Raw genomic sequence first — 57,671 nt, 5'->3', positions numbered from 1 at the left:
TGATATTTTTTATAAGAATTTTCACTATTATAATTAAGAATTAAATCACGAATGAAATTGTAATTTTCTAATTTTTTAATTTTTAATTTATTAGATAATGCAAAATTACTTAACTTATTCTTAGAAATCCAATATAAGCTCATAGTAACATTTAACCACTCCATAATTTGTTCAAAATTTCCATCCCATCCTATTCTCTCATTTACTTCAAGGAAAATTTTTCTAATTTTTTCAACTGAGATAATAACATCATCTGTTTTTTCAGCTATTTCATTTATTTCTTTTTCAACTTCAGCTAAAATTTTAGGATATGTTTGCTGAGTAGAGTAGTTGTCTATTATAAAATTAATTTTCTTTTTCAATTCATTTCGGTACTTACGAAAATCTTTATCTGACAAAGCACAAAAATCATGAAAACCATTAATAAAATTATACTTTTTCTTTAAACTTACTCTATCTAGCTCAAAATAACTACTTTCTTTTGGATTTTGAATTAAGTGTAGTTTTAAATTATTATTGCTTTCTTGATCAAAATTCAAATTGTTTAAAGAATCATCTTTTCTTTTAAAATATGAAACACTACCTAACCAATAATTTAATGGGTATGTAATCTCTCTTTTACTCTCGCCAATAGAATTCAATCTATCAAAGTATGAGCGATGATATATATATTGACCATTCCCCCACAAAAGAATATACAGTGCATTTGAGGAAAAGTGACTATAGTGAGTATTATGATAGTAATCTTGCCCACCAAAATCATATCCCATAACTTCTATTTTCTTATTATCCCCTGAAGTAAAATTATAATTAAAGATATTTATACCTTCAGTACTATTGCAATTATTATTTATGTAATCAACCTCCCCCTTTTTAAGGATTTTATATAAAGTTGTTTTACCTATTCCTGTATTACCTAAAAATATCAATTTAACTCTATTAACTACTATAACATCAAAAAATATATCTCTCAGTTCTTTGTATCTTTCCTCTTGAGTTGGCTTTTTTAAGGCAGATAAAATTAAGTCTGGAAAAGAGTTTTTATCAAGCAAAATATCTATATATGACCCATCATATTTTTTATTAAAAATTTCATGCGGCAATTTTAGATAATTTATATTATTATTACTTATATTCAAAACTAACAGACTTGCTGGCAATTTCTTAACAACACTAAACCTTTTTATATTTGAATGACTGAAATTCAATTCTTTTATTTTCGAAAATTCAGATAAAATTAAAACTTCTTCAATATTACATTTATTTGAATTTAAAATTAATTTTTCTAAATCATGGAATTCTTTATTAATTTTAAATTCAGTAAAATTATTTAAACTTAAATCCAATAATTTGATATAGCTAGTCTCAAGCTCTTTTAAAAAATTACAATCAGGTAAATCAGAATTAATAACGAGTTTTTCTATTGGGTTCCCCATTAAATTTAATCTTAGAATTTTTGGCATTCTGGAGAAAATTATAATTTCTTTTATATTGTTTCCGCTTAAATTTAGCTCAGTTACCTCAGTCAAATTAAAATCACTTATATTATTCAAAGTTTTTAAATTTAATTTTGAAAAGTCTATTTTTGTTATATTAATATCTTTATCAAAATCCAATCTTTTTATTAAAACTTCATAACTTATAAAACAATTATTTAAAGCTAAAAAATTCAATATTTTGTTAATTACTGAGTCTCGCAACCTCTGATAATATTGATTTCTTAATTGAAGATTCTCTTCTTCAATATCTTTTTCCAATTTTGTAAATGTTTGTTTTTTTCTTACTTCAACATTTATATTTTTAGGAGTTCCTTTAATAGTTGATACTGTTGCTGTATTATTTATTCTTCTCTTCAATACTATCTTTGAAGATTTATTATCTATAGGATTCATTTTTTTTAAATAAGTGACTAACTTATCTTGATCTTCAGTTGTGATTACATCTTCAGGCATACGTTGAGGTAACCCCGCCCCCATAATTTGCTCTAAAAGTTTCTCAACTGTACTGCCCACACTAATTGCTAACTCTTTTACTGTCTTATCTGTCATAACTTACTCAATTAAAGTATCTTAATATATTTTAAGAAAAGATTTATCTTTTTCATTTCACTTAATTTATTAATTTTAACTGATTGTATTAAAAAAGTAATCCACCACTACATCCCTCTCCTCTAAACGATTTGAGCTTAAAATCTGGAACATCAAACCATCAATTAAGTTTAAAACCATATTGGTATCGGGTTTTAGTGTGCTGTTCTCTAAACTAAAAACCAGATCAAAAAGTTCTCGAAGTAGCCATTTCCTATACTCAATTGCCATTTGGTAGGCCTGAGAGTAAATCTTTTTAATTTCAAAAATAGCTTTAAGCAATAGATAGTACAGACTATTAAAATTGACATGTAAAACAATAATCTCTTTGAGTTTATCGCTTGAGGTTCGGTAACGACTTGAGTAAATAATTGCTAGCACTTCTTCTTTCAGTCGGCTTTTTTGAAAAGATATGCACTTTTCAATGAGGCGTTCTTTTGAGTGAAAGTAGTTGTAAAAAGTAGCTTTAGGAATTTTGGATTCTTTGGCAATCAAGTCCACGCCCGCATTGTGGAATCCATAAATATTAAACAGCTCTATTGCGGTATGAATAACGTGTAATTTTTTGGAAGATGTTTCTAAAGTTGGCATAGTTTTACCGTTATAAATTCTTGTTGTTTCTAAAAGAGATTAAAAAGCCTGTGCCTTTTCTGGGAGAAAAAAAGGCACAGCAAAGCCGTAAAGACTGTGCTTGGCACATCTCAAGTTTTATTGTTGCTAAGTTTTAGACGTGACGAATTAAAGTCCGATAAGCCTATAGCTCATCAAACTGCTTTAAATTGATTTAAGTTGTGTCGAGATAGATTTTGACAGTAACTGCCAATAATTTATGAATGTGCATAGCCAACTCCTTCTTTTGGGAGTTCTGCCGAAACATTATAAATTATGGTGGCAGAACGGAAGCAGGTTGACGGACTGGTTTGAACTCCAGCACACTCGAAAGTGTCCCACTCCCGTCCTACCGCTACGGGAGGGAACGAGGTGTGCACACAAAACTATTCCTCAGAAGAAATAATCCTGATGTGGTTCAAATAACGGTCCGTCAAAACCGACTGGCAATGTAGGCCAGCCCGCAAATGGTAATCTTCAAAAATTAAGGTGTCAATGTGAAATTGGCTATAAATTATTTAATTAATTATTGTTTTTCATTTAATTACACAATTAAGAAAAAACTTAAGTAAAAATAAACAGAAGTAGAAATGGTAGAAGAAGCAGTAACAGCAATTCAATCAAAGTTACGCTATACATCAGGAAAAAATCTGATCGGGTCAACTTACTTTGCATATTAATGATAGGAAACCTATTTATTAAAATATACAAAAGGCCTAAATCCGAACAATTTAAGCCTTTTTGCTTTTAGATAAGAACTATAGCGTTAACTTAAGATAAGAATTCTTTAATCGTCTCTTGCATACTTGTAGTGGCACGACCAATTAACTGGTGCAGATCTTTGCTATCACTATACAAACCACCTTTAGATACGCCTTCATCTGAATCTGCCAAGATGCCAGCAAACCCTTCTGGTATGCCCAATTGTATCAAGAGCGCTTTATATTCCTCTTCTGGTAGGTCTTGGTAAATGACTTCTTTTTTGCTAATTTCACTTGCCCATTTTGCAACATCGTCAAGGGTATAACTCGCATCGCCTGCTAATTCATAAATTTTATTTTCATGTCCGTCTTGCGTTAATACCACAGCGGCAGCAGTCGCATAGTCTAAGCGTGAAGCAGAAGCAATTTTGCCGTGATGGGTTGCCCCAAAAATTTTGCCATGCTCAACTGCTTGTGCAAGCCCCATTGCATAGTTTTCGCTGTACCAGTTATTACGTAATAGCGTATATGGGATATCCGATTTTTTTAAATATTGTTCAGTTTCAACATGTTCTTGTGCTAATAGAAGTGGTGATGTATCTGCATTTAATAAACTCGTGTAAACAATAAATTTTACGTCTGCAAGTTTTGCCGCATTAATCACATTTTGGTGTTGTACTGTACGTTGACCAACTTCACTCGATGAGATTAATAAAAGCTTATCAATACCAGCCAATTGAACCGAAAGTTTATCTGCGTCATGGCCATAATCAAAAGCACGCACTTCGATCCCTTTTGAGCTTAAATCTGATGCTTTTTCTGGATTGCGAACTAATGCGACAATATTTTTTGCGTCAGTCCGTTCGAGTAATTGAGAAATAACCAATTGGCCGAGTTGACCTGATGCACCAGTAACTGCAATACGCATGATGATCTCCATCTGATGTAGTTGATATATTCCAATCATCGTAGTACCTTAACTTACTAAAAGTAAGTACTTACCTAAAAGTAAGTTTAGAAACAAATGTAAACTTTTGTAATGAAGGTGGTACGCGATGAAAGGATACGTTTTTGCAGCAGATTGTCCCTCTCGAAAAATTTTATTAACTCTCACGAGCCGTTGGAGTGTCTTGATTTTAGTTGCACTTCGAGATCAACGTCTGCGTTTTAATGAGTTAAAGAAAATTATTGATGGCATTAGTGAAAAGATGTTGGCACAAACCCTAAAAACGCTTGAGCACGATGGTTTTATCGTACGTCAGGATTATGCGGAAATACCGCCTCGCGTAGATTATCAATTAACTGACTTTGGACGCGAGGCTTCCGAACGACTTTTTGATTTAACTACTTGGCTTGAAAATAATTTATCCAAGTTATTAGAAAGTCAGCCTAGTGCAGACATAGTTCAAAATTGACTCGGGACATAGAGTTATTATTGTATATTTAGCATTCAAACTCGCTTAATTCGCTACTTTGTGTTAGTATTGTTTTAGTAGTTACTATTGAGTTTATTAATTCGATATGAGTAAAAATAGCAATCTAGAAGTCTGCCCAATCGCCAGAAGCCTTTCTGTACTAGGTGATGCGTGGAGCATGTTGATATTACGAGATGCTCATGCGGGTTTCACTCGTTTTGATCAGTTCCGTAAAAGCTTAGGTATTGCACCAACCATGCTAACAAAACGGTTATCTGTTTTAGTAGAAGAAGGCTTACTCGAAAAAAGACAATATTCTGAACACCCACCACGTGAAGAGTATGTATTAACTCAAGCAGGTAAAGATTTTTTACCAGCTTTATTTGTGATTGGTGCATGGGGTCGAAAATATAAACCCTTTGAGCAACCTGAGAAAATGGTAACTTTCATTGATGCAGAACAAGGCACTGAAATCAAACCTATTGTAATTGACCAAGTGACGGGAGCCGAAATTGGTACTCGCCCGATCAGTCAAAAGTAATGAATGATTTAAATATAAAAGCACTCAATTGGAGTGCTTTTTATTGGCCTGATGTAAAGTAAATGGGTTATTTTGCTCGGCTACGTTGGGTGGCATAAGTTCCCCAACCACTGAGTAAAACTGATTTAATAAATGCCCATAACCCACTTTCCTTAGGTTTCGGCTCTTTACCTTTACCAATCCGTTTGAGTTGTTGGGTATACCAAAGTACTTCCATAATCCCCAGACTATCAATTTTTTTGATGCCAGTTTTGATGGGTTGCACTGACTGAAAACCATTTTTTCCTGCCAGTAAAGATTTGGGTACATCAGGTTCAATTGCCATAAGTCTTGCAATTCCAATGACATCACATGCATGGGACTGCAAAGCTTGATCCATACCTTCTACAGTTCGGAATCCACCTGTTACCATCAACGGCGTTTTTACGAGTAATCTCACTTTTTCTGCGAAATCAATAAAGAAAGCTTCGCGTGCGATTGTCGATGCTTTTTGTGGAGCTTTGGCTACACCAGATTCGTAAGTACCACCCGATATTTCAATCAGGTCAATGCCTGCATTCGCTAATGCCTGAATGGTTTCTAAAGAATCTTGCTCGGTAAACCCGCCTTTTTGAAAGTCTGCCGAGTTAAGCTTAATCGCAATAGGAAACTCTTTACCGACTTGTTTTCGGATCTCTGCATAAACTTCCATTAAGAAACGGCGACGTTTTTCTGGTGTACCACCCCACTCATCATTTCTTAAATTGTGCAAAGGTGACAAAAACTGGTTAATCAGATAACCATGCGCAGCGTGAATCTCAACTCCACTAAAGCCAGCCTTTTTACATATCGCAGCGCTACGCCCAAAACGCTGAATAATTTCTAAAATCTCTTCGTGTGTTGCTTCATCAGGTGTTGCAAATAAAGACTGCATTTCTGCACCAAATGGCACTGCCGATGCAGAAATATTCCGTACATTTAATCCTTTCGGTGATTGTTTTCCCGGATGATTTAACTGTGCCCATAATTGAGAACCTTGTTCGGTCACGGTTTTTGCCCATTTCTGTAAAATTGCAAAATCACGTTCATCCTCAACCACTACATTACCAGCCTCACCTAAGGCTTTGCGGTCAATCATAATGTTGCCAGTTATGATCATCCCAATCCCTGATGCGGCCCAACGCTGATATAGCCGAACATGTTTTTCGTTTGGATTATTTGAATAGCTGGCTAAAGTTTCACTGGTTGCAGCCTTCGCTAACCGGTTTGGAATGATGACACCATTCGGTAAAGTTAAAGGCTGATTCAAAAGATTCGTTTTTAATTGCAGATGAGTCATGGCTTATCTCACACAGTTAAAGAGGGTTTTGAATGGGGTTGAATAAAGTCCACTAAACTTTGAAACCACATCACATCCACAAAATTTCCGGTAATGACAAGGTCTTGTGTTCTAAGTGCAGTTAAAAAAGTGTTCACACTGTCTTTGGCTGACAACACTGCAAACCCTTTGCTACCCGTTTTAAACGTAAAGGTAAAACTTGGTGACTTGGTTAGCCCCGAGTAAGAGTTAATCTTGCCATTTTTCACTTCGAAATAGCGGCCTTCACCACTTGCTGTTTGAATCTGAAAGATGACATTTTTATCTTTCACATAAGCTGCGCATTTCGGGTTCTTTTTTACAGCACGCTGCATGAGCTTGGTCAGCATCCACAGCAATAATTTAAATTTCATCATTTTTATCTTCTTGATTCATCAAATTGAATGGACCGAACTCATAGGTATTATTCATCTAAAAACTGTATTGCATGTTTTACGAAGCGTTCAGGGTACTGAAATTGGGCACCATGTCCTGCATCGGGATAAATAAATAGCTGAGCGTTTGGAATGTTAAGTGCCATGTGATATGCATTGATGGTCGGAATCATCACATCATCGACACCATTTAAAATGAAAGTAGGTTGTTTAATCTCACGTAAATGTGCAAAAGGATCTTGTTCATCAAGTTTAGGTAAAAAATGCATATTGGCTTCTATCTGTGCCTGCATGACTTCAACTGAACTTGCTGGATCTTGGTTTTTACGCTCATGGCGACGTTGCCAAAATTCATGCCCCGCCTGAATAGCGGCTTCAGATCGGCCAAAAAATAAAAAGAGGAAGTCTTCTTCAGATGGCACAGCAGTTGTTGCATGTTTCAATACCAATGCAGCTACTTCTGGGTCATCACCGCGTGGTTTGCCACCTCTTGGTCCCGTACCTAAAAGCATTAGTTTTCTGACGAGTTCAGGATGGCGGCGTACTAAATCTTGTGCCTGAAACCCGCCCAGTGAAAAGCCTAATAGGTCAACCTGCTTTAAACCTAATGCACGAATGACTGCTGCCGCGTCGTCTGCCATATCTTCAATGCGAGTACGGGGCTGGCCAGTAGATGAAGCAATGCCGCGACCGTTAAACAAAATGACTTCACGCCCTTGCGCTAAACCATCAGTAATCAGTGGATCCCAATTGTCTAAACCACCTCGGAAATGCTGAAGAAAAAATAGCGGTGCTTGCTCTGTATTTGCATTACCCCATCGACGATAGGCAAAATTTGCTCCATCTACTTCAATGAATTGGGTCTCGGCTGTTTGGTGTGTAATTGTTGTCATGGTCATAGTCCTAAATTTAAGTTCTTATTTAGCTAAGAATGTAAGTGATTGTTTTACAAAATCTTCATTAAACTGAAATATTCCCCCATGACCTGCATCTGGATAGATTACAAGTGAACTATTCGGTAAGCGCTTTGCTAAATCATAAGTATTTACTGTTGGCACCATTCGGTCATGATCACCGTTAGCAACAAGAACAGGTTGTTGAATCACAGAAAGGTCAGCAGGTTTTTTACTTCCCCATTTTTTTAATGCTTTAAGCTGGGCACGATAGGCAGAAATGGTAATTTCTTTATCCCTGTTTTCAGTACGTTCATTAATACGTTGAATAAAGGCTTTTGCAGAAGCTTTACCATTTTCTGTACGAGTGAAGAAAAGATAAACCTTAGGGTCTTGACCAGTCACCATTCCACGAACTAAATCCCAATTAGAAACTCGCCCGACTGTACTAATTCCAGTACCGCCCGCAGGGCCAGTTCCCGATAAAATCATTTTTCTAACCAAATTCGGCTGTTTTAGCACAATCTCTTGTGAAATCATGCCGCCCATCGAAAAGCCAAATAAATCAACCTGTTTAAAGCCTTTTGCTTGAATGAAAGTAATCGCATCATCTGCCATTTGTTCAATTGACTTTGCTGGTTCACCAGTCGAAGCACCAACGCCGCGATTATCAAACACAACAACATGATGTTTTGCCGCAATTCCATCAATAATTCGTGGATCCCAGTTATCTAGTACAGCAGCTAAATGGTTTAAAAAAATGACAGGCGTTCCACCGTTTTGTTGACCATATTCTCGATAAGCGAAGTTAACGCCACCTGCACTAATAAATTGAGTTGGGACATTTGTCCAATTTGTATTGAGTTGGGGATTTTGACCGGCTTGCTGATTGATAACACTGTTTTTTGACACTTCATTCGCCTTAGTTAAGGGGGTGCTAAAAGAGAGTGATTCCACAGTCTCGGCCTGAGTTAATGGAGCACTAAAAATAGATATCGCCGTCAAACTCATAGCAACTGTATTTAATAAAAAATTCATTTCTCTGATCCTCAAATTTAATTCATTGATCTGATTCATCTGTTTTTATGAGTGATCTTTCAAAGAGAGAAAAGATAAAAACAGAGTAGGTATCGATTTAATATTAACTATATATTGATAAACCCCCTTTGTCACTATCTTTTTAGTACTAACTATTATTTACTTGAATTTCTTGTAAAAATTAAATGAAATAAAAAAGGACTGCTTCGTGTTTATACACAAAACAGCCCTTAAAATTACTGATCAACAGTTCAAGACTTAAAGGTTGGATATCTCTAGGGTTCTATTACTTTAGACATTGCATATTCAGCTAAAGCAGTAATTGTTAAAGCTGGATTTACCCCAGGATTTGCTGGCATTGCTGATCCATCACAAACCAATAAGTTTTTATATCCAAATATTTGTAAATTATGATCAATCACACCGTGAGCAGCATCTTTTCCAATGACAGCCCCACCTAAAACATGTGCTGTCGTCGGTATATCAGCTATTGCTTCTAAAATATTACTCTGTGCAACACCACCTGTATAATCAGCTACCCACTGTGCAGCCTGATTGGCAATATCAATATATGTTGGATTTGGCTTATCACTATTCTGCTTAGTAATTAATTTATATCCAGAACCAAACCAACGCTTTTTAGGTAAAAATTGGATTGAGTTATCTAGAGATTGCATTACCAACAACGTAATCATGTGCTGACTCCACCCAATAGGTGACACTGTTTTCAGCCATTGTGCCGGATGCCGCACAATTTGCCACAACCATTTGAGTGGCCGTGTTAATCGATTTCCGTTACCCACTAAAACGGTATACATCAAACTCATAAAGTCCGCATGTCGCCCATAGGTCAAAAACTCAATATGTGTGTTTTGATCAATATGTACGCTGCTACTTGCAGTGACGTCATTCCACGTTTTTAGATCTTTGGGCAATCTTACATTAAGCACAGATTCACTATTGGTACGCACCAATTGTCCTAATTTATTGCTGATATTCGGTAGTGAACCATTCAATTTACAATTGGCTAATAATTCATTGGTTCCCAGTGCGCCTCCTGCAAACACGACACCTTTAGTCGTAAACGTAATTTTTTTAGTAAAGAACAGCCCTTTTGTTTGAACTGTAACGCGATAGCCATCACTTCCATCTGATGCATTTAAAGGTTTAATATCAGTGACTTGATGTTCTGGTAAAATTTGAACACCTTTCTTTTCAGCAAACCATAAATAGTTTTTACTTAATGAGTTTACTGCTCCGACTCGACAACCAACCATACATGCTCCACAGCGAATACATCCTGTACGCTCTGGACCTTCACCTCCAAAATAAGGATCAGGCACTTTTTTGTCTGGCTCCCCAAAGAAAATACCTGTCGGTGCACGCTTAAATCCATCACTACAACCAAAATGAGCTGCCATTTCTTTTGCAATATTTTGATTTGTGGAATCAAATTTAATTGTCTCTACGCCCAGCATATATTCGGCTTTATCGTAAAATGGCGTTAAAACCTGTTGCCAATCATCACTAAGATGATTCCACTGAGGATTTTTGAAGAACTCTGGTCTAGCCCGATAGAGAACTCCACCATAAACCGTACTACCACCACCAACAGCAGATTGACTAGGAAAAAAAACATGGCGAAAAATCTTCATTCGCATGATTCCTTTCCATCCAATTGAAGGTACCCATAAAAATTTACTGAGCTGCCAAGTCGATTTAGGCAAGTCCTCATCTTTATAGCGTTTTCCACGCTCTAATACGGCAACTCGATAGCCTTTTTCAGCTAAGCGTAAGGCAGAAACGCTACCACCAAAACCAGAACCTATAACCACCCAGTCGTAATCAAATAATGGGCTGTCAGAAGAAGTGTTTCGCATAATAATTCCTCACTCTAGCTTGTTATCTTTTGGACAACCCATTTTTTAGATGCATGACGATATTTAGTAATTTCGACATTTTATGCTCCCTGAACTTGATATAGCCCACGAAGCTTAGGTTTATCAATTTTACCAACTGCATTTTTAGGAAGAGTCGGAAGAACAATCACTTTTTCTGGTTGCTTATAACGAGTCAAATGCTGCTTACAATACTGATTTATTTGATCAATTGAACATTCGGCATTAGGCTTAAGGGATATAAACGCCCAAACTACTTCCCCCCATTTTTCATCAGAAACACCAATCACAGCCGCTTCAAAAACTTCGGATACTTCGAGCAATGTATCTTCAATTTCTTTTGGATAAATATTTTCGCCCCCACGAATAATCATTTCTTTTAATCGCCCAACGATTGAAAGATATCCCTCATCGTCAATTCGACCTATATCACCTGTGTGTAGCCAACCATTTACAACCGTTTTGGCTGTTTCTTCTGGTTTATTCAGATAACCCCGCATAACGTTTTTACCTCGAATCAACACTTCCCCGATTTCACCTACAGATAAATGTCTTCCATTAAAATCAGCTATAGCTATTTTTTGACCGGGTAATGGCAGCCCTACCGTTCCAGCTTTTCTGATACCATTCACTGGATTTAATGTAGAGCCACACGTACCTTCCGATAAGCCATATGCTTCTACAATTGGAAAACCATATCGCTTTTCAAAATTAACGAGTAAATCAGCTGAAGCAGGCGCAGCTCCACAAACTCCATAACGTAAACTAGATACGTCTGGCACAACCTCTTTAGGCAAGGCATATAACATTGCGTAAATAGTAGGCACTGCTGAAAAATATGTTGGGCGCAAATGCTCTATATCAGTAAAGAAAGTTTCTATATCAAATCTTTGACGGATGGTTACACGGCCACCAGAAGCAAGAGGAACAAGAATACTCACAACAATTCCATTGACGTGGAATAAAGGTAAAATCAAAAGGCAGTGGTCTTTTTCAGATATTTGTAATCCCTCACGCCCCATTTCTGTCATAGCCACAATATTTGAATGATCTAACATGACTCCTTTTGGTAAACCCGTTGTACCACTTGTATATATTAATAAAGCCAATGCCTCAGGATTAACAACTGGGGCATGTTGAAACTCATCACCATGCTTGAGCATAGTTACAGCTGTTGAAGAGACATTATTATCAATTTTCTCACCTGTTAAATTGATGAGTAGTTTTGCTCCTGAATCCTTTAACTGATGATTTGCTTCTTTGTGCGTAAGCATAGGATTAATTGGAGTTATAGCCGCTCCTAAATACCATGCGGCAAACATGGCAACAACAAATTCAACTTGATTTGGTAGCATAAGTGCGACAACGTCACCCTCACAAATACCTTGGCTATCCATTGTGCCAGCTGCTCGAAGAACAGCTTTATGAAACTCATAATTAGTTAAAGAAATGTTCGAGTCAGAAATGCAGTGAGCATTTGGGGCTTCCTCTGCCCTTAATTTAGAAAGCATAGTAAATTGCATAGTAGTTCCTTTACAAATCTAGATGAAATCACAGCAAGTTAATTGAAATTTTGCTTAAGGAATTGAGTTTGATCGTTAACCAATTGCTCAAAAGCCTCACCTGTATAAAAATCAAAATGCCCTGCTTCATAACGTTTAATAACCCCACGTGGAGCATGTTTAACGAGTTTTAAAGTTTGACCTGCTGGTGTAACTGTATCGGTATCACTTACACAAAAGAGTATTGGGCTTTGGATTTTAGAAGCGACTAATCCAGGTCGATATCTTAGAATTTCTGGAATAATTCTTGCGGTTAAGTAATTTACGAATTCGACACCTTCTGGCATTAATGCTAGATACCCCTCTAACGCATCATGAGCGTTCATAAGAGCGGGCTGCCCCGGAGGAGCTGCAATTGGCACCATGACTGGCGGCAATCCAAATAGTTTTGCAAATAAATCTTTGGCTACGACTGGAATTACTTTTAAGGTATCTTTTAAGCCTAGTGCAGACGCTGAAGCTAAACCATCTGTGAACGGACACTGTGCAATTGCAGCTTTAAGTTCTGGATGTCTGCTCGCAATAGTAATTGCATGCCCTCCACCGAAAGAACTTCCCCAAATTCCTACACGCTCACCATCAAGCGACGGATAGCTTTTTACAAATTTTAAAGCTGCTTCCCAATCATCTAATTGGCGATTTACAGACATGAGTTGACGAGGTTCACCACCACTGTCGCCAAGATATCGATAGGTAAAGGCTAAAGCAGCAATACCCGCTTGGGCAAAACGTTCTGCGAAAGCATCTAATCTCATTTCTCGGATTGCACCGATACCATGCCCAAGCACAACTACAGGAGGTTTTGTTACCCCTTTAGGTAAAAATAGCCATGCAGAACAATAAGTTTCACCTGAATCAAAACGAATATCTTCTTTAATGACCTGATATTTAGAAACATTTACTTGATTTTTATTCATTTTTTATTTCCTTCAGACGCTAATGGAAGTGAGCCACTCTTTAAAGTTTCTTGAAATACTTCAGCATTATAGAAAGGTAATTTTTTACGTTGATCGGTTTGCTCTAAATAGCCTTTCATGAGCTTTTGTGCTGTCTCTGTTGGGGATATATGAATAAATTCAGTTCGCTCTCTATGCAGACCTTCTTCTAATGTTTCCGACCCACCAAAATATGCCGCACGCTTAATTGCAGCGCGTGCTGTTTTAGGACGTTTACTCAAATAAATTGCTCGCTCTAAAGCTTTATCGATCAACTGATCTTTAGGCACGACTTCATCTACATAGCCAATTTCTAACGCAACTTTTGGAGATACAGGTTTTCCTTCAAGCATCATCATTAACGCTCGATGAGTTCCCACTAATCTCGTTAATCGCTGAGTACCACCACCACCTGGATTAATACCCAGTAAGACTTCAGGTTGGCCAATCACATAATTGCCATCAGCCATAATTCTGATGTCACAGGCTTGTGCAAACTCGCTACCCAAACCCAGAGCAGAGCCATTTAATGCTGCGATAAAAATCACACCACTTCTATTCATTCGTAAAAAAGTTTCATGCAATTTATCTAATTGCATACCACCATCTAAAGGGGTAAGTTCCGCTAACTGCTCTAAGCCTGGAACTCCTCGAATACTTTTAGATGTACGTGCTACCAAAGAAGAAGTTTTTAGCCCCAGCTTTGGAATACTAGCTCCACCTTCTTGCAACCAACGGACATCAGCATGGGCAATAAAATAATCTGGATGATCCCCAGTAAAAATTACTGCCTCAACAGAGGTATGCTTTTTTTCAAGGTCATCTAATAGTTCAGATAACTCTTCAGCCATATCTAGTCCCATTAACTGATAAGGACCACCATCTAAGTGAGCAATGAGCACATTGTCATGAGTTTCCAATTTAATGTGCTTTCTCTGTATTTCACTATTAATCATTTCAGAACCCTTCTTTATTTGACTAACATTAGCCTTGCTATTACTTATATTTAACGACTGAGAATAATGACTACAGGCCGCTAAACTTATTGCTACTGCTGACAAAACAGCACTTTTAAGTATCTTCATGATGCAATCCTAGTCACCACATTTTATGTCTCTAAGCTCGATATCTCGCTGGAAGAATCCGTTCAGCTTTGCTTAACTTTTATTGAAAAAATATGAAATTAGTAGCTACTAAGCATTAACAATAACATTGTTATGGTTTAATATAACAATGTTATTTTTATTGCGCAATAACTTTGTTATGGAAAAAAAAAGTCCTCGTACACGTTTATTAGAAGCAGCAATGCGAATAATCGAAAACCAAGGTCCTTCTCAAATTAAAGCGAGAACTGTTGCTTTAGAAGCAGGTCAGTCCACTATGGGTGTTTATACTCACTTTGGCGGGGTGCCTGAGCTGCTGCAAGCCATAGCTGACGAAGGATTTACCCAACAAGCTCGTTTATTTAAAAGTATAGAAAACACAGACGAGCCAATGACAAACATGTGTTTAATGGCTTTAGAATGCCGAAATTTTGCTATGGCTAATCCGCATCTTTATGATTTGATGTTTGGCTTGTCTATTCAGGGACGATATACACCACTTCGGAGAAGTGAAGCTTCAGCCAATGAAAGTACAGAAGCATTTAAAAATTCTTATTCATACTTACGTCAAGAATGTGTCAATCTGATAGAAACAAAATATATTCGAGACATTGACCCTGATGTTATGGCGGCACAGTTATGGAGTGCACTGCATGGATTTATTATGTTAGAGCTTGGGCAACATTTTACTAGTTGCCCTAATCCAACCACCGAAATTCTAATTCCAATGTGTATTAATCTAATAGTTGGATTAGGTGCAGAAGCACAAATAGCAGAAAATGCGGCGAGTAAAGCTCTAACTATCTGGAATTCAAAGAATATCGTATAAAGCTAGCTATATAAAATGATGTCAACCGAGGCATCATTTTATACAATATTGAAGTTATTCTAAAAACTGAATTACCTTTCCCACAAAGTCTTGATGAAATTGAAATATTCCTCCGTAACCTGTGTCTGGGTAAATAATTAATAAAACTAAACCACGCGTTTCAAATTCAATCGCATCATCAGCCATTGCTTGAACAGTAGCTGGAGTTTTTCTTTGTGAACCGCCAACACTCCGATTGTCAAAGATGATGCCCCACTTTTCTTTAGCAATCCCATCAATGGCACTAGGATCCCAATCATCAATTACAGCACTAAAATGATTTAGCAGAATAATTGGTGTGCCTTCTTTTTTTCCAAATTCACCATAAGTAAATAAAGTCTCATCAACATTGAGCTTTAAGGTTAGTGAATGATTTGCAGAGCTTTTATTTTTTGTATTCAATTTCTTTCTCTATTAATTTTGAAATTGGTTTGAAAATCGTATGAGCCAATAAAAACTAGAAATAAATTCGATAAAAGTAACTATCATTTTAGTAGTAACTATTTTGTTTTTAGATTATGATGAAAATATCAAGGTGAAACTGAATAGCGAACACCTTCAAATTGGAAAAAATGGTATGACTGGTAAAGTAGTTCTAATTACAGGTGCATCTTCTGGTATTGGTTTAGCAACAGCAAACCTTTTACATGAGGCTGGATTTATTGTTTATGGCACAAGCCGACAAGCAAAAGATTCATCAAAATACAAATTTCATCTTATTGAGTTAGACGTAAATCAAGATGATTCAGTTGCCCAAGCCGTTGAGAAAGTAATAGCGACCGAAGGAAAAATTGATGTCTTAATTAATAATGCTGGGTTTGCAATAGCACCTGCTGGTGCCGAAGAAAGTTCAATGCAGCAAGCACAGGCTATTTTTGATACCAATTTTTTTGGTGCGGTTCGAATGACTCGTGCTGTGATTCCACATATGCGCCAGAAACACTCAGGATTGATCTTAAATATCAGTTCAATTCTTGGGCTTTTACCTCTGCCTTTTGGTGCACTTTACGCTGCTTCAAAACATGCACTTGAAGGCTACTCTGAATCTTTAGATCACGAATTAAGATCTCAAGGCATTCGTGTGTCACTTATTGAACCTGCTTACACTAATACTTCTTTGGGAGTAAACTTACTCGAAGCAGATAATAAAATTTCTTTTTACGATCAAACTCGTGAAAAGCTACATAAACAAATGATTAATTCAATTAATAAGTCAGATGACCCGAGTGTGGTTGCCAATACAATTTTAACCGTCATTCAAAGCCAACAGGTCGTACCACGCTACACAGCAGGAAAAACTGCAAAAAGCTTAAAAGCGTTAAGACGATTTGCACCTGCAAAGATCTTTGACAAATTAATTCACCGTAGCTTGAAAGTTTAGAACAAACCCAAGCCTATAAAACTTTAAAAATAATTTCGAGAAATAGAGGTTTCAAATGAAAGCAGCCTACATTAGCCGTTATGGCAATATTGATGATATACAGTTCGATGAACAGCCCAAACCTTCTCTAACCGAAGATGCCGTGCTTGTTAAAGTTCATGCAGCCAGCATTAACCCTCTCGACTTAAGAGTTTTAGAGGGTGAATTTAAAGCAATTCTCCCAGTGAAGTTTCCTTTCATATTAGGCAATGATTTTGCAGGTACAGTCGTAGAAGTTGGATCGAAGGTTACCCAGTTTAAAGCTGGAGATGAAGTCTATGCCAAGACAGATTTAAACGGCGCTTTTGCTGAATATACTGTGGTTCAACAGTCTTCACTTGCACTGAAACCGCAAAATATTTCAATGGAACAGGCGGCAGCCCTACCATTAGTTGCCTTAACTTCGTGGCAAGCACTAGTTGAAATTGCAAAAGTTAAAGCTGGTCAAAAAGTGCTTATTCATGCAGGTTCAGGTGGTGTAGGTTCAATTGCAATTCAACTTGCCAAATCACTTGGCGCTACGGTTGCGACCACAACTAGTGCCAAAAACAGTGGTTGGGTGAAAGAGCTAGGTGCTGACATCATCATTGACTATAAAACAATGGACTTTGAGCAAGAACTTAAAGATTACGACGTAGTCTTAGATACACAAGGCGGGAAAACCTTAGAAAAATCACTGAACGTTCTTAAACGTGGTGGACGTCTTATTAGTATTTCAGGACCACCTGACCATGCTTTTGCAGAGGCAATTAATCCGAACTGGTTCCTAAAATGTGTTATTCCGATGTTAAGCTGGTCAATTCGACATAAAGCAAAAAAACGCGGCATTACTTATACATTTTTATTTATGCAGCCAAATGGTCAACAGCTCTCAAAAATTACTGAACTGCTAGAAGCTGGAAAAATTAAACCCGTAGTTGACCAAACCTATGACTTTATTCAAATTAAAGAAGCGCTCCAATATGTAAATACTGGACGAGCAAAAGGGAAAGTTGTTTTACAATTTGATGAATAAGGTACATAGCTCAAATATTATCTAGATTACGCAAGAGTTCGAAGATTATATAGCCGCTCATATGGCGGCTATAGACCATGAATAAGATGAATTAAAAGGTCTTATTCATTATTTCTGAGCCTAAAAGAAGCAATATTCGTATAAGCTTTTATTTAGTTAAGTTCTTTTATTGTAGATAAAAAAGTTAAGGCTTGCTCAGTTGACCCTTCATTTAAAGGGCTGTGGTTGGGATTAAAGTATCGCAAACAGGCACGTATTATATCGTCTACCTTAGGCACACGGTCTTGTCGAGCTGCTCGGAAATAATCTTTGAAACGAAAACGATGTGGTAATTGCGCATCTTGTTCTACTAGATTTTCGATAGCAACATAAGCCAAAACGATAAATAGAGGGAACGTGAAAACCGCTGCCCCCACTCGAAGTACATTACTATTGCTAAAATATCTAAACATTGCATCGGCTACTTCACGGTGCTCAACCTCTTCAGCCCCGTGCCATTGCAATAACCGTAACATTTCCACATCGACAGGTGCTTGTTGTAATCCCTCTGCATTGAGAACCCAATGCCCTAATACTCCAGTCAGATGCTCGGCAGCAGCCACCATTGCTAATCGAGTCGTTAGCCACATCGACTTTAAGCGTGGATGCTTCAATTCATAACCTAATGGTTTTGGACCAATCATGTCATTAAATATCCAATTCGTCATCTTGGTATAACGACTTAAATCAATACCCAAAGCTTCTATATGCCGTGTTCCGAGAGTGTGCCCATAACTATGAGCACCCTCTTGTTTAATAAAAGCTATAGCTGCCTCTTTCAGTTTTTCATCTTTAATATAAGGCAATGCTTCTCTAAACGTCTGACAAAACCAACGCTCTGGTGCAGGTGTAATTGGGTTAATTGAATTTAATATTTGTGAAACTATGGGATCATCATAAATCCAATGACATGGGGTTTCAGTAAAATTAAATACTGGACGCCGCGGAACAATCACATGGTTTTGTCTGATTAAACTATTCATGATAATAAATCCTTATATATCAAAAGCGCTTCCCATTAATCCTGAGTCAGAATGTTAAAGCCCATACGTGGACCAAAAGCAATCAATGTTCGCACTAAACCCTTAATCGCTTTCGGCTTTTGTCCACTACTAATACGGCGAAATTGCGAAGCATGCCAAGCGAGTTGCAAATAGGCATCTACTGGTTTGTATCCAATGGCTGGAATTTTTGCTGGTTTTAATACCGATTTTCCTGCTAACAGTTGTTTGGCTAAATCTGGCTGTACTGCAAAAGGCCGAGCCAATCCAACCAAATCGACCGTACCATTGGCAACAATATGGTTCATAAAATCTACATCGCGCAGTCCACCTGTTAACATGAGTGGTAATTTGCTTTGTTTGCGAAGTTCGGTGGCATAATCAATAAAATATGCATCACGCTGAGCAGAATGATCTGGCGCATAGCCTAACTGTGCAGGGGATTCATAATTCCCGCCTGAAATCTCTAATAGGTCGATCCCTTCTGCTTCTAAAGCTAATGCAATGTCTATCGACTCTTCCTGACTTAAGCCACCTTTTTGAAAATCGGCAGAGTTGAGTTTTACACTTAATATTTTGTCTTTGCCTATTGCAGCTCGCACAGCCTGAACTGTTTCAATGAGCATACGGCGTCGGTTTTCAGGACTACCGCCCCACTTATCTGCTCGAACATTGGCTAGAGGTGATAAAAATTGTGAGAGTAAATAGCCATGTGCTGCATGAACCTGTACTCCATCAAAACCAGCTTCAATAGCCAGCCTCGCAGTTTGAGCGAATCGATTGATCTGCTCATATATTTCTGCTTCGGTCATCGCACGAGGAATACGAATAATATTCATGGCAGGTAAATCAAGCCCAACTGCTGAAGGGCCTATTGGCTTTTTCAAAAGTGGTAAAACTGCAACACGGCCGGGATGGTTAATTTGCATAATAATTTTGCTGCCATTGGCCTTAGCAGCCTGAGCCCATAACTTATTTGCTTGCAGAAATTCTGCTGACTCTAAAACCACATTTCGTGGTTCAACAAAAGCACGGTGGTCAATCATCACATTGCCTGTGATTAATAACCCTGCTCCACCTCTGGCCCAAGCTGCATAGAGTTGCTGTAAGTCAGTGGTCGGTGAACCATGCCGATCAGCAAGTTGTTCACTCATGGCAGATTTGGCAATTCGGTTTGGAATGCTAATGCCACAGGCTAACGTTAAAGGACTTGCTAATGTGGGTTTTGAATTAGGTTTTGTCATTTTGTTTCTTCCTAAATTTAAAAATCATTCATTAAGATATAGGTCTTTTAATTTCATCATTTGTTCACGGTTATCGTGTTGCCAAGGATGAAAATCTTTAGAATAAAAATCTAAGTAACTGCGGCTAATTTTTCGGATCACACCTTGACTGCCAAGCAAATATTTCAAACCCACAAATAGGCTTTTAAAATCTCTATTTTTGCCAGAAGCCTTTAAAAGCTCTTTTGTTCCTCTGCTGGTAATTATGAGAAAAGAAAGCGTGGTTTCTAACATCACCAACCGTAAGAAATAAGGTCTATTCACTAAAGATTGATAGACATCAAACGCCACAGCTTTATGCTCTGTTTCTTCAATCGCATGCCAAGCCCAAATTTTTCGCAAATGAACATTAAACAACTCTAAGTCTTCGGGCGCGATACTAATAAAATAGTCCGCTAAAATTGCCGTTAAATGTTCCATACATACCGTGCAAGCCAACTGATGCTCTAAAGAAAATCGTTGCTGCAACATACGGTTCATCTTTTTAAAACGTTTATAAATACGTTCAACTGGATAACCTTTTTTAAGCATGACAGCATTAAGCGCATCGTGCTCTTTGCCGTGATGAGCTTCTTGACCAATAAAAGCTCGGACTTGTTTAAGCAAAATAGGATCGCTAATTTTGTCCTGATAATTACGCACACTATAAATAAACTGCCGTTCACCATCTGGAAACGCACTCGATAAAGCAGTAAATAACATGGTCAGCAAGGGATTATTTTTAAACCAAAACTCTGGTATTTCATCTGAAAAAGATAAGTCTAACTGGCGCACTGTAATGTCAATTGATGCGGAAATTTTAGAAAAATCTTGTGCTGGCTTTGACTCAAAAACTGCATTCATCTTTATTCTCCAGCTATAAAACGCGTGGATTAAACTGACGTAATAAAAATAACGGCGTACGTAACCGAGGTATTTGAATCGGTGGAATTAACCCTCCCGACAAATCAACGCGATGTAGTCTGGCCTCAATAACTTCGCCTAACCCCATATCATGTAAAGGATCGTTTGCTGTGCCTGTAAAACGTAAGTTCATTTCAACCTGACGCACTTCAACTGAGTGTTCTTTCGGGGTAAATCGAACTTCACGTGGTAAACCAATTCCTAATCCACCCGTAATATTCCGATGCGGTAATCCTAAAATTGGAGGTGCATCATGAATGACTTCACCCAGCTTGGCTTCCATTTCAATTAGTGTTGTACCTCGGCGTGAAGCTTTACTTAAAATGCGTTTGCCATCATTTTCCCAGCTAATTTCTCCCATCTTTTTAGGGTAGCCGAGCAATTCACGGCCAATAATCATGGCGCGGTCATCGTCCAAAATCATCCAAGGACAAAAGATTCCTGTTTTATTGCCAACTTTAATATGAACAAATAGACCCGCTTCATGGTAAGCGCCCGTATAGACATTTTCTGGGAAATACGCACAAAACAGATCGGCTCTGGCAGGTTTAACTAGTGTCATTCCAGATGGTAACCAGCGCGCCATTGCTTTTTCATCAATTTCAACAACAGCAGTCAAATATTGAGCATTGTGATAAAGCTTATTGCCAAGATTGGCTAAACCTACAGGCACACGTAAGTCATTAATCAACTGTTTCATTGGCTTAATCTCGAAAATACTTGTTTAAGAATGGGCAGCAAAATAATGCGTGGTGTATAACGCCCTCCAAAGGTTTGGGCCTGTGCCACGAAACCCGGAATCACAATTCGACAATTCCGATCCATTCCTTGAATGGCTTCTTTGGCGACGCGTTCTGCGGTTACCCAAACAAGACCGCCACCAACACCATCAATTTTTGTAATGCCTGCAACTTCGTTAAAACCAGTTTTGGTTGGTCCCGGAGCCAGCAATGTACAGCTAATCCCTGTCCCTTTAAGTTCGCTATGTAATGACTCGGCAAAAGAATTGGCAAATGCCTTGGTTGCTGCATAAGTTGCGTTTGCTGGGGTTGGCTGGTGACCAGAAGTAGAACCCACAATGAGTATTGCCCCAGCTTTTCTTTTAATCATTTGTGGCAACACGGCTAGAGTCAGGTCATGAATTGCCACCGAATTAACTTCAACTTCTTCACGCTCTCGGTCTGCATCTAAGTCTTGTAGGCAACCAAAAGTCGCAAATCCAGCGTTATTACAAAGAATGGCTACTTCAATATTTTCTAAATAATCACGAAATTTAGCTCGCGCCGCCCGATCACCCAAATCACATGGATATAAATCTATGGATATGTGATATTCGGCTTTTAATTTTTCTGCGAGTGTCTCTAGTTTGTCTACACGACGAGCCACTAAAACTAAAGAATAGCCCCGTACAGCAAACTGTTTTGCTAGCTGTTCACCAATGCCCGATGAAGCGCCAGTAATCACAACTCGAGAGGAAGCTTGTGGAATAGGTAAGCTCATAATTGATGCTCAAAATACAGTAAATTGATTATTCCGAACTTTTAACTTGAGCGTGAGATGCAGATCAGACATACTGATAATCATTTTCGGCCATAATAAAAAAACAATATGAAAGATCCTTATGGGCTTTCCAAAGCCAGCATTCCTATTTCTTATGCGCATTTGTTATTAGAAATCATGGTCGACAAAGGATTTTCTGCGCTTGAAATTTTGAAGAAAAGTAAAATTCCCTTAAACCTTTTAGATCAACTAGATGCGCGAATTACTCCTGTGCAGTGGTCTAAACTGGCATGGGAAAGCTTGTTATTGTCGAAAGATTCTGGCTTAGGATATGAATATGGGCTAAAACTGCGTTTAACTGCTCATGGCCCGATGGGATATGCCTTAATGAGTAGCCCAAACTTACATCAGGCTCTCGATGTTTCAACGCAATTCTTTAACATGCGATTAAAAGATTACCGCATTGCTCTGCTAGACGATCATGAATTTTCTATTATCGAAATTAAAGAAACTCATCCTGTTGTCAGCAATCAGCCCGCGCAAGTGGAAAAGCTTAGACGATTTTTTTATGAATGTTTGATGATTGGGGTGATTCAAGCTGGTCAATTTTTGATAGAGCATGACTTTACTGAAATTGAGTTATGGGTGGATTGGCCAGAACCTACCTATCACAAAGCCTATCAACACTTATTGCCACCTATTCGCTTTAATCAAGCGACTAATCAAATTCGATATACCCAAAAGCTTCTAGATTTACCCATTAAAATGGCAGATCCGATTGCTTTTAAACAAGCTCTGGCGCAGTGTGAAGCTGAACAAATCCGTTTTTCAGAGCAAATTAAAGATATATGCCTGACCGTAAAAGCCGAACTAAACTTAAAACCACAAGTGGGTTATCCCTCATTTGATGAAATTGCGACTCGCTTAAACATGTCTAGCCGAACATTGCGGCGCCATTTGAACCAAGTCGGTTCTTCATATCTCCAATTGCTTGAAGAAGCTCAACAAAAAGAAGCTGAACATTTGTTACTTCATAGTGATATGGATATACAAGAAATTGCGCTTTATCTGGGCTATATACAACCTACAAATTTCACACGAGCTTTTAAGAAATGGACAGGTCAAACACCCATTACATTTAGAACGAATCAATAATGTAGATCTAACAAAATATATCTTGCTGTCTTGCTATTTTTATGTATGATTGAGTAATCACTCAATTAATGTGTTTATATATGGCTCGTCCACGCAGTGAAGATAAACGTAATGCAATTTTAAGTGCTGCTATTGAAACATTAGCAGAGCTTGGCGAACGTGCGTCTACCTCAAAAATTGCAAAAGTCGCTGGTGTCGCGGAAGGTACTTTATTTACCTATTTTAGCAATAAAGAAGAACTGCTGAACCAGTTATATCTTTCACTAAAGGCTGAACTACGTCAGGTCATGATGCTTGGTTACCCTACTGATTCTGACCTGCAAACACAAATGTCACATATTTGGCAAAGCTATTTGGACTGGAGTTTAGAAGCTCCTCTTAAACGAAAAGTCATGGCACAGCTTTCAACCTCAGAACAGATTACTGAGCAAAGCAAACAAATTGGTATGCAAACCTTTTGTGACCTCACCCAAAATATTCAAAAACGCATTAACGATGGCAAATTAAGAGATTATCCACCGTTATTTATTGCTTCAATTTTAGGTGCGCTTGCAGAAGTTACACTTAATTTTATTGCTCAAGACCCTTCTCAAACCGAGCTTTATCGTAAATCTGGTTTTGAAGCGTTTTGGCATGCAGTTTCAATTTAGATAAAAGTTAAGGATGCGCGGCGTCCTTATTTTTAAACGAATTAATGAGTGAGCAAGTACTCATTTAAATAAATCAAAATAAGCACTTAGCCCAAGTTCTTATTTGCACATATAGGTTTGTTCCAATAAGGAAAAACAAGATGACTATTTCAAACACAACAGACTTGCCTTCTCCCTTAATGCCATCTCAACAGCACAATGGCAAATTTAGAAATACGCGTCCAAATCAACACAAGCCTTCTTTTGGCAAAACACTTCAGCTCATGTGGAAGTTTTTATTTAACAAACCAAAAGACACCGTTCCAAACAAAAAAATTCCTATTTTAAGTTTGTCGAAAGAGCAGTTATTAAGTGCACCCGATCACTCTCTATTTCGTTTGGGCCACTCAACCATCTTGTTAAAACTGCAAAATGAATTTTGGTTAACCGACCCAGTGTTTTCAGAGCGTGCTTCGCCTTTTCAATGGCTTGGACCAAAACGTTTCCACCAGCCACCAATTAGCATTGCGGACTTACCACCTATTAAAGGCGTGATTTTGTCGCATAACCACTACGACCACCTCGACTACCATGCAGTGATGCAACTTAACGATAAAGTTGAGCATTTCTTAACACCGCTTGGTGTGGGTGACACACTCATTAAATGGGGAATTCCAGCAGAAAAAGTTCAACAACTTGATTGGTGGGATACTACCCATGTAGATGGACTAAAATTGGTGGCTACCCCTGCTCATCATTTTTCAGGCCGTGGTATGGGCGATAGCAATGCGACGCTTTGGGCCTCGTGGGTAATTATTGATAATGACTTACGTGTATTTTTTAGCGGTGACACAGGCTATTTTGATGGATTTAAAGAGATTGGACATCGTTATGGCCCATTTGATCTGACCATGTTAGAAACTGGTGCTTACGACCCTGAATGGCCTGATGTCCACATGCAGCCAGAGCAAACGTTACAAGCACATATCGATTTAAAAGGTCATTATTTGTTGCCTGTACATAACGGTACTTTTGACTTGGCCCTTCATGCTTGGGACGACCCGTTTGAACGTATTGTCGGTTTAGCTCATGAAAATAATTTAGCCATTAGCACACCGCAAATGGGTGAACTCTTGAATCTTAATGAACCAAATGTCGAAAATTATTGGTGGCGTTCGTAAGTTTGAAGAAATTATTTGGAGAGTAAAAGAATGCTTTTGCTCTCCAATCTTAATATTTTAACTTTTCTTATGTGCCTTCCAAGGAAACTTAATTGTGCATAAAACAAAAACCAGAAATAAAAATTGAGAAATATACATATAATTCAGCAAGTCTCGGCCCACTTTTAATGTAATCCAAGTGTTGTGAATGACATCACTAAATATAATGAGAAAAGTTAGAATTAAGCCGATACGGGGTCTATAAAATAGAAGAATTGCTGCAAGTGGATCAATAAAGGTTAAAGATGTCCAATAAATACAGGTAAATAGTGGTGCATTGTTATAGTCCCATAATAAACCGTGCATTAGAACTGTTTGTAAATGATTGAACCCTGCACCGATAAGACAAAGTGCATAAATACATCTAATAATAAATTCAGTTTTCAAAACAACTCTCTTATTCATTCATCGTGCTATGTAAAAAATATTTTTATTCAGATAAAGCTATTCAATATTTTAATTGAAACAATCTACACAAATATAATTTAAAAGACTCTATAAATAAAAGATAAATGTCTACCCCCTTTCCTCTATCTTACTTATAAGTTGTGAACTACCTCATTAAACATCTATTAGAAATTTTTACACTCAAGAGAACTAAATAAATTATTAAAAATTCATTATTTGATAAAATTTAGATTATTCAATTAGATATATTCATAACCAGCACTTTGACAGCGTTTATTTAAAACTAGGACTAACTCTGTCTTAGTTTTACTATTGACTCAAAACACAGACTATATTAGTCTGTGTTTGTAATTGATCAATTATGAAATTAAATGGCTTATATCACTAGTAGCGTCGAGTATGCGATTCACTGTCTTCTTTTTCTTGTGAACAATGAAGATAAACCTTTGAGTAGTAAGGATCTGGCTGAATTACAAGGAGTCTCTCCGAGTTTTATGGCCAAGATTTTTCCTAAACTTGAGAAGGCAGGTCTCGTTATTGCTCAAGAAGGTGTTCGTGGTGGGTATTTACTGGCTCGATCTGCTCATGAAATCAGTTTTTTAGATATTGTGAATGCAATCGAAGGTGAAAAACCACTTTTTGAGTGCCAAGAAGTTCGTGGTAAATGCGCAGTCTTTAATCATGCTCCACCAGATTGGGCAACCAGTGGTGTATGTGCAGTGCATGTCGTCATGCTACAGGCCGAAAAAGCCATGCGAGATGCGCTAGGTGCTCATACACTTGGCGATATTGCAGACCGTTTTGGCCGTTATGCACCCGACGTATTTTTTAGTGATGTAAATGGCTGGATCAATGAACGCATCGAAGGAAGAACAGCAAAAATGCGGAAAAATAAAATCTCACGGGATACTCCCGACTAATGAGCTTAAAGGGTCTCAAACCCTAGAGTAATAACACCCCCTAATCGTTTTAAACGCCTTCTCAGATTTTTCGGACAATCAGGGAAAGGATTCGCTCACCCTAAATTTTGTGATGAGTTGGAATGTGTTGTCCGAAAATATATCAAAAGGATAATCAAATGAGTAAGCGTATTATTATTGCTGGTTCTGGCTTTGCTGGTTTATGGGCTGCACTTGCTGCACAAAGAGCAATTTACTTAGCGTCGCAAGAACAAAATATTGAAGTAGTGATGGTTTCCCCTAGCCCAAATGTTGATATTCGTCCTCGTCTTTATGAAGCTGTGCTTGAAAACATGAACCCTGATATTTCAGAGTTATTAAGTGTAGTTGGGGTTAAATTTCTGGCAGGCTGGGTAAATAAAATTGATGTCGACCAACAGGCAATTGAAGTTTCCACCACCGATGGCAGCAAACAAATCTTAAGCTATGACCGTTTTATTCTGGCAACCGGAAGTACTACGTTTATGCCCCCAATACCGGGCCTTACCGAATATGGCTTTAGCGTAAGCACACTAGAAGATGCCGAAAAACTAGATCAACATCTTAAAAACTTAGCCAATAAAGCTGCAAATGCAGCGCGTAATACAGTGGTCGTTGCAGGTGGTGGGCTTACTGGGCTAGAAACCGTTACTGAAATGCCTGAACGTCTGCGTAGCATTTTAGGTGAAACTGATGTCCATGTAGTTTTAGTTGATTCCTCAACAGAAATTGGCGCGGCGATGGGTGACCAAGCTGCTGCCGTTATTCGAGAAGCTCTTAGCGAGCTTGGTGTGGAAGGTAAAGCTGGACTACGCGTTACTGCACTTGATGCATCAGGGGTAACGCTTTCTAATGGCGAAAAAATCGAAACACAAACCGTGATCTGGACTGCGGGCATGCGAGCCAACTCACTAACCTCTCAAGTTACTGGTGAAAAAGATAATTTAGGACGTATTTTAGGGGATGCTTATTTACATGCACCTGAAGCAAAAAATGTTTTTGTGACTGGCGACACTGTAAAAGTTCCAACCGATGATTTAGGTAACTTTAACGTGATGTCTTGCCAACATGCCATGAGTCTAGGCCGTGTAGCGGGTTACAACGCTGCGGCAGAACTAGTTGATTTACCACTTCATCCATACAGTCAACCGAAGTATGTGACGTGTGTTGACTTAGGTCCTTGGGGCGCACTCTATAGCGAAGGTTGGGATCGTCAGGTTCAATTTGTGCGTGATGAAGCTAAAAAAATTAAACAAGAAATTAATACCATCTGGATTTATCCACCAGCCGCAGACCGCGAAGCAGTTTTTGCAATAGCTAACCCTGATTTTGTGATTGTTCCTTAAAGTTAGCCTTGCTAGATCACACCACTTTATTTAAACAGTCGAAAAGCAAAACCGTCACTGGTTTTGCTTTTCTAGTTTATATTTGAATCATTAACAATTATGACTTTTCTAGCTCTTCTACTATTGCTAAAGCCGTCTTTCTAGCTGAAAAAGGGTTTTGACCTGTAATTAACTTGCCGTCTTGAACGACATATGGAGCAAAAGGAATAAAAGCTTTTTCATAATGAGCGCCGTATTCTTTCGCTAACTCTTCGGCATTGTACGGCACTTTTTTTGCTACCCCTGCCAAAACCTCTTCACTCCAAGCAAAGCCTGTTAACTTCTTATCTTTTATCAGTCGCTCACCATTTGAAAGTCGTACATTAAGTAACCCACAGTAGCCATGACAAACACTTGAAACAATGCCGCCTTTTTCATAAATGTTTTTGGTAATTTCTTGGAGCTCTGGGTTATCTAAAAAATCCCACATCACCCCGTGACCACCTGTGTAGTAAATCACGTCATAGTCTTGCCAATTGATATCGGAAGGCTTAAAGGTATTTGCTAACAGCGTAATAAAAGCTTGATCTTTTTCTCGGTCTTTAACAGATTTATCAGCAACTAACGGTGCAAGCGATTTTGGTTCAATCGGGGTTTTGCCACCATTTGGACTGACAATGTCTTGCACATAACCTTGCTTTTCAAATTCATCATAGGCATGAGTGAGCTCGCCTAACCACAGCCCTGTTTGTTGATCTACATCCTTATAGCGTGAAACATTGGTCACGACGTGTAATATGCGTTTAGACATTTTCTCACCTCACTTTTCATATTTATAATTCTATTCTTTCGTCTATCAAAGCATAGAAAGTTGTTACTGAAAGTGTGTGCTTGGTAAAGTTATGAACCTTGCTTTTATGTTACTATAAGTCTAAAGTTAGCTTGAATGTCAAGAGAGTATGTGGCTATGAATATTAGCGAGTTATCGAAACTAAGTGGTTTAAGCACCCCTACAATTCGTTACTACGAGCAAATCAAACTCTTACCTAAAGCAAAAAGAAAATCGAATGGCTATCGTGAATATACCGATAATGATTTGAAGCAACTTTCTCTCATTCAGCAAGCCCAGCAAGTTGGGTTTTCTTTAGCTGAAATTAAAGGTTTTTTGCCCTCGAAAGTTGTCGCTTGGGATCATGATGCACTTATTCAAACGATTGAAACCAAAATTCAGGAAATAGAACTTTTAGAACAAAAACTCAAGGTGAGTAAGCAAAACTTACGCACTATGATTCACGCCATTAATGATAAACCCGATGAAATAACGTGTGAGCAAAATGCAGAACGGCTTATGACCCTCTATTTCGACAAAGTAAATACACCTTAGTTTTAAACTTTAAATAGAACTTTTGTTGAAAAAAACCAATTACAGGCGAACGCTGTAATTGGTTTTTTTCATATAAATATTATAGAAAAAATTAGCTTATCTTTTGATAGTGAAGACCGAGAGCTCCAGAAGCAAACGTTTTATTTTCAATAAGTTTAAGATTGGTCTTTTGCTGAATGCCTTGAAACAGTGGCAAGCCCTTACCAATCAGCACGGGCGAAACTGTAATTTTATATTCATCAATTAAATCAAGTTGCATCAAATAGTGCGCGAATCGAGGACTCCCCAGAATCACCATATCCTTGCCTGATTGCTGTTTCAGCTTATTAATTTCTTCTTCGACATGGTCTTTTACAAGACGGGAATTATTCCATTCAACCGTATCTAATGTGGTTGAAAAAACGATTTTTTCAGTCTTTTCAATCCACTCAGCATGATTGCGTTCATGCTCTGAAGCTTCTGGATTTGAAAGCATGGTTGGCCAGTAATTATACATCATTTGGTAAGTCGCACGTCCCCAAATCACCGTATCGGCAGTGCTCAAAACTTCTTTTGCATGATTTGCTAAATCGGCATCGTAAGCAATCCAGCCTATGTCCATTGCCCCATTTGGACCTTCGACAAAACTGTCAAGCGATGCATGTAGAAATAGTATGAGTTTTCTCATTATTCTCATTCCTTTGTTATGAAAAATATTTATCGCTTTTTAGTATATTCAATTTGAATTATTTCTTATGGAGTGTTTTGTTTTCTGTTTTTCTTTTTATCTATAGAAAGCTATATTTACTTGAAATATTTAAAAATAACCCGAACAAGAATAACTCCTTATTCGGGACTATTTATAAACATGCTGTTTTGATAAAAGCTTTTAATTAATGACCAGCGGACCAGAACCCGGCAGCTCAGTCACTAGCTTATAACCCATCAGTTTTGCTGGCGTATATGTACCGCCTTTCACGGTATTTTTGAGTAAATAATTCACCACAGTCAGTGAGCCATTTACGGTAAGGCTATACGCATTTTCTGTTTGGATACGGGCAGTTTTGATTTCCCCACGTGAATTTCTGGCTTCACCCCAAACATAGGTAGGTACTTTCGCGCGGAGTTCCTCATTTGGTCCCACAACTGTTTTTTCAATACGCGACTTAATAAACTTCTGCACGGCATTGATTTTTAATATTGGACGTACATAGTTCATCATTTTCGCACCAAAAATCATTTTGGGAAATGCGGGTACAAATACTTCAATGTTTGGAATACCTGTTGTATAGAATGCAGTAGATACGTCTCCCCATGGAACACTCATGGCACTTTTTTTACCGTCACCAAAATCAATGGTCCGCACATAATGTGCTAATGGAACGGTGGTAATTTTTCCGTTTTTACGAATTTTTCCGCCTTCGGCCATGCCTTCTGTACTTGTTTTAGCAGTACCCGGTGAAAACCCTGTTCTAGAGTCAAAACCAAGTGCTAAATGAGTTGCATCTGGTAAGGCTTCTTTGAGCGCAGCAGCGACACAGTCTGTTGGAATGACATCAAAGCCAACACCCGGACAAAGCACAATATCGGCTTTTTCAGCTTGGCTGTTAAGTGACTGTGCCAATTCAAATACAGAGATTTCACCCGTAATATCTAAATAGTGAGCGCCTGCTTTAATACACGCTTCCATCATGGGTTTTGATGTCGCTGAAAATGGCCCTGCACAATGCATGACCAGTTTAAAACCTTGGACTTGCTCACTGACCGCATCTACGTTATCAAGGCCAAAAGCTTTATAGTCAAGCCCCAACTCTTGAGCTAATGTTTCAACCTTAGCTTTGTTACGACCAGCCAAAGTTGGTTTTAGACCTTGGCGTAAAGCTTCGCGAGCGATTAACTCGCCCGTGTAGCCATTTGCTCCATAAATTATCCAGTTTGAATCATTCGGATTTGTCATAACACAACTCACTTATTAAGAAGCAAATGTATAGTCACGCATGCCTTTTTTGTATTGGCGGGTACGGCATGACATCGCTGATTGTTGCAAAATTAAAGCCCAAGCTGGTGAAACATTTGGTTTTGTTTTTTTACCAGCGCTTAAATTACGTAACTGGAATTTCACCACTGCCATATTAGCAAGAGAAGCGAATGTTTTATTTTCCCACGTAATTGGCTTGAGTTCAGGTGAAACATTTTTGCCGTGTTTCCAAGCATTTGGCAAGTTAGGTTCAATCGCTAAAGCTGTGGCAATACCGACCATATCTACACCACTTTCAACTACTTGCTCTGCCACTTGTTTACGGCGTATGCCACCTGTCACCATAACAGGCATTTTGGCAACTTTACGAATTTCTTGTGCAAATTCTAAAAAGTAAGCTTCACGAGCAAGTGTTCGGCCATCACGCGCTTGACCTTGCATTGCTGGCGCTTCATAGCTACCGCCTGAAAGTTCAACCAAATCAACTGCATGTTCATTTAGCATTTTAACCACTTGTTGAGCATCTTCAGCGCTAAACCCACCGCGTTGGAAATCGGCTGAATTTAGTTTTACTGCAACAGTAAACTGAGGTGAAACCACTTTACGAACCGCTTCCACAATCTCAATTAAAATGCGAGCGCGGTTTTCTAAAGAACCACCCCACTGATCTTGGCGTTTATTGCTGAGTGGAGAAAGAAATTGGCTTAGTAAATAACCATGCGCTGCATGAATTTCTACACCAGTAAATCCTGCTTTTTCACCTAAACGCGCCGTGTTTGCAAAACGCTGAATCACTTCTGCAATCATAGATTCAGTCATTTCAATTGGTGTATTAAAGCGATTTGACATTTTGCCAAGATCAAGTGAAATAGCCGATGGCGCCCAAGTCTGCTGACCGAGGTTCGCTTGCATTTGACGCCCTGGATGGTTAATTTGAAGCCAAATCTGAGCGCCTTTTGAACGACCAATTTGTGCCCATTTTTTAAAAGTATCCAGATGCTTTTCATCTTCAAGCACTACGCCGCCCGGTCCAGTCATCGCTCGGCGGTCTACCATCACATTTCCAGTAATGATTAGACCAACACCACCATTTGCCCAAGCTTGATATAAACGCATTAATTCTTCTGATGGTGCATGGTTTAAATCGGCCATGTTTTCTTCCATTGCCGCTTTAGCAATACGGTTAGGAATATATGAACCATTTGGGAATACTAGCTTTTCGAACACTTTCATTGGAATGACCTCATTCAGTATGGCTTTACTTTAAGATTAAAGCTAACTTTAATGTCAATACCTTTTCGCGCTTCTATATTTAATTAATTGAATTTATTATTTTTATATAAAAAAAGAGGCACTCGACATGCCTCTTTTTTTTAAATTTTGAAACTTTTAATTATTCGCGAATAAATGCCAATAAGTCAGCGTTAATCACTTCATGATTTACAGTTAACATGCCGTGAGAAAAACCCGGGTAGATTTTGAGTTGGCTATTTGGGAGTAACTCAGCAGATTTTACGCCAGAAGTTTTATAAGGTACGATCTGGTCGTCATCGCCATGCAACACCAAAACAGGAATGGTGATTTTCTTTAAATCTTCGGTGAAGTCAGTTTGTGAGAACGCCACAATACCATCGTAATGTGCTTTTGCACTGCCCGTCATACCCTGACGCCACCAATTAGCAATGATACCTTCAGATGGCTTCGCATCTGGTCGGTTAAAACCATAGAACGGGCCAGATGGAAGGTCTCGGAAAAATTGCGCACGGTTGGTGAGAACTTGATTTTGCAGGTCATCAAAAACTTCTTTTGGTAAACCTTCAGGATTATTTTCAGTTTTAACCATAAGTGGTGGTACTGCACTGACAAGAACAGCTTTTGCAACGTTTTCTTGACCATGACGAGCAATATAGTGAGCAACTTCACCGCCACCTGTAGAGTGGCCAATATGAATTGCATTTTTAATATTCAGATGTTTAACCACTTCTGCCACATCATCTGCGTAGTGGTCCATATCGTGACCATCCCACACCTGACTTGAACGTCCATGTCCCCGTCTATCATGAGCCACTACACGAAAACCTTCTTTAAGGAAAAAAAGCAACTGTGTGTCCCAATCATCTGAACTTAAAGGCCAACCATGATGAAAAAATAAAACTTGGGCATCACGTGGCCCCCAATCTTTATAGAAAATTTCTACGCCATCTTTTGTGGTTACATATCCCATCTTTGTTCTCCTGGTGAAAAACCGCTTGTTGATTCGTTATAAAGATTTGAATATTTATACTAAGCTTAAAGTTAACTTTAAGGTCAACTATATTAATCATCTTTTAAAAATAAAATTTATATGAAGACGCTCATCAAGTTTGTATCTTTTTAATCTTTAATTGTTTTTATTTTATTTCTTTTAAATGTCAAAGATTTGACATATCAAAATTAAAGCCTTGACTTTAAAGTTAGCTTTAAACTTATAGTGACCACATTGGCTATTAATTAATACGTCTTGTTAAAGACAACGGTAGCTACTCGGTCAATTAATGTAAAGGTGAACTTTCATGAATACAAAACAACAGTTTACTGAAGTTGAATTCGGGCAACAAAAAGTCAAAGTACCGAAAGGTGGTTATTATGACCGTTTTAGAATGAATCCTGACCTAGACAAAGTGGCTCAAGATCCAGCTGCCGGCAATATCGACTTTTTCCGCCATATTCCTAAAAAAATTGTGGAATCACGAGTAGGTCCTGTTTGGGCACCCAACTTTTATTATCGTAGTGCAAATGTACAACTACTCATGCTTGCGCCTATTAAGCAAATTAAAGCAAAACTTCCTGCTGAGTTAACACCATTACAACCATTTCCAGGTTATGGGTTGGTCGCCGTTACCTTCTTTACCTATTCAGTTTGTGACAATGACCCTTATAACGAAGTATCGATTGCGATTATCGTACGTCAACCTAATGCTCGTGGGCCACATATCGTAGAGTTAATGAAATCGATGCGTCAACGTCATTTTTATGCCCATGTTTTAGCTTTGCCAGTTGATACTGAAATTGCCAGAGTGCGTGGTGTATATGGTTACCAACTACCAAAATGGTTAACTAAAATTGACATCGACATTAACCCAAAAGAAGTGCAAGCCAATATTTTTGATGTTAATGGAAAATTAGATTTAAGTTTGAAAACTGCTGTTTCTACTTTAAAACGTGTTGACTCTGAAACGCATATTAATAAAGCAACCATGCTACATGTAGTGGATGGGAAATGGCATCAAACCGAAGTTCAGTCCAACATTCTTTCTTTTGCGCAAAAGCTTTTTCCAAAGAATGTTCAACTCGAGAAAAATGAGGGGCCTTTAACTACATTGCTAAATGAATTAGGCGTTTCAAAAAATTTACGCTTAGATGTTATTGAGGATGCTCAGGTGGTACTTAATTTGCCAGTTAAAATTTAGTAATGCTTTATTCAATGAGATTAGAGTAGTTAAACTAGATATATAAACATATTTCATGATTGTATTTTCTACATCTAAAGGCCTACTAACTAAATAGTAGGCTAGTTTTCAATACATTATTACCAAATTTTATTTCAGTGGCGATACTGAAGTTGGTGATAGTGAGTTCTTTAAGATATTGAGGATTAGGTTGTTATTTATTATCAATTTCTGGCACTAATGCCCCCTTATCTATTTTATTAAATCTTTCTTGAGTAAGAAAATAAAACCCAAAATCACATGGTAATTTTGGGTTAATACAAAAAATAAGCACGATCTATATGCGAATATTTGGAGACAATAAACCATGTTTAATCAATCTTGCACGAATAATATTTCGGCTTATTCCTAGTAATTTTGCAGTATGCAATTGATTGTGATGACAATATTCATAGGCAGCTCCTGTAATTTCTGCCTCTAATTGCTCATTTAAATCTTCTATTCCTTGTTCAAACCAACTAAACAGCAATTGTTTTAAAGTTTGATTTGAGTTGCGATAAATCGAAAAATCATATTCAGAAGTGAGTAATTTATGCTTGAAACCGGAAAGTTGGAAATCATAACTTTGAATCACCCCATTTTTACAAATGAGCAATGCGTGATGAATTGCATTTTCTAATTCACGAATATTTCCCGGCCAATGATAATCAACGAGCAATTGTTGAGCTTCTTCACTTAACATAGACGGTTTCTTATTCAGACTCTGCGAATAGTCATAAATGAAGTGCTGTGCTAGAGGTAAAATATCACCAGTTCGTAGGCGAAGCGGTAAAACATGGAGCGATGCAACTTTTAATCGAAAATATAAATCTTCTCTGAAATTACCTGCATATACGGCTTCTTCTAATCGAATATTCGTTGCAGCAATTACTCTGACATCAATTTTTTTGGTCTGTCGAGAACCAACCCGAACCACTTCATTTTCTTGTAAAATTCTTAGCAGCTTCACTTGAATGCTTGGTGATAAATCACCAATTTCATCTAAAAAAATGGTTCCGCCATGCGCTGCTTCAAACCACCCGATCTGATGGCTTATAGCTCCTGTAAAAGCTCCTTTTTCATGACCGAACAACTCTGTTTCAGCCAACGTATCAGATAAAGCACCACAGTTTACAGCAATAAAGGGTTTATTCTTCCGATTAGATAAAGCATGAATCTTTCGAGCAACCAGTTCTTTGCCTGTTCCTGTTTCACCAACAATTAAAACGGACGCTTCGCTTGGTGCGATTTGTTCAACATAAGACATTAAACACTTTGAATTTTGATCTTCAAATACATATGCACTAGCTTTAACCGTACGTACGAGTTGGCGAGATTCGGGATGTTTGACGATATCCATAATAATCTCCAAAATTTAAAGTGGATGAAATCAATCTGAACGAGTACTTTTTCTTAAATCAAAAAAATAGCTAAACAACGTACCTTAATCTAAGTTTTCTAGATAACTAATACCAATAATATTAAGTGCAAATAATATTAAATTTAATTATTTGCTCATTTAGAGTACTCGATGTGAAATAGGCAACATTCCAAAAGCATAGTGTTGTTTATGCAACAGTACATCAACACTTTGAATTTAAAGCCAACCTGCCACATGAGAAAAAAGATACAGTCTGTTGAAATTTAATAAATATTTTATTGGCATAGTGTTTGCTGGCTGCATGCTATGAGACTTTAGTTTGGTTGATCTCTTATGATTTATCTAGCTATAACAACTTATAAATCAATTGAAGCACCAACCAATTATTTATTCGTCCTTCACGCCACATCGTGAAAGTAAGTCTTAAATTATGTCAAAAATAGATAAATAAAGGATAAGGCAAGTATGAACGTTTTTAATCAGAACCACAGTATTCGTAGTCTTTCTGATGTTATTCCTGTTGCACAGTCTCTGGCTCAGCAGTTTGCGCAAACTGCTATAGAACGAGATAAAGTTGGCGGTACTCCTAAATATGAACGTGATTTAATTCGTCAAAGTGGTCTTCTTTCTTTATCTATTCCAGAGCAATTTGGTGGCTTGTCCGGTCAGTGGCAAGACATCTTTAATGTTGTCAAAATCTTTGCTCAGGCTGATAGCTCACTCGCCCATGTTTTTGGTTTTCATCATTTGCTATTAGCAACGGTTCGCTTATTTGGTAATTCACAGCAATGGCAGCGTTGGTACCAACTCACGGCTGAAAAATCGTGGTTTTGGGGAAATGCATTAAACCCGCTCGACAAACGTACCGTCGTAAAAAAACAAGATGACTGGTACGAATTTTCTGGAAAAAAAAGTTTTTGCTCGGGTGCGCTTGACTCAGAAATGCTTATTGCATCAGGAGTAGATGAAAAAACTGGAAATCTTTTAATTGCAGCGGTACCAACCTCACGCTCAGGAATTACGTTGTACCATGACTGGGATAATATTGGACAACGTCAAACAGACAGTGGTAGTTCCATTTTCGAACGGGTTCGTGTTGAAATAAAAGATATGTTGCTTGACCCAGGGCCACTAAGTACACCATTTTCAACGTTAAGACCTTTAATTGCACAATTGGTTTTTGTGAATATGTTCTTGGGCGTTTCCGAAGGTGCAATGCTTGAAGCCAAACGTTATACAAAAACTGAATCACGTGCATGGTTTTTATCTGGTGTGGAACATGCAGACCAAGACCCTTACATCTTGCGACACTATGGGGAGTTCTGGTTAGAGCTAGAAGCCTTACGCCTGTTAAACAAAAATGCGATTACCAAATTACAAGAAGCATGGGACATTGCCGAAAACCTGACAGAACAACAACGTGGAGAGGTTGCTATTGCAGTAGCAACAGCAAAAGTAGCAGCAACACGAACAAGTCTAGATATTACCAATCGTATTTTTGAGGTGACAGGAGCCAGAGCAACTCAGGCATCATTACGATTTGACCGATTCTGGCGCAATGTACGAACACAAACTTTACATGATCCCGTGGAATATAAGCTGCAAGATTTAGGAATTTGGGCTCTAAATGATCTTTATCCCAAAGCATCATTCTATTCATAACATCATCGACAACTGGATACTTAGGAATATAACCGATATGCATCGAACTCCCACCGACAGAAACGATTTGATATAAATGAGAGACCTATATTAGATGCGGCATAATATTGTTACGCTACCTGAAATTACCCAGCGCAGTGACTCACATAAAGCCACGGCACAGGTATTTAACGACCCAGAATCCAAAAAATTGCTTGAATATATCAAGCAGATTGCACCCAGCGAAGCGAGTGTATTAATTCATGGGGAAACAGGTACAGGTAAAGAGCTCATTGCCAGGCAAATTCATAACCACAGTAAACGGCGTAATAAACCTTTTATTGCCGTAAACTGTGGTGCTTTTTCTGAGACACTTGTCGAAAGCGAACTCTTCGGCCATGAAAAAGGTGCATTTACAGGGGCATTATCGAGCAATGCCGGATGGTTCGAGGCTGCAAATGGTGGGACATTATTACTTGATGAAATTGGGGATTTATCTAAACGGATTCAGGTTAAACTTTTAAGACTATTACAAGAACGTGAAGTAGTTCGTTTGGGCTCTCGTAAAAGTATTCCTGTAAATGTACGAGTACTCGCAGCAACAAATGTAAACTTAGAACAAGCCATTCTTAGCGATCAGTTTCGCGAAGACTTATATTACCGTCTTAATGTGGTTACCTTAAACATTAAACCTTTACGTGAACGAAAAGGAGATATTCTACCTCTCGCCTATCACTTTATTGATAAATATCATGCTCAACTTGGTTATGACAAAGCCGATTTTTCCAACGCTGCAAAAGAAAAAATCAGCAATTACTGGTGGCCTGGTAATATTCGTGAATTAGAAAACATGATCCATCATGCGCTATTAATTTGCCAAAATAGCATTATTGAAAGTCATGATCTCACATTAATTCAACCACCCACTCAACTAAACTCAAATAAGCTTCAAGAAAAAAAAACCAGTGAACCCGTCATAAATCCTAAATTAAAAGAAGTTTTTCATCAGCTATTTCAGCAAAATGATGGACAAATTTACGCACAATTTGAAGAGCAATTATTGCGAATCGCCTATCATTATTGCCATCAAAATCAAGTTAAAACTGCACAAATGCTAGGTTTAAGTCGTAATGTCATTCGTTCTCGACTGATTGATTTAGGTGAGTTGGTTGTAAATAAACGTGGCGAATAAATTATTTTTATCTATCAATATCAAGCCAGTCATCAATCATTTGATTGATGACTGGCTATTAAAAGCTAAGCAATCTCTCCTAAATATGCTTTTTGAATTTGTCCAGTTTCATAAAGAACTTGAGTCTGTCCAGAAGCTTTGACTTCGCCACTTTCGATGACATACGCATAATTAGTGTAGCCAAGTGCCAAACGAATATTTTGTTCAGCAACTAAAAAACTCACACCTTGCTCTTCAGAAAGCGACTTAATTAATTCAAAAATTTCATAACTAATCTTAGGAGCTAACCCCATTGAAGGTTCATCTAATAAAACCAACTTTGGCTCTGTCATCAATGCCCGACCAATGGCGAGCATTTGCTGCTCACCACCAGAAAGATAACCAGCCAATGTCTGCTTCTTTTCAGCAAGCCTTGGAAAATATTGATAAACTTTTTCTAATGCAGTTGAAAGTTTGGCGCCCGAATGATGCGAAATAAAACCGCCTGTTCTTAAATTTTCATCAACAGTCAAATGTGTAAAACAATGACGTCCTTCGAGGACTTGCACCAAACCTTTTTTGACAATATCACTTGGATTTTTCCCAAGTATGGATTCACCCTGATATTCAATTTTGCCACGGTGAATTTGCCCATTTTCAGCAAAAATCAACTGTGATATTGCTTTCAGAGTTGTACTCTTACCAGCTCCGTTGGCACCAAGCAATGCAACAATAGAACCAGAAGGAACAGTTAAACTCACCCGTTTAACTGCCAAAATACTCTGGTCATATACGACTTCAATATCATCGACATTTAACAATGGTTCACTGCTTTCAGGTTTGGTACTGTTTAATGATTTAGACATGCGGTCATCTCCTGATCTTATTCTTCAGTTGCGCAATCTCGAACTTTTATGCCTTGCTCTTTGGCATATTTTTCTGAAGATTGTTCAATAATCGGACGTAATAAGCTGCGATCTGCTTGTACCCAATCACTAATTACTTTCCACTCTTTACCGTCCCATTGTTGGAAACGTACCGCACCACCGCCTTCATGATCTTGGCACGATAGTTTTAAAGGCTGTACCAAACCATATGCACCAAGTTCTTTTAGACGTGCTTCAGTTAAGTTGATATGTTCAAAGCCCCAACGGACCTCTTCACCAGTAAGCGGACGTTTACCAAATTTATTTTGTGCCACATGTACTGCTTCTACATTCAAAATACCGTTTACCACACCTAGGTTATAGTAAACCGTACCAAAACGATTTTTATCGGCAAGATCTGACTGGCCTTTATCAACAACAAGTTGTTTAATCTCTTGTAATACAGGGAAATTCGTTCCTGATGGATGAGTCGTAATTGAAATAAAACCATTTGCTGCAGCACCTGCTGGTGCAGCATCTTCTTCTGAGTTTGACCAGATATTTCCAATAATTTTATTGGTTGGGTAACCCACTTTCTGTGCAGTTTTTAATGCAACAGGATTCATTACACCCCAACCACGAAGGATGACCCAATCCGGTTGAATCCGTCTAATATTTAACCATTGAGATTGTTGTTCATTACCGGGATGCGGTACTTCAATGTTGGTTACTTCAAAGCCATACTTTTTTGATAAAATCTCAATGACTGGAATAGTTTCTTTGCCGTAAGGAGAACCGTGATATAGAACCACGATTTTTTTACCTTTTAATTTTTCCAAGCCACCGCTTTGCTGACCTAAATAATTAATAATTGCAGATACTTCACTATATGGATTGAGCTGCAATGGAAACACGTATGGGAAAACACGGCCATCCGTAGAATCTGTACGCCCATGATTAATAGTAATCAACGGTAATTTATCTTTTGTTGAACGCTCCAAAGTTGCATAAGCGATACCGACAGATAAAGGGTTGGTTGCTGCAGCAGGCGCTCCATTTAAACCATTCTTCAAACGCTCATAGCATTCTACCCCTTTTTCTACTACGTACTCGGTTTCACACTCAGACCACACCAGCTTCACGCCATTCACACCGCCTTTGGCATTGACGGCTTTCATGTAGTCAATAAAGCCCCCAAAAAAGCCCGTTCCCCCAGCAGCGTAAGGGCCAACCCGATAACTCTGTAACGGGAAATACTGGGCATTTTTATCCGACAATTGTGTTTGCTGCTCAGTTGCGGCTTGTTGTTTTTGCTCAGGTGGATTTTGTTTGTCTTTTTTCGTGACAAACACAATAGCGACTAAAGCGATGGCAATAACCACCAGCCAAAACCACAAGGATTTAAATAACTTCATAAATTAATCTCTAAATAAACAGAAAAAAGTGTTGTTAAAACAATTAGTAACGTAATGGCCATTTTCTTAATCTGTGATACAAATTACGTAGTAAACGGCTTAATCCTTCTGGTTCCTTGATCAAGAAGTAAATGATCAAAGCCCCGAAAATAATTTTTTGTAGATTCTGTAGTAGTGCTTGATCGATAGCCTGTCCAAAAACAGCTTGCCCCAAAACACTCAATAAAATAGGCAACAGCACAATAAATGCGGCGCCCAAAAAGCTACCGGTTAGGCTGCCTAAACCACCAATAATGATGATGAATAGAATTTGAAATGATCGATTAAGATCTAGCCCATCTGCTTCAATGGTTCCAAGATAAGCAAAAGCCCAAAGTGCCCCCGCAATACCGAGATAAAATGAACTGATCGCAAACGCCAGTAATTTAGTCTGGCTCACTGGAATGCCGATGGTGATTGCCGCAGTTTCCATATCTCGTACAGCACGAAAATTACGACCATATTGACTATTGATCAGGTTGCGAGCCAAAGCAGTGAGAACCACAACAATACTTAAGGTCAATAAATAGTGCCCGACTGGGCTATTTATGGAATGACCCAATATTTCCATACGAGGAGCAGTAATCACTCCCGAAGCATTATTGTTAGTAAACCAACCATACTGTGTGAATAACCACGGTATAAAAAACTGTGCAGCCAAGGTAGAAACAATTAAATAAAAGCCTTTAATTCGAAGACTTGGCAGACCAACCACAATCCCGGTTAAAGCAGCAATTACACCGCCCAAAAAAATGCTGACCAGTAATGGCAACTGAGGAATTCGCAGCTCTAAGTTATAAGTTGCAAATGCGCCCACTGCCATAAAAGCTGCAGCACCTAATGAAAGTTGTCCGGTATAACCTGTCAGAATATTGAGTCCCAATCCGGCAAGTGCCAAAACTAGAAAAGGGACTAAAATGGCATTAAATAAGTAATCTGGCCCAACAAATGGAACGAAAAGAAAGGCAATCAATAGTGCAAAAATAAATAAAATACGATGCTCTTTTAGACGGAAAATGCGTTTCTCATCTTTATATTGCTGTACATATTGTCTTGCTTGGCTAAATAAAAACATGGCTTATACCCTCGTCACTTGTTTCTGACCAAACAGACCAGTTGGGTATACCAATAAAAAGAGAATCGCCAACACATATGGAAACCAGTTTTCAATTCCAGAGCCAATAATGCCGCCTAAATAAATCTCCGCTAGTTTCTCGGTTGCTCCCACAATCAAGCCCGCTAAAATCGCACCTGCAATCGAAGTAAAACCACCAATAATCAGTACAGGTAATGCCTTTAGTACCACCAATGAAAGCGAGAATTGAACACCTAAACGTGCGCCCCACAACAAACCAGCGACTAATGCAACAAACCCTGCCACTGTCCAGACTAATATCCAGATATGATTTAAACGGATCCCAACAGATTGTGCGGCTAAAGGATCATCAGCAACTGCACGTAGTGAAATGCCAAAGCGAGTTTTACTAAATAAAAGAGATAAAATAATGACCAATGTTCCAGCAATACCTGTTGCGAAAAGATCAAACTTACTCAGCATGATGCCAAAGAAATTGATGGGTAAATCAGAAATTCCCAGATCTAATCCATGAACCTGTGTTCCCCATACGGTTTGAGCTAATCCCTCAATAACATAACTCAAACCCAGAGTTGCCATGAACAATGTAATGACAGAGCGATTAATTAAATGTTTTAAAATCAATGCATCAATCAGTAGCACCAGCACAAAAATGACAAATAGTGTGACAATAAAAGCCACCACAAATGGAATGCCACGCTCAGTTAAATTGACAAAAGTTAAGGCTGAAAATAAAACCAAAGAACCTTGTGCAAAATTAAAAACACCCGATGCCCGATAAATCAAAACAAACCCTATGGCAACCAAGGAATACATGACACCTGCCAACGTACCCCCTAGCAAGACTTCTAAAAAAAATGACATAAAAAAACTAACCTCTTATTTTTTAATTTATTTGTATATGCTCAATGCGCTTCAAGCGCTTGAATCCCTAAATATGCGCTCAGCACTTCGGGATGTTCTTGAATTTGTTGTGGTGTGCCTTCTGCAATCTTTTTGCCATAGTCCAGCACCACAATATGGTCGGAAATATCCATCACGACAGCTAAATCATGCTCAATCATGAAAATGGTTATATCCAATTGTTGATTTATCTTTTGAATAAACTTGGCAATACTTCGTTTTTCAGCATGATTCATTCCAGCCATTGGCTCGTCTAAAAGCAGAAACTGAGGTTCTGCTGCCAATGCTCTTGCCAACTCCACACGTTTTTGCAAACCATAAGACAACGAGCTAACCAATTGGTCTCGGTATTCTTGTAGATTCAACAGTTTTAAAATTTCTTCAGCTTTAAAACGCTGTAAATCATCATTTTTTTGAGTGCTTGGTAAAGACAATAATGCACCTAACAATGAGTGACGACTTTTTAATACTCGTCCAGTTAAAACATTGTCCAATACTGACATTTGCTTGAAGAGTGCTAAATTTTGAAAGGTGCGCGCAATTCCTAAATAGGGAGCATGCTTTGCCTTATAGTTATGCATAACCTGACCAGCAAAAATGATCTGACCAGATTGCGGCTGATAAATGCCGTTAATAATATTAATTACTGAACTTTTGCCGGCCCCATTGGGACCAATTAAAGAATAAATCTCTCCCTCTCTCACCTCTAAGCTAAGCTGCTTGAGCACTTGTGAAGAGCCAAAAGATAAATCAATTGCCTTAAGTTCTAGCAATACCACAGATGATACTGACATATATTCCTCGTCTTAAGTTATTGTTGTTATTGGCAAAGAATGAAGCTGCGAATTGTCCAATTGGGTACTTTGCCATTCGGCATATTCTCCCCATTCGTGTAACTTCACACCTAAACTTTGATAAAAATTTCGTGTTACAAGCGTTACAGGCTGCCCCACTGTTAAAGCCACTTTAAGATGTGAAAAACCCAACTCTTCTAAAATGACTTGCTTAAATAAGGCAAAGCTAAACTTATCAATCAAAGATAATTTTTCTTCATTTTTCTGTTTTTGAAGTGCATGCTGGTAGTATTTTGCAAGCCATTTATCACTTGGTAAGCGGTTATAAATTAACTGCTCAACACGGGCATAGGTTTCATTGGTCCCTAAAATCAATGTTGGCGAAATAATCTGTCTATCCTGATCGCGAGTATTTAAAGTCTCAGGAATATTTAAGTTAAAACCTGCAAGTAGCCATGATGACCATAGATAACGAATGTGCCCAACACTTGAAAAAGCACGCGTAACAAATGCTTCCTCATGATGATCTAAGTGGTGGTTTTGAACTAAATGTTTGGCCTCTATAATCAAATCTTGATGAGAATATTGCACTCTCAGTCGTTGATTAGACTCAATCCGTTCAAAGCTAAAAGCAATTTGTGCAGGTTCGAGCTGAGTCTTTTTAAAATCAATACGATATTTCTCGTCGGAATTTTTTAATAATTTATCGACAGCTACAACATAGTCATATTCAAATGTACTTAATTTGCTTTGTTCAATATAAAAAATATAAATTGGGTGATAGCGTAATGTCTCAATTGAAACAAGCTGCTCTAGCTCTTCTACGAGAATATAATCTGGCTTTAAAATCGCAAGGTGTCGTAAAAAGTCTTCTGTTGTTAATGTATCAACACTTTGGTCAATCAATTGAACTTCGCCACCTAAAGCCTGTATAGCCAGACTAATAGCAACTACATCAATATTCGGAGCACTGACAATAAGAAAAGTTTGCTTGTTTTGAAAACCACACTCATAAAGCGCAGACGCGTATCTTTCGCTAAGTTCTAGTAAGTTTTTCCATGACCAGTGCTGCCACAGACCCAGCTTTTTATGTCTTAATGCAATTGCATCTGGACGTGCTGTTGCGTGGTATGCCAACAGTGAAATAAGACTTTGCGAATAATCTGACATTTTTGCAATACCCCCCTCATAACGTCGATTGTTAAACGATGAGATAAAAAAATATTGCTGTTATATTTCAATTTACATGCCAAATATTTTTACAAGTATTTTCAATAGTTTATAAAAATATCTTTCTCTATCTGTGCATAAAAGTGATAGTTTATTGTTGAATCACTGTTTTTCAGGCAACAGTTATTACTTTAGTTTCAAAAAGATTTTTTTAGAGAAATCTCAAGAAAAAGTTTTGATTAATACTTTTGATTTTCATAATAGCTCTTCTTCGCGTTAAAAGAGCTATTATTATTTTTATCAATATCTTAGTTAAATATTTAACTAAACTACAAAGAAACCATGTGTTCCATCTGTATTCAGTTGGGCAACTAATCCATATTCCCACTCTAAATAGTCTTGCATAGCTTGGATAGAATTATCCGTTCCTTCATAAGGGCGTTTATACCGATCTATGCGGGGTGATAAATACACATGTTTATCAGTTTCCAAAACAAAAGTTTTTGCCCATGCCTGATTACCGCCTTCCAAGACATAAACATTTTCTGAAATTTTAGCTTGAAGAGCAGATACTGCATATTGTGCTAACAGACTAGTACCACAAGTCACAACAATTTTATGGTTTGTTGGAATTTTTTTCTCATTAAACAGACGTTCAATATCTGCTTTTAATACCCATTGAGCAGTAGGAATATGCCCTTTTTGATAGTTTGCACTAGTTGTAAAATCCAGAATAGTGACTTCTTCACGGACATCTAACCATGCTTGCAATTGTTCAGGTGTGATCCGATGTTTTATATGCAATAACGGAACAACTGGTTTCCATGCTCCTTGCTCGGTAAATATTGTCTGAAAATCCGCATCGAGTACGTAGACATCCCAATTCATTTGCGCCAACCAAGAGGCAGTCATATAAGCACGGACGAGTTGATCATCAATGAGTACAATTCTGGCACCGCGTACACTCGCATAATGGTCAGTTTCCTGAACTAGTTGCCCACCACCAATCCAACGGCTATTAGGTAAATGCGCTTGTATATATTCTTCTTCTGACCGTACATCAAAAACATAGGTGGTGCGTTCACTCTGTTGTTGGAACAGTTGTAGTTGTTCCAAACTAATCGTTTTTACACCAGCCTGCTGTGTTAATTGTTTGGTATTCTCTAATATGCCTGATGGATTATTTTTATTAGCAAAATTAGTATATTGTTGGTGTTGTCCTAAAGCTAATTGTTGCTGTGCCAATGTCCAACCAATCGTACCATTACGTAAAGCATAGACTTCATGTCCAATCTTGGCATTAATCAATGACTGTGTACCAATTAAACTACGTGTACGCCCCGCACAATTCACAATAATTTTAGTATTTTCATCTTTAACAATATTTTTAGCATGAAGTACCAATTCAGCACCAGGTACGCTGATACCGCCCGGAATACTCATGGTTTGATATTCATCAAAACGACGAGCGTCCAGAATGACAATGTTTTCCTGATCATCAATTAATTTTTTGACTTCTTGAGCTGACAGTGACGGCGTCCCTTTATGATGTTCAACAAATTCACCAAAGGCTTTACTTGCCGAATTGACATCAATAAAAATTTCACCGCCTGCATCTTTCCAGCCTTGTAAACCACCATCCAATAATGAAATCTGCTGATAGCCCAATGCTTGTAACTGTTGATAGGCACGTTCTGCCAAGCCCTCACCATTGTCATAAATAACAATATCAGTAGACAGACGAGGTATTCGATTGAGAATTTCTACTTCAAATTTGGAAAGAGAAATATTGGCAGCAAACAAAGGATGGCCTTGAGCATATGGATCTTCTTCACGTACATCAATTAGTGCGATTTCTTGACCAGCCAATAGCTTTTTGCGGATATCTTGATAAGTTTGAATATTGGTTGTCATATTAATGTTCCTGATTTGAATAACCTGAAATAAAACGCTTTGCTGTGCCATCTAAAGCAAAGGTATAGCGTTCTACTTTGCCAATATCAGCACCATAAATGTGGATGCTAATTGAAACCTGATCGGACAGCGCATTACTCACTTGATGCACATCACCCGAAGCTGGAGTAAAAAAATCAATTTCGCCAACTTTTAAATGATCTGGTTCACCTGTGATCTCAAAATGCCCTAATGCATTTCTTTGGTAACGCTGTGAGATTTCTTCACCTTGCAGGACACCAACGACTCCCCAAACTTCATGATTATGGATTGGTGTAGTTTGTCCCTTATCCCATACAAAACTGACAATTGAAAAATGATCTTCCGGATCGCGATATAATAAAAACTGTTGATAGCGTTCAGGGTTCGGTTGCCGATAAGAGCTTGGTAACCAATCATTTAAATGCAGCAATCTACGAAACTCTGGAATAAAAGATTGTATGAGATCAACATCTTCTAATTGCTGTGAAATTCCATATTCAATTCTTTCAATCAACGGCTGGAGTACTTGTTGCAACTGACTCATCTTTATTTTTGCTCCACTTTAAAACCAGTATCAAATGAAGATGTCACATCAAACTTTTTATCAATCAGCTTATATTTGGTATAAAAATCGGCAGTTCCTTGAGAAACTTTGATCACTTCATTATCGATCGGCTCCCACGAGGCATTACGGCGTTTAAAAGCTTTGATTCCCACATCCTCTGGTAGTCCAGTTATTTTTGCATAAGCTTTACCAAACTCATCTCCGTGTTGTCCTGCCCAAGCTTGCGACTCTTTTAAACGATAGATGAAATCTTGAATTGCCACACGTTTATTCTGATCCTTTAAAGATTTATCCGTGGCTGCTAAAAAGGTATAACCTGAATACAAACCACGGCCATTAACCACAACACGAAAATGATCCTTGAGCTCAGCATATGCCGTATATGGATCCCATACCACCCAAGCATCCACTGAACCATTGGCAACAGCTAATTTTCCATCGGCAGGCGGTAAAAATTTAAACGTCACATCTTCAGGCTTCAGACCTTGTTGTTCTAGAGCCTTTAAAGTTAAAAGATGACTAATTGAGCCTTTATTAAATGCTAAACTTTTACCCTTTAAATCTTTGGCAGACTTAATTGGACTGTTCTGAGGCACTAAAATAGCGACTGGATATGGATCTGCTTTATACACGGCAATAGCCTTGGCTGTTCCCCCATTAGAATTGGCAAATATAAAAGGTGCATCACCCAAGTAACCAATATCAATCGCATCTACTTTTAATGCTTCTGCAACTGGTGCAGCAGCTGGAAATTCATACCAATTGATTTTATATGAGACATTTTTTAAAGCACCAGATGCTTCAAGCTGTGCACGCATATTGCCTTTTTGATCACCAATATTGAGCACAACCTGCTCCTTATTTGCTTTGACTTCAGATGCCTGGGCATGTTCAGGTGAAGTCTCTTTTTTTGTACAACCGACTAAAATTGCTGTTGTAAAAACACCCAATAAAATTTTTCCATAGTGATTCATTATTATTTCCTTTCTAATTAGGCCGAAATCAGCTGTTGCTGTTGATCATATTTTTCTGTTTTTTCACGGATTTGGGGCAATAGCTCTCGACCATAATCAATTGCGTCCTGAACAGGATCAAACCCACGTATCAATACGCTATGAATGCCGAGTTTGTAATATTGCAAAATAGACTCTGCAACTTGTTCTGGGGTACCCACTAATGCCGTGGAGTTATAACTGCCTTGAACTAAAGAAGTAATACCAGTCCATAAATTGGTATCTAAACGTTCGCCTTGACCAGCTGCTGCAAGTAAACGTTGCCCACCCGTACTTTGTGGTTTTTTTCTGGCAGCTTGCAAGCCAAAATTTTCTAATTGCTTTTTAGATAATTGATAAATTTCTTGCGCTTTTTCCCAAGCTCTGGACTCACTATCAGCAATAATTGGACGAAATGAAATGTTGTAATCAAGTTGGCGCTCATGTTGTGCTGCCAACTGATTTAGTGTTTCAACCTGCTCTTGGGCCCCCGCTAGAGGCTCTCCCCAAAGCGCAAAAATATCAACCTGTTTTGCGGCAACTTGTAAAGCTTCTATGGAAGAACCGCCAAAATAAATTGGTAAGTGTGTTTGGAGTGGTTTAATTTCAGAATAAGCATCTACTACATGGTAATAATCACCTTCATAGCTAAAAGGTTCTTGGCTATACCATGTTTTTTGTACAACTTCGATGAACTCAGCACTACGTGCATAGCGCTCTTGTTTATTTAAAAAATCTCCATCTTTTTTCTGATCAATATCACTCCCGCCAGAAATAACATGTAGTGCTAAACGTCCATCCGTCAGCTGATCCAAGGTTGCCAATTTACGGGCTGCCAATGTTGGAGAAACAAAACCCGGACGATGTGCTAGTAAAAATTTTATTTTAGAAGTATGTGCAGCAGCATAGGCTGTCACTAAAAAACCATCAGCCTGATCGGACCAATAGCCACATAGAATACGGTCAAACCCTGCCTGTTCATGTGCCTGAGCAATTTTGACAATATAATTTTTATCAAAAGTTTTTGTCGCTGGAATAATTTCAGATGCCTCACGGTGCCAGATCATTCCTAAAATTTGAATTGCCATATTTAAATCCGATGTATTTTTTATAAGAATACGGCAGGTCTTAATATGTTAAAAACAAATATTAAATATTTAATAATATTAAAATATGGAATACTAACAGAATGAGTGAGGCTCAAAACATTGCGGACGTCAACGAAAGCGTTATCTTCAACTAATGCTTTTTATATTGATTATGCTCAATAAAATTTCTTGATATTTTATTTCATCCCCATCCTAGTATGCTCTGTACTTTACGGCTCATCTCCTGGCAAATTGATTGATAGACTTCATTCAAATCGGGTTGAATCATATAAAAAAGTTGCACTGATAAATTGAAGTCAGTAAGTTCGATTGAGGTAAGTTGAGCAGCATAAATACTCTTTTCAAAAACTTCTTTAGGTAATAATCCTACTCCAAGACCTTGAGCCAATAAATTCATCTGCAAATTGGTTCCTGTAACCTCAATTTTTATATTAGGTAACTGATTCAATTTATGGTACTCCGATACAAGATATTGGCGAAAACCGCACCCTTCAGTATTAAGAATCCATCCTAAAGACTGGCAATCGGCAAGATGCTGTACAGACATCTTTTTTAATTTTTTAGAAATAGTCGGCACAATTTGTAACTGACCTAAAATTTCTATGTTTATCTGGTCATTCTGTCCATAAGTTTGGGCTGTTGTTGAAAAAATGCAATCTAGCTTTTTTTCCTTAAATTTATCTAATAAATCGATACCCCAACCTGTGCTAATTTCTAAGTTTAATGTTGGATAACTTTGCTTTAAGTCTTCTAAAATACCTGACAAGATCGTGTCTGATAGACTTGTCGCAATACCAATCCGTAAGTTTTGGGTTGATAATTTATAGCTGTTAACTAATTGCCCTAATGCATCTATTTCAGCAGTAACCTGTGCACACTGCTCAAAAATTTGAAATCCTAGCTGAGTCAATTTTAGAGGGCGTGTATTACGGTCAAAAAGTTGTAATCCCAAATCTGATTCTAGATTTTGGATCCTTCTAGTAATAGCAGGTTGTGAAATACCTAATTGCTGGGCAGCCAGACTGGTAGATTGAACATTGACAAAACAAACAAAAGCTTCAATATCTTCAATTTTCATAATAGCTTAGGACAAGATTTATAAATAAAGGTTATATCCAATTATGATGTTTTTTTATGGAATAACCAGTAGTTTACTATTCATTTTATTTCATATAAGTAATGTTTTTAGCTCAACTTATCTCTGCCTGTACTCATAACTATAATTTTATATTTTTCAAAATCTTATTTTTTATATACTTTTATACTCTAGATAAGTTTTCTAAAAATTAGAAAAAGACAAATATTTCATCTTTTCTGACCTTATTTATATATAAAAACTACGCTAGATAATTCTACACTTAGATGTTATTGAAAATGCTCAGGTAGTATTAAATCTACCAACTAGACTTTAGTCATCAGTTTATTTTGCGTACAATTGCCTTATTTAGATTACCTTTTGCTCAAGACCCTAAAGGTATTTCATAGATTAGAAAGCCCTCACCTTGGGCTTTTTATTTTTGAATCATTTAATTGATATTTACTAATTTCTCGTTAGTGATCTACTTGAGAGAAAAGTTACTTTTATTGCTTACCTAAAATGTAATTTTATAGCTTGAAGATTCAGAGGAACTTTTATTATTATCTTAATAATATTTAGTACAATAAAGAGATACAAGAAATGCCAAATCAATTTGATTCTGTTTCTATAACAAAAAAAGCGAATGTCTACTATGAGGGGCATTCTATTAGTCATGTAATTGAACTAGCTGATGGAACAAAAAAGACTCTAGGAGTTATTCTTCCATCAGATAAGGCTTTAACATTTAAAACTCATGTGCCAGAGCGCATCGAAATTATTTCTGGGAAATGCACTGTTCAAATTGGAGATGAACCAGAAGCTACAATTTATTCTAGCGGCGAATCTTTTAATGTTCCTGAAAATAGTAAATTTAAAATTATGACAAATGAAGTGATTGATTATGTCTGCCATTTAGAGTGAATTGTGACAGAAATACTATTTTCTATCATGGCAACTTATTTGGGATTGTATAACTGTTGCGCATTATAAAAGTTAATAATATTTGTATTTTTAGTAAGACAAAGCCTTGATAATAAAAGTTTTATTATTTTTTACAATGAATAAATTTTTAGCTCTAAAAGCGACACCCTTCAATTATAATTTAAAACAATGATTGGATTTAAAAAAACTATTGCAAGAATATAAAAACTCTTTTAAATACAATATATTAAAAAAAATTAAATATACATCCTCCTTTTAAAAATTCACTTATTAAACTATTGATTAAATTCAACCTTCTTTCAAGTTTGATATTAATAAGAAAACTTGATAGTAAGGGATATTTACTGTGAATCAAACTCAGCATCACACCACGGAAGTTGCAATTTTAGGGGCAGGACCCGTTGGATTAACAATTGCAAATTACTTAAGTAAGCAAGGTGTACAAGTTACTGTTATTGAACAATTAGATCAGCTTATTGATTATCCAAGAGCCATTGGTATTGACGATGAATCATTAAGAACAATCCAATCTTTAGGATTAATTAAACAAGTTTTACCGCATACCACCCCAAATCATGCGATGCGCTTTTTAACTCCTAAAGGACGTTGCTTTGCAGATATCCAACCCATGACTCGCGAATTTGGTTGGCCACGTCGTAATGCATTTATCCAACCTCAAGTTGACCGTGTTTTACTCGAAGGTTTAGCGTTATACCCAACAACACAGGTATTTTTTTCACGCCACTTAAATAGTTTTACTCAAGACAAAGAACATGTAACTTTAAACCTCACTACAAAAGACAAAAAACAAGAAATTATTCAAGCACAGTACCTTATTGCTTGTGACGGCGGAAATTCATTTGTACGTCGTAATCTGAACATTAATTTTGAAGGAAAAACAGCACCTAACCAATGGATTGTTATTGATCTTGCAAACGATCCATTAGCTACCCCTCATGTATATTTATGCTGTGATCCAGTTCGTCCTTACGTATCAGCAGCTTTACCACATGGCATCCGACGTTTTGAATTTATGGTAATGCCAGGAGAGACCCAAGAAGAACTTAGTAAACCTGAGAACATCAATCGTCTATTAGGAAAAGTTTTACCTCATACCGATAATATTGAAGTCATACGCCAACGTGTATATACACATAATGCACGTATTGCAGATCGTTTCCGCGTAGACCGTATTTTATTGGCAGGCGATGCTGCACATATTATGCCTGTGTGGCAGGGCCAAGGTTACAATAGTGGTATGCGTGATGCATTTAATCTTGCTTGGAAAATGGCTTTGGTCATTAAAAAAGTGGCAAGCCCTGAAATTCTTGATAGCTATCAACTAGAAAGGAAAGACCACGCGCAAGCAATGATTAATTTATCCGTTCTAGCGGGTCATGTACTTGCTCCACCGAAAAAATGGCAAGGTGTTGTTCGTGATAGTATTTCTTATGCATTGAACTACATACAACCCATAAAACGCTATTTACTAGAAATGCGTTTCAAGCCAATGCCAAAATATAATGAGGGAATATTGGCACCATTTTCAGGAAAAAATACACCTGTTGGAAAGATGTTCATACAGCCTCATGTCCAGTTTGGAAATAAAGACAAAATTTTATTAGATGATGTCATTGGAAATAACTTTGCCATTCTCGCTTGGGGAGTCAATCCAACTTGGGGCATCTCACCCAATATTATGAAAAAATGGATTAAATTAGGCATTAAATTTATTCAAGTCGTCCCTAACGTGCAATTAGATGCACCAAATCAAACTTCTAATGCAGATTTCATTACAATCGGTGATGCAGATAGTGAAATCCGCACTTGGTTTGGTCAAACAAATCAATCTATGGTGATATTACGACCTGACCGTTTTATAGCAGGTCTTGCTATTCCCCAAACGGTGAATAGTATAAGTGAAGAACTTTTTGAAAAAATGCATTTAATTAACTAAAGTTTTTTAAGCCATTCTTTTGAATGGCTTTTTTATATTAACTAAAGTCCAGATAAAATTGTTTTTTAAGTACATCTAAAATCAAATCTATAGCTTTATTAACATGATCTTTTCGATAAGAAACATATAAACCTATCATCGGTAATGGTTCTATCGTCTTTTTAACTATAATTTTATCTCCTAATAGAGGAATCACATACTGTGGTACCAAGCTCCAACCAATTTCCATTCCGACTAAATTAACGTTAAGTAATATATTAGTTGAGTGCTGTACAACAGTGACGTTAAGCTTAGTTTTTTTAAAGAAGTTATGAATAATTCGATAAAGTTCTGGCGATGACTCTTCATTGCAAATCACAAAATCATGTTGTTCAAAACTTTTTATACTAATGCGTTCCTGCTGAGCCTCTGGCGAATTTTTGGGAATAATTAAGGTAAGTGGCTCTTGAAATACCTGAATCGAAACCAGTTCATCTGAATCAGTTCCATAGCGAGTAAAAGCGATATCTATTTCGCCTTTTCTAAGCGCTACTAGTTGTTCATCATCCGTAAGGCTATGAAAATCAATTGTTAATTCTGGGAAATGCGCTCTTATATTGGGCATGATATAGGGGAAGATTTTCATTTCTGCCGCTGGAACAAAACCAATATTTAATTGTTCTTGTTCAACTTTAGCAGTTTGTTGAGCCAAACTAATTGCTTTCTCTGTATGTTCTAAAATGATTAGAGCTTCTTTAAAAAAGACTTCTCCTGCTTTAGTCAGTTCAACTTTTCGCTTACTTCGTATAAAAAGCTGAACCCCCACCTCTTCTTCTAAATCTTTAATCTGCTGACTAAGAGAAGGTTGCACCGTATGCATACGCATTGCTGCCTTAGTAAAATTCAGCTCTTCAGCAACCGCAACAAAGTAGCGTAAGTGACGTAATTCCATGTCATATCCTAATTATTGTCTTTCCATCTTTATTACATATCCAACGATATAAAAATGAAGTCATTATCGTAAGGAATGCACACAACTGGTAAGTTTTCTCATAGCCTATTTGGGCAATAATTAATCCTACCAAAACTGAACCAATGGCCATTCCGAAATCAAATAAAGTAAAAAAGGTTGAAACAGCATGCCCTATTCTCTTTTTCTCAACCGATTGTATTGCCATGGTTTGAAAAATAGGGAAAAGGGATCCGTATCCCATTCCTATGAGTACTGCCGCCAACCAATAGCCCCACTGTGTTTGCATCCAACTAACTAAAAATAAGCCTATTGAAAAAAGGATAAATGAAGGGTAAACCACGGAATTAGCCCCTCTTTTATCATAAGAATAACCTACCCAAGGGCGCACTATAATCATTGATATTGCAAAGATAATAAAAAATATGCTGGTCGCCGCTAATAAGCCTTTTGTTTCACTATAGACACTAATAAAGCTCATAATGCTTGAATAAGACATTGCAGTAAATAAAGCAATAACGCCGATAGACATCACCCTTTTTTCAAAGATATCGTCAAATGTAATACTCCGCTTTGTAGAGACGACCTCCTTATCTTTTAAGGAAGAAACGGGAATAAGAAAACAAAAAATTAAACCTAAACAAACAATGAATGCTAAAAAGGCAAATAAATTATAAAAGCTTGTGTAACGTATCGTGGCTAATGCGATCATTGGCCCAAAAACAACAGCCAGATTCGTAGACATTACGAAATATCCCATACCCTCGCCCTTTCTATGCTCAGGTATAAAATCATTCACTATAGGCACTATTACTGTCGTCAAAATGCTAAACCAGATCCCATGCACACAACGAATAAGCAATAAAAGCCATAACTGATTTGCCCATAAATAACTTAATGCCAGAAGTGCAAATAATAATGCCGAACCTCGTAAGGCATATTTTTTACCTAACCGATCAATAATTAAGCCAGAAAAAGGACGAGTGATAATAGATGAAACCAAAAATAAGGTTAACGCCAAACCAGCCTGACTGATTGAACCGGATAATTCTTTTAAAATATAAAGTGGCAATATTGTGAGTAATGCATAGTAATAAATGAATAAAAAAAGATTGTTCAATACACACAGAATAAATGAACGATTCCAAAGCTTTTCCTTGGTAACTGAATACATTTTTCTTACTCAATATAGATGATTAGTAAAACCGTAATTCGACTCATATGCTCGATATAGTTATGAACTTACTAAAACATTCGGATGATCAAATTTGAAATTTCACTCAAATAATGCCAAATATGAAAAAAGCTCCTAAATATGAGCTTTTTTCATTGTGGTATTCAGATTATTGGGCCTGATGTAATTTGCGAATCACCAAAAGCATCAGTAATGCTGAAATGATAATTCCAGGGATGGCAGCAGAAATTACGCCTGTAGCACCGCTTCCCATTGCGAGTAATTGTCCAGCAATCGCAGGTCCTAACATTGCACCAATACGCCCAACCGCTGCGGCACTGCCTACACCAGTTGCCCGAATCTCTGTTGGATATACAATGCTACCAAATGCATATAAAACGCCTTGCCCACCAATTGTAAATGTTCCCATTAATGCTGCGGCTGCATACATCGCAGTAAGACTACCGGCTCCATTTAAACTAAATAAACCAGCTAAAATACCTATGTACATCAATATAATGACATAAGCTTTACTCCAGCGATCAATCAGAATACCTAAAACAACCGTACCTAATGCAGCACCCATTTGGAAAAAGACTTGAGCTAAACTACCCTGTTGACGAGAGAATCCCAACTCCATAAAGAGAGATGGCAACCAACTCAACATGATGTATACAACCATCAAGGTAAAAAAATAGCTTGCCCAAAGTAATAGTGTCTGCCCTGCATAGTTATTTCTAAATAGATTTTTAAAAGAGCTTTCTATGCGTGTAATAGATTTATCCTGAAATCTAGTTTGTAAAAACTCCCGTGACTCTGGTAAAAATTTGATCATAAGTGGAAGTACAAGAAGGGGAACGATTCCACCAACATAAAAAATTGTTTGCCAATGTCCACTTACATCGTAGGCTGCCAGTAATGACACCAATATGGCTCCTATTGGCATACCACAATACATCAAACCTACAGCACGCCCACGATTTTCGCTAGAAACAGCTTCCGAAACTAGAGCAATTAAATTTGGCATTGCAGCCCCTAATCCAGCTCCTGCTAAAAAACGTACCAACAGCAACATATAGAAACTATTCACCCAAACGGTACAAAGGGTAAATACTGCAAAAATAGCGACAGCCCCGATTAACACCATCTTACGGCCAATGCGGTCTGCATAACGTCCACCAATTAATGCACCGGGTAATAACCCCAATATTCCGACACTAAAAAAAATACCGAGTTGAGAGCTATCCAGACCAAAAGATTCTCGAATACCTACAGCAGCGATACCCGCTGCCTGAATATCAATCCCTTCAATCACAGCAATTAAAAAACAAATGACGATCGTAATAATAGAGTGCTTATTTCCTGCACGGTCCATAGAAAAATCCTTTTCTACTAGTTTAAAAAATCATTCACCATCATTTCTTAACTGCTTTTATTTCTAAATTAGCCTTAAGTTCTATAATTTCATA

At 37.6% G+C, this 57,671-nt stretch carries 54 protein-coding genes (1 of these 54 running past the window's edge); 16 read left to right on the top strand and 38 right to left on the bottom strand.

What is annotated here, in order from left to right; all coding sequences use genetic code 11:
• From I7H67_RS15405 to I7H67_RS15395, 3 genes are all read right to left on the bottom strand, one after another.
• Positions 1–2,048, bottom strand: partial view of a translation initiation factor IF-2 associated domain-containing protein gene (locus tag I7H67_RS15405; RefSeq protein WP_198308244.1) — the 5' portion only. 1,465 nt of this gene lie to the left of the window's left edge; only the first 2,048 of its 3,513 coding nucleotides appear in the window; the start codon lies at positions 2,046–2,048; the stop codon falls past the left edge of the window.
• A 75-nt stretch (positions 2,049–2,123) separates the two neighbouring features.
• Positions 2,124–2,678 (bottom strand): TetR/AcrR family transcriptional regulator, encoded by a 555-nt coding sequence (locus tag I7H67_RS15400; RefSeq protein WP_198308243.1) that lies wholly within the window; start codon positions 2,676–2,678, stop codon positions 2,124–2,126.
• 789 nt (positions 2,679–3,467) lie between these two features.
• Positions 3,468–4,325 carry an SDR family oxidoreductase gene (locus tag I7H67_RS15395; RefSeq protein WP_198308242.1) on the bottom strand — a complete coding sequence of 286 codons (858 nt, stop codon included), beginning with the start codon at positions 4,323–4,325 and terminating at the stop codon, positions 3,468–3,470.
• 127 nt (positions 4,326–4,452) lie between these two features.
• Between I7H67_RS15395 and I7H67_RS15390 the strand changes: the two genes are divergently transcribed.
• Entirely contained in the window at positions 4,453–4,812 is a 360-nt protein-coding gene (locus tag I7H67_RS15390) for a winged helix-turn-helix transcriptional regulator (RefSeq protein ID WP_003651924.1), read from the top strand.
• Positions 4,813–4,918: 106 nt separating this feature from the next.
• On the top strand, positions 4,919–5,353 hold the full coding sequence (locus I7H67_RS15385; protein ID WP_005305679.1) for a winged helix-turn-helix transcriptional regulator: 435 nt from the start codon (positions 4,919–4,921) through the stop codon (positions 5,351–5,353).
• A gap of 67 nt (positions 5,354–5,420) precedes the next feature.
• On the opposite strand, the gene I7H67_RS15380 is transcribed toward I7H67_RS15385, so the two are convergent.
• From I7H67_RS15380 to I7H67_RS15345, 8 genes are all read right to left on the bottom strand, one after another.
• On the bottom strand, positions 5,421–6,671 hold the full coding sequence (locus tag I7H67_RS15380) for an NADH:flavin oxidoreductase/NADH oxidase family protein (protein ID WP_151768045.1): 1,251 nt from the start codon (positions 6,669–6,671) through the stop codon (positions 5,421–5,423).
• An 8-nt stretch (positions 6,672–6,679) separates the two neighbouring features.
• Positions 6,680–7,066, bottom strand: coding sequence for a helicase (locus I7H67_RS15375; protein ID WP_198308241.1), 387 nt, complete (start codon positions 7,064–7,066; stop codon positions 6,680–6,682).
• Positions 7,067–7,113: 47 nt separating this feature from the next.
• On the bottom strand, positions 7,114–7,977 hold the full coding sequence (locus tag I7H67_RS15370) for an alpha/beta fold hydrolase (RefSeq protein WP_013197762.1): 864 nt from the start codon (positions 7,975–7,977) through the stop codon (positions 7,114–7,116).
• A gap of 24 nt (positions 7,978–8,001) precedes the next feature.
• Complete coding sequence (locus tag I7H67_RS15365; RefSeq protein ID WP_080027185.1) at positions 8,002–9,015, bottom strand: alpha/beta fold hydrolase; 1,014 nt, start codon at positions 9,013–9,015, stop codon at positions 8,002–8,004.
• A gap of 275 nt (positions 9,016–9,290) precedes the next feature.
• On the bottom strand, positions 9,291–10,895 hold the full coding sequence (locus I7H67_RS15360; RefSeq protein WP_198308240.1) for a GMC oxidoreductase: 1,605 nt from the start codon (positions 10,893–10,895) through the stop codon (positions 9,291–9,293).
• A gap of 80 nt (positions 10,896–10,975) precedes the next feature.
• Positions 10,976–12,436: a class I adenylate-forming enzyme family protein gene (locus I7H67_RS15355; RefSeq protein WP_198308239.1), complete on the bottom strand. Its 1,461-nt coding sequence runs from the start codon at positions 12,434–12,436 to the stop codon at positions 10,976–10,978.
• Between the two features lie 38 nt (positions 12,437–12,474).
• Positions 12,475–13,392, bottom strand: coding sequence for an alpha/beta hydrolase (locus I7H67_RS15350; RefSeq protein WP_198308238.1), 918 nt, complete (start codon positions 13,390–13,392; stop codon positions 12,475–12,477).
• The gene (locus I7H67_RS15345) at positions 13,389–14,495 is read right to left on the bottom strand and encodes an enoyl-CoA hydratase/isomerase family protein (RefSeq protein WP_198308237.1); all 1,107 of its coding nucleotides are present in this window, start codon (positions 14,493–14,495) and stop codon (positions 13,389–13,391) included. Before I7H67_RS15345 ends, I7H67_RS15350 begins: the two co-directional genes overlap by 4 nt.
• Before the next feature lie 148 nt (positions 14,496–14,643).
• Here I7H67_RS15345 and I7H67_RS15340 point away from each other — a divergent pair, with 148 nt between their 5' ends.
• Entirely contained in the window at positions 14,644–15,342 is a 699-nt protein-coding gene (locus I7H67_RS15340; protein WP_151988267.1) for a TetR/AcrR family transcriptional regulator, read from the top strand.
• Between the two features lie 54 nt (positions 15,343–15,396).
• On the opposite strand, the gene I7H67_RS15335 is transcribed toward I7H67_RS15340, so the two are convergent.
• Positions 15,397–15,783 (bottom strand): alpha/beta fold hydrolase, encoded by a 387-nt coding sequence (locus I7H67_RS15335; RefSeq protein ID WP_198308236.1) that lies wholly within the window; start codon positions 15,781–15,783, stop codon positions 15,397–15,399.
• A 175-nt stretch (positions 15,784–15,958) separates the two neighbouring features.
• Here I7H67_RS15335 and I7H67_RS15330 point away from each other — a divergent pair, with 175 nt between their 5' ends.
• Entirely contained in the window at positions 15,959–16,762 is an 804-nt protein-coding gene (locus tag I7H67_RS15330) for an oxidoreductase (RefSeq protein WP_151988268.1), read from the top strand.
• A 55-nt stretch (positions 16,763–16,817) separates the two neighbouring features.
• Entirely contained in the window at positions 16,818–17,816 is a 999-nt protein-coding gene (locus I7H67_RS15325) for an NADP-dependent oxidoreductase (protein ID WP_198308235.1), read from the top strand.
• Positions 17,817–17,968: 152 nt separating this feature from the next.
• On the opposite strand, the gene I7H67_RS15320 is transcribed toward I7H67_RS15325, so the two are convergent.
• From I7H67_RS15320 to I7H67_RS15300, 5 genes are read right to left on the bottom strand one after another with little or no spacing between them, the layout of a single operon-like run.
• On the bottom strand, positions 17,969–18,838 hold the full coding sequence (locus I7H67_RS15320) for a metal-dependent hydrolase (RefSeq protein ID WP_198308234.1): 870 nt from the start codon (positions 18,836–18,838) through the stop codon (positions 17,969–17,971).
• Positions 18,839–18,873: 35 nt separating this feature from the next.
• Positions 18,874–20,100 carry an NADH:flavin oxidoreductase/NADH oxidase family protein gene (locus I7H67_RS15315; protein WP_198308233.1) on the bottom strand — a complete coding sequence of 409 codons (1,227 nt, stop codon included), beginning with the start codon at positions 20,098–20,100 and terminating at the stop codon, positions 18,874–18,876.
• 24 nt (positions 20,101–20,124) lie between these two features.
• Positions 20,125–20,982, bottom strand: coding sequence for a metal-dependent hydrolase (locus tag I7H67_RS15310; protein WP_198308232.1), 858 nt, complete (start codon positions 20,980–20,982; stop codon positions 20,125–20,127).
• 13 nt (positions 20,983–20,995) lie between these two features.
• Complete coding sequence (locus I7H67_RS15305; protein ID WP_198308231.1) at positions 20,996–21,742, bottom strand: acetoacetate decarboxylase family protein; 747 nt, start codon at positions 21,740–21,742, stop codon at positions 20,996–20,998.
• Positions 21,739–22,542 (bottom strand): SDR family NAD(P)-dependent oxidoreductase, encoded by an 804-nt coding sequence (locus I7H67_RS15300; protein ID WP_198308230.1) that lies wholly within the window; start codon positions 22,540–22,542, stop codon positions 21,739–21,741. Before I7H67_RS15300 ends, I7H67_RS15305 begins: the two co-directional genes overlap by 4 nt.
• Before the next feature lie 108 nt (positions 22,543–22,650).
• Here I7H67_RS15300 and I7H67_RS15295 point away from each other — a divergent pair, with 108 nt between their 5' ends.
• The 3 genes from I7H67_RS15295 (at position 22,651) to I7H67_RS15285 (ending at position 25,507) form a co-directional block, all read left to right on the top strand.
• Positions 22,651–23,697, top strand: a complete 1,047-nt coding sequence (locus I7H67_RS15295) for an AraC family transcriptional regulator (RefSeq protein WP_198308229.1) — start codon at positions 22,651–22,653, stop codon at positions 23,695–23,697.
• Positions 23,698–23,777: 80 nt separating this feature from the next.
• Positions 23,778–24,347 (top strand): TetR/AcrR family transcriptional regulator, encoded by a 570-nt coding sequence (locus I7H67_RS15290; protein ID WP_198308228.1) that lies wholly within the window; start codon positions 23,778–23,780, stop codon positions 24,345–24,347.
• 140 nt (positions 24,348–24,487) lie between these two features.
• Positions 24,488–25,507 carry an MBL fold metallo-hydrolase gene (locus I7H67_RS15285; protein WP_198308227.1) on the top strand — a complete coding sequence of 340 codons (1,020 nt, stop codon included), beginning with the start codon at positions 24,488–24,490 and terminating at the stop codon, positions 25,505–25,507.
• Positions 25,508–25,564: 57 nt separating this feature from the next.
• On the opposite strand, the gene I7H67_RS15280 is transcribed toward I7H67_RS15285, so the two are convergent.
• The gene (locus I7H67_RS15280; protein ID WP_198308272.1) at positions 25,565–25,933 is read right to left on the bottom strand and encodes a hypothetical protein; all 369 of its coding nucleotides are present in this window, start codon (positions 25,931–25,933) and stop codon (positions 25,565–25,567) included.
• Positions 25,934–26,325: 392 nt separating this feature from the next.
• Between I7H67_RS15280 and I7H67_RS15275 the strand changes: the two genes are divergently transcribed.
• Both I7H67_RS15275 and I7H67_RS15270 read left to right on the top strand, forming a co-directional pair.
• Complete coding sequence (locus I7H67_RS15275) at positions 26,326–26,874, top strand: RrF2 family transcriptional regulator (protein ID WP_198308226.1); 549 nt, start codon at positions 26,326–26,328, stop codon at positions 26,872–26,874.
• A gap of 158 nt (positions 26,875–27,032) precedes the next feature.
• On the top strand, positions 27,033–28,238 hold the full coding sequence (locus tag I7H67_RS15270) for an NAD(P)/FAD-dependent oxidoreductase (protein WP_198308225.1): 1,206 nt from the start codon (positions 27,033–27,035) through the stop codon (positions 28,236–28,238).
• Positions 28,239–28,335: 97 nt separating this feature from the next.
• Here the strand turns inward: I7H67_RS15270 and I7H67_RS15265 are convergent, their stop codons facing one another.
• On the bottom strand, positions 28,336–29,028 hold the full coding sequence (locus I7H67_RS15265) for a type 1 glutamine amidotransferase domain-containing protein (protein ID WP_151826815.1): 693 nt from the start codon (positions 29,026–29,028) through the stop codon (positions 28,336–28,338).
• Between the two features lie 156 nt (positions 29,029–29,184).
• On the opposite strand from I7H67_RS15265, the gene I7H67_RS15260 reads away from it, so the two are divergent.
• Positions 29,185–29,601, top strand: coding sequence for a MerR family transcriptional regulator (locus I7H67_RS15260; protein ID WP_151768034.1), 417 nt, complete (start codon positions 29,185–29,187; stop codon positions 29,599–29,601).
• 91 nt (positions 29,602–29,692) lie between these two features.
• On the opposite strand, the gene I7H67_RS15255 is transcribed toward I7H67_RS15260, so the two are convergent.
• From I7H67_RS15255 to I7H67_RS15240, 4 genes are all read right to left on the bottom strand, one after another.
• The gene (locus tag I7H67_RS15255) at positions 29,693–30,268 is read right to left on the bottom strand and encodes a dihydrofolate reductase family protein (RefSeq protein WP_198308224.1); all 576 of its coding nucleotides are present in this window, start codon (positions 30,266–30,268) and stop codon (positions 29,693–29,695) included.
• A 201-nt stretch (positions 30,269–30,469) separates the two neighbouring features.
• Positions 30,470–31,537: a saccharopine dehydrogenase family protein gene (locus I7H67_RS15250; protein WP_198308223.1), complete on the bottom strand. Its 1,068-nt coding sequence runs from the start codon at positions 31,535–31,537 to the stop codon at positions 30,470–30,472.
• A 15-nt stretch (positions 31,538–31,552) separates the two neighbouring features.
• Positions 31,553–32,791: an NADH:flavin oxidoreductase/NADH oxidase family protein gene (locus I7H67_RS15245; protein WP_198308222.1), complete on the bottom strand. Its 1,239-nt coding sequence runs from the start codon at positions 32,789–32,791 to the stop codon at positions 31,553–31,555.
• 160 nt (positions 32,792–32,951) lie between these two features.
• The gene (locus I7H67_RS15240; RefSeq protein WP_191900911.1) at positions 32,952–33,782 is read right to left on the bottom strand and encodes an alpha/beta fold hydrolase; all 831 of its coding nucleotides are present in this window, start codon (positions 33,780–33,782) and stop codon (positions 32,952–32,954) included.
• Between the two features lie 328 nt (positions 33,783–34,110).
• Between I7H67_RS15240 and I7H67_RS15235 the strand changes: the two genes are divergently transcribed.
• Positions 34,111–35,007: an acetoacetate decarboxylase family protein gene (locus tag I7H67_RS15235; RefSeq protein WP_198308221.1), complete on the top strand. Its 897-nt coding sequence runs from the start codon at positions 34,111–34,113 to the stop codon at positions 35,005–35,007.
• Positions 35,008–35,323: 316 nt separating this feature from the next.
• Here the strand turns inward: I7H67_RS15235 and I7H67_RS15230 are convergent, their stop codons facing one another.
• Positions 35,324–36,385, bottom strand: a complete 1,062-nt coding sequence (locus tag I7H67_RS15230) for a sigma-54 interaction domain-containing protein (protein WP_198308220.1) — start codon at positions 36,383–36,385, stop codon at positions 35,324–35,326.
• A 486-nt stretch (positions 36,386–36,871) separates the two neighbouring features.
• Here I7H67_RS15230 and I7H67_RS15225 point away from each other — a divergent pair, with 486 nt between their 5' ends.
• Together I7H67_RS15225 and I7H67_RS15220 are read left to right on the top strand one after the other, a co-directional pair.
• Complete coding sequence (locus I7H67_RS15225; protein ID WP_005305851.1) at positions 36,872–38,068, top strand: acyl-CoA dehydrogenase family protein; 1,197 nt, start codon at positions 36,872–36,874, stop codon at positions 38,066–38,068.
• 94 nt (positions 38,069–38,162) lie between these two features.
• A complete protein-coding gene (locus tag I7H67_RS15220) occupies positions 38,163–39,239 on the top strand; it encodes a sigma-54 interaction domain-containing protein (protein ID WP_198308219.1) in 1,077 nt (358 codons plus the stop codon).
• A gap of 65 nt (positions 39,240–39,304) precedes the next feature.
• Here the strand turns inward: I7H67_RS15220 and I7H67_RS15215 are convergent, their stop codons facing one another.
• From I7H67_RS15215 to I7H67_RS15165, 11 genes are all read right to left on the bottom strand, one after another.
• Positions 39,305–40,084 (bottom strand): ABC transporter ATP-binding protein, encoded by a 780-nt coding sequence (locus tag I7H67_RS15215; protein ID WP_198308218.1) that lies wholly within the window; start codon positions 40,082–40,084, stop codon positions 39,305–39,307.
• A gap of 17 nt (positions 40,085–40,101) precedes the next feature.
• Entirely contained in the window at positions 40,102–41,499 is a 1,398-nt protein-coding gene (locus I7H67_RS15210) for an ABC transporter substrate-binding protein (RefSeq protein ID WP_198308217.1), read from the bottom strand.
• A 43-nt stretch (positions 41,500–41,542) separates the two neighbouring features.
• Positions 41,543–42,613, bottom strand: coding sequence for a branched-chain amino acid ABC transporter permease (locus I7H67_RS15205; protein WP_198308216.1), 1,071 nt, complete (start codon positions 42,611–42,613; stop codon positions 41,543–41,545).
• A 3-nt stretch (positions 42,614–42,616) separates the two neighbouring features.
• Entirely contained in the window at positions 42,617–43,498 is an 882-nt protein-coding gene (locus tag I7H67_RS15200) for a branched-chain amino acid ABC transporter permease (RefSeq protein ID WP_198308215.1), read from the bottom strand.
• A gap of 41 nt (positions 43,499–43,539) precedes the next feature.
• Positions 43,540–44,331 carry an ABC transporter ATP-binding protein gene (locus I7H67_RS15195; protein WP_198308214.1) on the bottom strand — a complete coding sequence of 264 codons (792 nt, stop codon included), beginning with the start codon at positions 44,329–44,331 and terminating at the stop codon, positions 43,540–43,542.
• Between the two features lie 12 nt (positions 44,332–44,343).
• Positions 44,344–45,501: an AMP-binding protein gene (locus I7H67_RS15190; protein WP_198308213.1), complete on the bottom strand. Its 1,158-nt coding sequence runs from the start codon at positions 45,499–45,501 to the stop codon at positions 44,344–44,346.
• 324 nt (positions 45,502–45,825) lie between these two features.
• Positions 45,826–47,415, bottom strand: a complete 1,590-nt coding sequence (locus tag I7H67_RS15185; protein ID WP_198308212.1) for a rhodanese-like domain-containing protein — start codon at positions 47,413–47,415, stop codon at positions 45,826–45,828.
• A 1-nt stretch (position 47,416) separates the two neighbouring features.
• Entirely contained in the window at positions 47,417–47,980 is a 564-nt protein-coding gene (locus tag I7H67_RS15180) for a cysteine dioxygenase (protein WP_198308211.1), read from the bottom strand.
• A gap of 2 nt (positions 47,981–47,982) precedes the next feature.
• Entirely contained in the window at positions 47,983–48,975 is a 993-nt protein-coding gene (locus tag I7H67_RS15175; RefSeq protein ID WP_198308210.1) for an ABC transporter substrate-binding protein, read from the bottom strand.
• Between the two features lie 17 nt (positions 48,976–48,992).
• On the bottom strand, positions 48,993–50,081 hold the full coding sequence (locus I7H67_RS15170; RefSeq protein WP_013197709.1) for an LLM class flavin-dependent oxidoreductase: 1,089 nt from the start codon (positions 50,079–50,081) through the stop codon (positions 48,993–48,995).
• Between the two features lie 202 nt (positions 50,082–50,283).
• Positions 50,284–51,180, bottom strand: a complete 897-nt coding sequence (locus tag I7H67_RS15165; protein WP_151989423.1) for a LysR family transcriptional regulator — start codon at positions 51,178–51,180, stop codon at positions 50,284–50,286.
• Between the two features lie 600 nt (positions 51,181–51,780).
• Between I7H67_RS15165 and I7H67_RS15160 the strand changes: the two genes are divergently transcribed.
• Together I7H67_RS15160 and I7H67_RS15155 are read left to right on the top strand one after the other, a co-directional pair.
• The gene (locus I7H67_RS15160; protein ID WP_005046848.1) at positions 51,781–52,101 is read left to right on the top strand and encodes a pyrimidine/purine nucleoside phosphorylase; all 321 of its coding nucleotides are present in this window, start codon (positions 51,781–51,783) and stop codon (positions 52,099–52,101) included.
• Between the two features lie 367 nt (positions 52,102–52,468).
• A complete protein-coding gene (locus I7H67_RS15155) occupies positions 52,469–54,079 on the top strand; it encodes a bifunctional 3-(3-hydroxy-phenyl)propionate/3-hydroxycinnamic acid hydroxylase (protein ID WP_198308209.1) in 1,611 nt (536 codons plus the stop codon).
• A gap of 37 nt (positions 54,080–54,116) precedes the next feature.
• On the opposite strand, the gene I7H67_RS15150 is transcribed toward I7H67_RS15155, so the two are convergent.
• From I7H67_RS15150 to mhpT, 3 genes are all read right to left on the bottom strand, one after another.
• On the bottom strand, positions 54,117–55,010 hold the full coding sequence (locus I7H67_RS15150; RefSeq protein ID WP_045431602.1) for a LysR substrate-binding domain-containing protein: 894 nt from the start codon (positions 55,008–55,010) through the stop codon (positions 54,117–54,119).
• Between the two features lies 1 nt (position 55,011).
• Positions 55,012–56,202 carry an MFS transporter gene (locus tag I7H67_RS15145; protein ID WP_198308208.1) on the bottom strand — a complete coding sequence of 397 codons (1,191 nt, stop codon included), beginning with the start codon at positions 56,200–56,202 and terminating at the stop codon, positions 55,012–55,014.
• Positions 56,203–56,371: 169 nt separating this feature from the next.
• Positions 56,372–57,577, bottom strand: a complete 1,206-nt coding sequence (mhpT, locus tag I7H67_RS15140; protein ID WP_198308207.1) for a 3-(3-hydroxy-phenyl)propionate transporter MhpT — start codon at positions 57,575–57,577, stop codon at positions 56,372–56,374.
• Positions 57,578–57,671 lie beyond the last annotated feature (94 nt).

It is taken from the genome of Acinetobacter sp. ACIN00229 (assembly GCF_016106645.1).
Lineage (GTDB): Bacteria > Pseudomonadota > Gammaproteobacteria > Pseudomonadales > Moraxellaceae > Acinetobacter > Acinetobacter oleivorans.
The sequence above is the reverse complement of the archived record's forward strand: the minus strand, read 5'-3'. Positions and strand labels throughout refer to the sequence as shown.

What these genes read in the sequence shown, in the direction of transcription:
- I7H67_RS15400 (WP_198308243.1), bottom strand. Translation starts at nt 2,678, where the DNA reads ATGCCAACTTTAGAAACATCTTCCAAAAAATTACACGTTATTCATACC.
- I7H67_RS15395 (WP_198308242.1), bottom strand. Translation starts at nt 4,325, where the DNA reads ATGCGTATTGCAGTTACTGGTGCATCAGGTCAACTCGGCCAATTGGTT.
- I7H67_RS15390 (WP_003651924.1), top strand. Translation starts at nt 4,453, where the DNA reads ATGAAAGGATACGTTTTTGCAGCAGATTGTCCCTCTCGAAAAATTTTA.
- I7H67_RS15385 (WP_005305679.1), top strand. Translation starts at nt 4,919, where the DNA reads ATGAGTAAAAATAGCAATCTAGAAGTCTGCCCAATCGCCAGAAGCCTT.
- I7H67_RS15380 (WP_151768045.1), bottom strand. Translation starts at nt 6,671, where the DNA reads ATGACTCATCTGCAATTAAAAACGAATCTTTTGAATCAGCCTTTAACT.
- I7H67_RS15375 (WP_198308241.1), bottom strand. Translation starts at nt 7,066, where the DNA reads ATGATGAAATTTAAATTATTGCTGTGGATGCTGACCAAGCTCATGCAG.
- I7H67_RS15370 (WP_013197762.1), bottom strand. Translation starts at nt 7,977, where the DNA reads ATGACAACAATTACACACCAAACAGCCGAGACCCAATTCATTGAAGTA.
- I7H67_RS15365 (WP_080027185.1), bottom strand. Translation starts at nt 9,015, where the DNA reads ATGAATTTTTTATTAAATACAGTTGCTATGAGTTTGACGGCGATATCT.
- I7H67_RS15360 (WP_198308240.1), bottom strand. Translation starts at nt 10,895, where the DNA reads ATGCGAAACACTTCTTCTGACAGCCCATTATTTGATTACGACTGGGTG.
- I7H67_RS15355 (WP_198308239.1), bottom strand. Translation starts at nt 12,436, where the DNA reads ATGCAATTTACTATGCTTTCTAAATTAAGGGCAGAGGAAGCCCCAAAT.
- I7H67_RS15350 (WP_198308238.1), bottom strand. Translation starts at nt 13,392, where the DNA reads ATGAATAAAAATCAAGTAAATGTTTCTAAATATCAGGTCATTAAAGAA.
- I7H67_RS15345 (WP_198308237.1), bottom strand. Translation starts at nt 14,495, where the DNA reads ATGAAGATACTTAAAAGTGCTGTTTTGTCAGCAGTAGCAATAAGTTTA.
- I7H67_RS15340 (WP_151988267.1), top strand. Translation starts at nt 14,644, where the DNA reads ATGTTATTTTTATTGCGCAATAACTTTGTTATGGAAAAAAAAAGTCCT.
- I7H67_RS15330 (WP_151988268.1), top strand. Translation starts at nt 15,959, where the DNA reads ATGACTGGTAAAGTAGTTCTAATTACAGGTGCATCTTCTGGTATTGGT.
- I7H67_RS15325 (WP_198308235.1), top strand. Translation starts at nt 16,818, where the DNA reads ATGAAAGCAGCCTACATTAGCCGTTATGGCAATATTGATGATATACAG.
- I7H67_RS15320 (WP_198308234.1), bottom strand. Translation starts at nt 18,838, where the DNA reads ATGAATAGTTTAATCAGACAAAACCATGTGATTGTTCCGCGGCGTCCA.
- I7H67_RS15315 (WP_198308233.1), bottom strand. Translation starts at nt 20,100, where the DNA reads ATGACAAAACCTAATTCAAAACCCACATTAGCAAGTCCTTTAACGTTA.
- I7H67_RS15310 (WP_198308232.1), bottom strand. Translation starts at nt 20,982, where the DNA reads ATGAATGCAGTTTTTGAGTCAAAGCCAGCACAAGATTTTTCTAAAATT.
- I7H67_RS15305 (WP_198308231.1), bottom strand. Translation starts at nt 21,742, where the DNA reads ATGAAACAGTTGATTAATGACTTACGTGTGCCTGTAGGTTTAGCCAAT.
- I7H67_RS15300 (WP_198308230.1), bottom strand. Translation starts at nt 22,542, where the DNA reads ATGAGCTTACCTATTCCACAAGCTTCCTCTCGAGTTGTGATTACTGGC.
- I7H67_RS15295 (WP_198308229.1), top strand. Translation starts at nt 22,651, where the DNA reads ATGAAAGATCCTTATGGGCTTTCCAAAGCCAGCATTCCTATTTCTTAT.
- I7H67_RS15290 (WP_198308228.1), top strand. Translation starts at nt 23,778, where the DNA reads ATGGCTCGTCCACGCAGTGAAGATAAACGTAATGCAATTTTAAGTGCT.
- I7H67_RS15285 (WP_198308227.1), top strand. Translation starts at nt 24,488, where the DNA reads ATGACTATTTCAAACACAACAGACTTGCCTTCTCCCTTAATGCCATCT.
- I7H67_RS15275 (WP_198308226.1), top strand. Translation starts at nt 26,326, where the DNA reads ATGGCTTATATCACTAGTAGCGTCGAGTATGCGATTCACTGTCTTCTT.
- I7H67_RS15270 (WP_198308225.1), top strand. Translation starts at nt 27,033, where the DNA reads ATGAGTAAGCGTATTATTATTGCTGGTTCTGGCTTTGCTGGTTTATGG.
- I7H67_RS15265 (WP_151826815.1), bottom strand. Translation starts at nt 29,028, where the DNA reads ATGTCTAAACGCATATTACACGTCGTGACCAATGTTTCACGCTATAAG.
- I7H67_RS15260 (WP_151768034.1), top strand. Translation starts at nt 29,185, where the DNA reads ATGAATATTAGCGAGTTATCGAAACTAAGTGGTTTAAGCACCCCTACA.
- I7H67_RS15255 (WP_198308224.1), bottom strand. Translation starts at nt 30,268, where the DNA reads ATGAGAAAACTCATACTATTTCTACATGCATCGCTTGACAGTTTTGTC.
- I7H67_RS15250 (WP_198308223.1), bottom strand. Translation starts at nt 31,537, where the DNA reads ATGACAAATCCGAATGATTCAAACTGGATAATTTATGGAGCAAATGGC.
- I7H67_RS15245 (WP_198308222.1), bottom strand. Translation starts at nt 32,791, where the DNA reads ATGAAAGTGTTCGAAAAGCTAGTATTCCCAAATGGTTCATATATTCCT.
- I7H67_RS15240 (WP_191900911.1), bottom strand. Translation starts at nt 33,782, where the DNA reads ATGGGATATGTAACCACAAAAGATGGCGTAGAAATTTTCTATAAAGAT.
- I7H67_RS15235 (WP_198308221.1), top strand. Translation starts at nt 34,111, where the DNA reads ATGAATACAAAACAACAGTTTACTGAAGTTGAATTCGGGCAACAAAAA.
- I7H67_RS15230 (WP_198308220.1), bottom strand. Translation starts at nt 36,385, where the DNA reads ATGGATATCGTCAAACATCCCGAATCTCGCCAACTCGTACGTACGGTT.
- I7H67_RS15225 (WP_005305851.1), top strand. Translation starts at nt 36,872, where the DNA reads ATGAACGTTTTTAATCAGAACCACAGTATTCGTAGTCTTTCTGATGTT.
- I7H67_RS15220 (WP_198308219.1), top strand. Translation starts at nt 38,163, where the DNA reads ATGCGGCATAATATTGTTACGCTACCTGAAATTACCCAGCGCAGTGAC.
- I7H67_RS15215 (WP_198308218.1), bottom strand. Translation starts at nt 40,084, where the DNA reads ATGTCTAAATCATTAAACAGTACCAAACCTGAAAGCAGTGAACCATTG.
- I7H67_RS15210 (WP_198308217.1), bottom strand. Translation starts at nt 41,499, where the DNA reads ATGAAGTTATTTAAATCCTTGTGGTTTTGGCTGGTGGTTATTGCCATC.
- I7H67_RS15205 (WP_198308216.1), bottom strand. Translation starts at nt 42,613, where the DNA reads ATGTTTTTATTTAGCCAAGCAAGACAATATGTACAGCAATATAAAGAT.
- I7H67_RS15200 (WP_198308215.1), bottom strand. Translation starts at nt 43,498, where the DNA reads ATGTCATTTTTTTTAGAAGTCTTGCTAGGGGGTACGTTGGCAGGTGTC.
- I7H67_RS15195 (WP_198308214.1), bottom strand. Translation starts at nt 44,331, where the DNA reads ATGTCAGTATCATCTGTGGTATTGCTAGAACTTAAGGCAATTGATTTA.
- I7H67_RS15190 (WP_198308213.1), bottom strand. Translation starts at nt 45,501, where the DNA reads ATGTCAGATTATTCGCAAAGTCTTATTTCACTGTTGGCATACCACGCA.
- I7H67_RS15185 (WP_198308212.1), bottom strand. Translation starts at nt 47,415, where the DNA reads ATGACAACCAATATTCAAACTTATCAAGATATCCGCAAAAAGCTATTG.
- I7H67_RS15180 (WP_198308211.1), bottom strand. Translation starts at nt 47,980, where the DNA reads ATGAGTCAGTTGCAACAAGTACTCCAGCCGTTGATTGAAAGAATTGAA.
- I7H67_RS15175 (WP_198308210.1), bottom strand. Translation starts at nt 48,975, where the DNA reads ATGAATCACTATGGAAAAATTTTATTGGGTGTTTTTACAACAGCAATT.
- I7H67_RS15170 (WP_013197709.1), bottom strand. Translation starts at nt 50,081, where the DNA reads ATGGCAATTCAAATTTTAGGAATGATCTGGCACCGTGAGGCATCTGAA.
- I7H67_RS15165 (WP_151989423.1), bottom strand. Translation starts at nt 51,180, where the DNA reads ATGAAAATTGAAGATATTGAAGCTTTTGTTTGTTTTGTCAATGTTCAA.
- I7H67_RS15160 (WP_005046848.1), top strand. Translation starts at nt 51,781, where the DNA reads ATGCCAAATCAATTTGATTCTGTTTCTATAACAAAAAAAGCGAATGTC.
- I7H67_RS15150 (WP_045431602.1), bottom strand. Translation starts at nt 55,010, where the DNA reads ATGGAATTACGTCACTTACGCTACTTTGTTGCGGTTGCTGAAGAGCTG.
- I7H67_RS15145 (WP_198308208.1), bottom strand. Translation starts at nt 56,202, where the DNA reads ATGTATTCAGTTACCAAGGAAAAGCTTTGGAATCGTTCATTTATTCTG.
- mhpT (WP_198308207.1), bottom strand. Translation starts at nt 57,577, where the DNA reads ATGGACCGTGCAGGAAATAAGCACTCTATTATTACGATCGTCATTTGT.